Genomic DNA, 44,401 nt, shown 5'->3' with positions numbered 1-44,401 from the left:
CTAATATATAATATTATTTTATAAACTATCATATAAGGAGACAACGATGAACAAGAAATTCACAACCGCAACAGGAACGCCAATCGGTGATAATCAAAACTCAATGACTGCAGGAAAAAGAGGACCAACACTTTTGCAAGATACTTGGCTTTTAGAAAAATTAGCCCATTTTGATAGAGAGAGAATCCCAGAACGCGTCGTCCATGCAAAAGGTAGTGCAGCGTATGGCGAACTCACTATTACAAATGATATTACGCAATATTCAAAGGCTGATATTTTTAGCAAAGTGGGCAAAAAAACAAAAGCATTTTTACGATTCTCAACCGTGGCAGGTGAGCGAGGAGCAGCCGATGCAGAGCGAGATGTGCGAGGCTTTGCATTGAAGTTTTACACAAATGAAGGAAATTGGGATATTGTAGGGAATAACACACCGGTATTTTTTATAAGAGATGCGATAAAATTCCCGGATTTCATTCATACACAAAAACGCGACCCTAAGACAAATTTGCGCAATAGCACTGCGTCATGGGATTTTTGGAGCTTACACCCAGAGACTTTACACCAAGTAACGATTCTTATGAGTGATAGAGGTATTCCACGAAGTTATCGCGAAATGCACGGATTTGGTAGTCATACTTATAGCTTTATCAATGCAAAAAATGAACGATTTTGGGTGAAATTCCATTTCAAATCAATGCAAGGAATCCACAACCTTACAAATAAGGAAGCTGCTGATATTATCGCACAAGATAGAGAATCTCATCAAAGAGACTTATATGATAATATCGAAAAAGGCAACTTCCCTAAATGGAGATTCTGTGTGCAAATTATGCCAGAATCTGAAGCAAACACTTATAAAATCAATCCTTTTGACCTCACAAAAACTTGGAGTCATAAGGATTATCCATTGATTGAAGTAGGAATTTTGGAACTCAATCAAAACCCTAAGAACTATTTTGCTGAAGTAGAGCAAGCTGCGTTTAACCCTGCAAATATCGTGCCCGGTGTCGGATATAGCCCTGATAAAATGCTTCAAGGCAGACTTTTTAGCTATGGTGATACACAACGATATAGATTAGGCATTAATCATTACCAACTTCCTGTAAATGCGTCTATCGCACCTGTGAGCAATACTCATAGAGATGGTTATATGCAAATGGGAACTTTTGGTGATGCAAGAAACTATCAACCAAGTCATTTTGATGAGTATAGCGAAGATAAAAACGCTATTGAGCCACCATTGCATATACAAGAAGGTAGCGTAATGGATAGATTCAATCACAGAGATGATGACAGCGATTATTATAGTCAAGCAGGAGATTTGTATCGCTTGATGAATGCTGAACAAAAAGAAGCACTCTGCCAAAATATCAAAGAACATATGGAAGGTGTGCCAGTAGAGATTAAAAAACGACAAATCGAACATTTCAAAAAAGCTGATGCAGCTTATGGCGCGAGAGTAGCGGAGCTTTTGGGTATTTAAACAAACTATATTTATTTTATCATATGCAAGATTCCTAACAGAATCTTGCATTTTGAACCACCAGTTGAATACATATACAATCTTGCAAAATATAGCATTATTGAATCACATTCATATAAAGCTTTTCTCCAATACTCTGTTATTAAATATAAATTTTATGTATAATTAAAAAAATCCAACAAAACTGAAACTATAAGAATTATCTAAGGGAGAAGAATGCAAGAAATAAGAATGTGTATCCCAAATTGGTTTAGAAGTTGCAGCAATGAAGAAGAGTTTTATAGTAGTCATTATATAAATCTTTTAAGTAAAAAACATAAAATTATTTATGACCCTATAAACCCTCAATTTATATTTTCTGATTCTATTGCGAAAGAATGTTTAAATTATGATTGCGTAAAGATTCTATTTAGCGGTGAAAATATCCGCACCGACTATAATCTTGTCGATTATACACTCGATTATGATTATATGGATTTTGGTGATAGGCATCTGTGTGTACCATTGTTTTATCTACTTTATAACCCACTCCAATATGGAACAAACAGCATGGATTCTAAAAATCGTAATATTGATACGCAATCACTCCGGCAAAGAAATAAATTTTGTGCTATACTTGTGAGCAATGGTGGTCGTAAAAGAACATTATTTCGCAATCTTGCATTTGAAAAATTAAATGCCTATAAAAAAGTAGATTCTGGCGGAAGTTGGAACAACAATATTGGATATAAAGTTTCTGCCAAAATAACATGGCTTAGAAACTATAAATTTAATATTTGTTTTGAAAATTCAAGTTATCCAGGTTATTTAAGTGAAAAGCTTTACGAGGCTTATATATCTGGTTGTATTCCTATTTATTGGGGCGATACAAGCTTGCGTTGTCATATAGATTCTTTAGAATCTCGACCATCAAATTCTGCAACAAATATGGGGGGGGGGGGGATTCTCCACCCATAAAACAATATGCAACACACAATGCTTTTATGAAACCATCTGATGATACTATAATCCCGACACAACATATTGATACTACCATTCCAAATATTTCGCACAATCTATTTGATTATACAATAAATCCAAAGGCATTCATTAATGCACATAATTTCTCTACTTTAGATGAGTTAGTTGATGAAGTAAAAAGAATTGATAATGACCACAAAGCATACCAAGATATGTTACACGAACCTTTATTTTTAGATAATTTCGACCCATGTAAATATTATGAAAAGCAAATATTTAATTTTTTAGATTCTATACTTTCTCAAGATCCAAATGAAGCTTTTAGACGTGGTAATAGTGCAATGCTATATTTATATAATTATCGTGCTCAAAAGAGAGATAATAGTGCAAAGTTAAGAAAGAAAATAGCACATTTTCCAAGAAATATGCTAAGAAAAATAAAAGAACACTTAAAGAGTTAATTTATATATTAAATATTGCAAATTGCAATATCTTCAATGTGTTTTTAATTTTTCCCTTAAGGCTTTATTTATTAAAAGATTTCAGTTATAATGCAAATTTCTCAAATATCAATATGTTTGAATTTTTTATCAGTTTCACAAAATAGCGACTTTCATGCAATATTGATAAGAAAATTATAGAAATAATATAATTTAGGAAAAAAATGAAAAAATTTTTAGCACTATGGATTGTATTTTACATACAATATCTCTTTGGGGAAACAATACAACAGCCTAGCAATCAATTAGAGTTAATCAAAACTCTAACACAACCAGAAATCAGCCAAATTGGATCTATTCTTGGAGAAAAAGATTCTGTATCTATAACTTTTTCTCACCTTGATTTAAAGGTTGGGGAAAGCGGTATTATCACGCGAGATTTAGGAGTTTATGAGGTTATTGTCGGGAATGCTGAAATTACAAAAATAGAAGGCACACTTGCAACAGCAAAGGTTACCCCACCCAATCAACTTGTTCAACCATATTTACCAACACCAAATCTAAAACCGCAAGAAGGAGATAAAATTGTCTTTAGAAACTTTAATGATAAGGCTTTTTTAATTGCCCCAAACGAAGAGACTTATAGGGCAGTTGTGGAATATTATTCATTTATCAATTTTGTAAATTCTGACTTATTAATGGGATTTCTAAATTCTCGAGGTAAACACGATCCAACGACAAAAACACTACCACAAGCTTGCAATGAATATGGGGTTGGGTTGGTTTTTATTGTTGGCAGTGAGAGTATAGGTGTATTGAATTGTCAAAATGTTGCTATCATTCAAAAATATCACCTAACCCCCATCAATAAATCAAGCATACAAGCACCATTTTATACACGTGCAAAATTTGATGGTGGTGGGTCATTAACCTACGCATTTGCTACAAAAAAAAGCCGAGAATATTATAAATATTATGATACATTTTTGGGGGACTATAAAGAGTCAAACAAAAAATAACAATGTAGGATACTACCTAAATAAATCGATATAAAAAACTTAAAAAATCTACACATAACACCAATAAAAGATCAAATCTTCGTTCCAACAACAAAAAAAAACAATGCTTCCTTAAAAAATTAATTCCATAAACATTAGATTTTGATAATCTTTTATACAATAACATATTTTTTGAATTATTCAAAATAATAAAGAATATTCTCATAGTAAAAATTTTCAAGTTCTCTTTCTTTGGGATATTAAAAATCTTTCATATAATATTTTGTCTTGAAAGTAAAATGCTTAAAGCCTCCCACTCATTAAAAGATTCCGAATAAATAAATTTGTATAACTCATTTGAATTGTATATTTTTATTGCTTGAAAATATACTTACCCTATCTTGACTTATTTTCATTTTTTCGTTAGAATATGGGTTTTGTTATCATGTGTCGGGGCGTAGCTCAGTCTGGTTAGAGTACTTGGTTTGGGACCAAGGGGTCGAAGGTTCGAATCCTTTCGCCCCGACCATTTTATTATTTTGGTGGGTGTAGCTCAGTTGGTTAGAGCATCAGGTTGTGGCTCTGAGGGTCGTGGGTTCGAAACCCATCATCCACCCCATAGACTTATTATAAAAAATAGTTACATAAAGTCCTTTTTATTTTAAATTATTAGGGTTTTTATTAATTTATATTAAAATAATAAAGATTCTCTTAGGACATGCGTCCATAGCTCAATTGGATAGAGCACCAGACTTCGGATCTGGGGGTTAGGGGTTCGACTCCCTTTGGGCGTACCACATGCGCTCATAGCTCAGCTGGATAGAGCAACGGCCTTCTAAGCCGTAGGTCAGAGGTTCGAATCCTCTTGGGCGTACCATCTACAAATAGACAGAGAATAAAGAATACAAGCAAATCCATAACTAATATTCTCAACTTTTTAATATGATATTCTTAATTCACTCGGAATCTTACTTTATTGTATGATACTACATCATAAATTACTTTCGCCGATTTTACCAAAAATATTCAAGTTGATTTTTATTGTTTTATTGATTCTGTTCTGACGAAAATTCTTTATTAAAGGTTAATTTATGAAAACTATTCTCATAACAAATGATGATGGGTATATAAGCAAAGGATTTACACAATTGCGTGACACTCTCTCCAAATTTGCAAGGGTAATTGCAGTTGCTCCCGCTAATGAAAAATCTGCTTGTGGACATGGTTTATGTGTTTCAAAACCACTGCAACTCATCGAAATTGAAAAAGATTTCTATAAGCTTGACGATGGAACGCCAACGGATTGCATACATATTGCTATACGCGAACTTTTCAAAGAAAAAAAACCAGACTTAATTATTTCGGGTATTAACATTGGGGCAAATTTGGGTGAAGACACTACCTACTCGGGCACGGTTGCTGGAGCAATAGAGGGTGCTATTCATGGCATTGATAGTATTGCAATTTCACAATTTATTGATGATAAATATGGAGAAGATTCTAAAACAATCAATCGAGATTTTAGTCTTGCACTCGATTATGTTGAAAGTCTGACAAAAGATATTCTTAATAAGAAATATCACATTGGACATAGAAAATTCTTAAATGTTAATGTCCCTGCACTTTCCAAAGAAGAATGCAGGGGTGTAAAAATTACTCAGCTTGGTTATAGAATCTTTGACTCAAATTTAGCAAGTTTTCTTACCCCAAGAAATCACACAGTTTATTGGTTTGGTGTAAATGCACTGCAATGGAAAGAACGAGATAACACAGAAAATCCTTTTATAAAAGATAATATATTACAAGATATATATACACATGATGCAAAACAACCACAAGCAGATTCTGAAATAAATAATAAAGGAGTTGCTCTGATTTCAGATTTTGAAGCACTGAATCAAGGATATATTTCTCTTACGCCGATGCACTTAGATTTAACAAGCTATGCGGATATATTGCGGTTATATGATTATCTTGCAGACAGAGAAAAATAAAGTCTTTTTTTCCCAAAGTATGTTCAAATACAAAGCTAAATTCCTAAATATTTTTTACATACTTACAAATTTTACTGATTTTTAAGTATAAAAACTTATAATAACCCAAATTCATACCCTTGTTCAAGCCATTGTGGAATAAGCGTCTGCAATGCTTTACGTGTATCACCTTTTGGTTTGTTAAAGTGATAAATCAATATTGAACCACTCCGCACTTTTTTTGCTTGTTGTAAAATCTTATTATAAGAAAAAGTCCCCCCACCATCACCAATAATATCGAAACCACCAATTTTATATCCCATATCTTGAGCAATTGCTAAAGCAATGTCATCATAATAAGCTGTTCCTGAACGAAAAAATGTTGGCTTTTTGCCTGTAAGATTGAAAATTAATTTTTCATTATCATAAATTTCATGGAAAACTTCAGCAACAGAATCTGTTCCTTGTATTCCATAAATGCTTTTACCATTTACACTTAAAGGCTTATGTTTTGTGCCATGATTTTGAATAGAAAAGAAAGGATTATTTGCTAATTCCAAAAATTCCTCTTTATGAGATTCAATCCAATGTGCATTAATAAAAAGTGTCGCATGAATATGGCTTTCTACAAGGAAATCAATCAACTCTTTATCATAAGCACCACCACACGCATCAAGCGTAAGGTAGAGAATCTTCTTGTTTGTTTGAATTGTGTTGATTGATCCTTGGGGATTTTCTTGCCAAATTTTTGGTTGTATGTTTTGGTATTTGTTTTCTAATCCTAAAAGTAATAAGTTTTGTGATTCTGCATCAACTAGATTCTTGACTATATTTTTCTCTTGAATATCTTTAAGGGTGTTGTCTAGCAATTCTCCCCGTAAAAATTGCTCCTGTGCATTTGTTGTAGCTTCACTAGAAAGAGCTTCATCTAATAAATATAGATTCTTTTGGGATTCCCAATTCTTAGAATCTATATTTTCTATTGTGTTAGAAATATCTTTCAAATGAGGGGGATTTTGTATCTTTTTACTTTGTTCATTGATAATTTCAGAAGAATTTCGTTTTATTAAACTAGAATCTTTCGCATTGTTTTGGGTTTTTGTGGCGTATTGTCGCAAAATATCGGGATTTTTATAAAAATAATATATGCAAAATATCATAAAAATACTACAACATATAAAAGTGAGTAGTAATGCTTTAATTGGTTTCATAGAATCTTCTTTCGTTTTTAATATTACTCTACAAGACAAGATTCTACTTAAATATTCTAAAAATTGAGATATGATATTTACCAAAAGATAGCAATAAAGATGTGAATTTCGTCGTTGTATTTTATCAAAAAATGTGCTATTATTGCATTCTTTTAAGTATTTACATAAAAATACTATTTGTAAGTTAGGGTATAGAATATATGATTGAGTTAAAAAATATTACAAAAATTTACCCAAATGGATTTCAAGCCATCAAAAACCTTGATTTATATGTAGAAAAAGGTGATATTATGGGGATTATTGGTTATTCTGGTGCAGGTAAATCAACCCTTATCCGCCTTATTAATCGTTTAGAGTTACCAAGTTCTGGGAAAGTTATTGTTGATAAACAAAATATATTAGCTCTTTGTGAATCTGAACTCCAAAAGACTCGACAAAAAATTGGTATGATTTTCCAACATTTTAATCTTTTAGAATCTCGTAATGTTTTTGGTAACATTGCCTTTGCACTTGAGATTGCGAAATGGAAAAAAGATTCTATAAAAGAACGCGTAAAAGAGCTTTTGCAACTTGTTGGATTAGAAGATAAAGCAAGTTTTTATCCAAGCCAACTAAGTGGTGGGCAAAAACAAAGAGTAGCGATAGCAAGGGCATTGGCAAATAGTCCGAAGATTCTCTTATGTGATGAAGCAACAAGTGCACTTGATACAAAAACGACAAAATCAATCTTGAATCTCTTGCATGAATTACAACAAAAACTTCACCTTACAATACTTTTAATCACACATCAAATTGAGGTTGTGCGTGAAATTTGTAACAATATGTGTGTCATGAGTGCTGGAGAAATCATTGAATATGGTCGTGTTGAGGCAGTCTTTGCGTCTCCGAAACATGAGGTTACAAAGGAGCTTATTTCATATCTTCCGGCTCTTTCGTCTGAAGAGATTTTGAAACAAACACATAAACAAATATATAAAATCTCATTTATTGGACAATATATCCATGATCCTCTTATTTCTGAAATAGTAAAAAAATTTGGGGTTAGCGTAAATATTTTGGCAGGAAATATTGAAGCATTGTCGCATACTGAAATTGGGCATTTATTTATTGCATTTGATGATAATCAAGAAGCAAATATAAAAGCCATTAATTATTTGCAAGAAAAAGGTGTATTGGTAGAGAAAATAGATTCTTAGGGGTTTGTTTGAGTTTATTTGTCCCATATTCTACAACAACATTTAAGAATCTAAAAGCTCAAAATAATTATTTAAAAACCACGAATAAAAATATAATTACATTGTAACAAGTTAGAAATAGCTTGTTACAAATAATCTTTAAAGGTAGTTTCATAAAACGACTTAAAAAGATTAGGCAAAAAGTCAAACTTTGTAAGGATATAGTGAAGATTGTGTATTATGCAGTAAAAATAGTATCAATCATACTATTTCTTTTAAAGTGGCTTTAAGCCTAAAACCCCTTGAAAAAGGGGTAACCTTTAAAGACAATATATATCATATCTAAGGAGATTTAACATGATTGATTTTTGGCTTGAATTTTGTTTTTTATTGATTGTTTTGTTTCAAGCGTATTATATATTTGATTTACGCAAAAGAATAGAAAAACTTGAAAAGGATAAACAATGAGACTCGGAAAATTACTTTTCTTTGTTCTGTTTGTTTATAGGGAATAGTAAATAGCGTTGATAGCGAGATAATAATTTTTATATTTATTTTAGTGCAACATCTTCACTTACTTTATGAAAAGAGTAGTTTGGAAGACTTAATAACTATGTGATTTTTATAGCTTCTATACTTTTATTGCACCAAAAATTTTAAGTGAACATAGACATTTTATAAACTCATTTTACATGACAAAAACACTATATATAACCTATTAATAATATTTAAGTGATAATATAAAAAATAGAGTAATTCATGTTTTTGGTGTCCCAAACGGGATTTGAACCCATGACCTTAAGATTAGGAATCTTACGCTCTATCCAGCTGAGCTATCAGGACATTTCGATTTGAGGTATCTATTATGAAGTATTAATTTGAGCTTAGTTATATTGACCGAAATAAATGGTGCCGAAGGTCGGACTCGAACCGACACAAGGTTGCCCTTACTAGATTTTGAGTCTAGCGCGTCTACCAGTTTCACCACTCCGGCTACTTACCTACGAAAAAGTTGTTGTTTGTTTATTTTCTTGTATTGTATATCAAACATGGTGCGCTGAGTGAGACTTGAACTCACACGGATTGCTCCGCCACCCCCTCAAGATGGTGTGTCTACCATTCCACCACCAGCGCAAATTCTAGCCAAATTACAAGAACTTGGGCTAGAATTTATTACAATAGTTTCTTAAAAAATATTATTGTGCAATATATGGATTTACATAAATAGCAATAACTGCAAATACGAGTGTGTAAATAACTTGTGCTTCAATCAAAGCGATTGCAATAAACATTGTGGTTTGGAGTTTTGAACCTAATGCGGGATTTCTAGCTGTCCCAGAAATAGCAGCAGCAGCAGCATGCCCCATACCAATACCGCCACCAAGTGCTGCGATACCTAAGCCAACAACACCTGCAAGCACAGAAAGCGCCATAACAATATCTTCACCAAAAATACCAGTTTTACTAGATGTTGCGGCAGCAAAAGCAAAACCAATTGATGCAAAAAATACAACAAGAATCTTTTTCATAACAATTCCTCTTAACATGAAATTTATGCCTATTTCGGATATGCCCCCTACTTAAAGCATAAACAATATTATAACTTAAAATGAAATAAATTGCAAGATTATTCAAGAGAAATCAAGTTTGGTTGTCATACAAGATTTCTATCCTTAATTTAATTAAAATAATTTAAAAACTCTTAAATTATTTTTTTGATGGATTTAAGTTAATCTCCAGTCCTAAACATTTATTGAAAATCTCACATCGCAGATTTAATTATCTTGGAATTTGCAAATATATGTTACAATATCTCGCTTTACATTGATTCCATAAGGTAATCAACGCTATTAACCCTCACTATATAAGAATATTGATTTAAGGAAAAAAGTGTATACTATCAGAGAAATTTATGAGATTCTAAATACCATTAGCCCATTTGAGTTACAAGCCAAATGGGATAATAGTGGACTCAATGTCGGTTCGTTAGAATCTTGTTTTCAACATCTCTACATTGCTTTAGAGATTGATTGGCAAGTGATAGATTCTATGCAACAAGATAGCTTACTCATTACACATCATCCATTGATTTTTAAACCATTACAAAATTTTCAAATAAATTCTTATCCATGCAACCTCATCGCAGCATGTATCAAAAAAAATATTGCTGTGATTTCCATGCATACAAATTTTGATATAACACATCTTAATCAAGCATTTGCAACAAAACTAGAACTTGAAAAACTAGGCTTTGCACACACACAGACTCAAGACTTTAGCATTATTTATATGCACAAAAAACAAGAACAAACATCAATTGAATCTCTTGCTCATTCTCTTAAAAAAACTCTGAACATATCATTCTTACGATATTCTAAAGCTACAGATTTTATTAATAATATTTATCTTACTTGTGGATCAAACGCTTCTTCATATATTATTGCAAATAAAAATGACTGCATTATCACAGGAGATATAAAATATCATGATGCTATGATTGCTAATTCACTTGGAATTAACTTTATTGAAATTGGACATTTTGAAAGTGAGTGTATTTTTGCATCCCTGGTGGCAAAAATTTTGCAAAAAAATGATATTCAAGCTATAATTCTAAATTCACATAATCCATTTAAATACTTAGGAGAATCGCAATGAATGAAAACCTAAAAAAACTTATTGAAGTGAATCAACTTGACCTTGAAGTGTCAAAATATAACCCTTTAATTGAAGAAAAAAAAGCCCCAATGTATGCAAAAATGAATGAAAAAACACAAGCTGAAAAAGAAAAAATAGAATTAGAAGCAGGTATTGTATCTAAACAAGATACACTTACCAAAAGTAATGAGGAGTTTAACACTATTTCAACAGAGATTGAAAAAATTCGCGAACGATTGAAAGATAGTAAAAGTGAAAAAGAAATGAAGAATCTTAGTATGGAAGAAGATATTCTACGCGAGAAAATGACTGCCTTTAATAATGAAATTGAAAGACTCGAAAGAGAAATTGCCCATGCACAAGAAAAAATTATTACCCTTACAGAAACTATACAACAACTCAATAACGAAATCGAACAAATAGAATTAGCTTCAAGCAATGCTGTTGGTCAAATTAAGCAAGAACAAGATGAGGTTAGTGCAAAAAGACGGGCGGTTGCTCTTGAAATGGATCCTGCTCTCTTGCGACTTTATGAAAAAATTAGAAAGTGGGCAGGCAACTCAAGTGTTACCCCGATTTATAAAAATGCTTGTGCGGGTTGCTTTATAAAATTAAACAATAAAAACCTTGTTGATATTGAGAAAGGTCATGAAATTATTCACTGCCCACATTGCGGACGCATTCTTTTTGACCCAAAAGTTTTTCAAGAAATTGCACAATGATATTTATTTATTATGGGTTAATGTGTTTAGCTCATATTATATGTACACCTCTTTTACTTCTTTTAATATGCAAACAAAAATATAGACAAAGTATTCCATATCGTTTTTTCTTTCCTAAGAATTATTCAAAAAAAAAATTTGAGATATGGATTCATGCTTGTTCTTTCGGTGAAATTAGCTCACTTCAAACACTTATACAATCTATCCCTAATCAAAAAAAAATATTCTTAAGTGTCATTACCCAAACAGGCTTTGCTCAAGCACATAAACTTTATGGAAATATGTCAAATCTCACAATTTCTTATTTACCATTTGAGACTCTTTTACCATTCTTTGCACCAAAATGCGAAAAACTTTTTGTATTGGAAGCAGAATTATGGCTCATGCTTTTCGCTTACGCAAAAAGAAATCAAGCACAAGTAAAGCTTATTAATGCAAGAATTTCAACACGAAGCTTTGGGCGATATTTGAAATTAAAATTTTTTTATAATTATCTTTTTAACTTTGTTGATATTACCTTAGCACAAAGTAATGATGACAAAATGCGTTTAGAATCTTTAGGTGCACAACATATTTCCATAATGGGTAACATCAAAGCAACAAATCCTATTATGACAACCAAACATTATAAAAAACCACAACGACTTATTATAGTTGCTGCTAGCACACATGCAAATGAAGAAGAATGTATTTTAGAATCTTTCAAAACACTGCAACACTATTGGGCAAATCAAGATTCCCATACGCAATGCAACGATTCTTTTGACTTATCGGCAAACAATAAAAAATATAATTGCAACACCAATTATCTCCATAATAAGACTAAAAGTGAGCATATTGCAAAAGATTCTAATGGGGCATTATTCATCATTGTTCCTCGCCATCCTGAGAGATTTGATGAGGTATATATGCTATGTTGCAATTATTTCAAGACACTTCGTTTAAGTCACATTACAAACCAAAGTTTCATCAATTTTGATAATCTTGATTGTGAGCTGTTGTTGATTGATACAATGGGGGAACTCATCAATCTGTATGCCATAAGCGATATTGTAATCTTAGGTGGAGCTTATGCTAAAGTTGGGGGACATAATCCACTTGAAGTTGCAGCATTTCATAATATACTTTTGAGTGGAAAGGAAATTTTTAATCAACGCACGCTTTTTGAATGTATAGAAAATTATTATTTAAGCGAATGTCGTGAAATCGGCACAATTCTCAAACAATACAAGCAACTCCATATTGCAAAAATTTCTTCCACAAACAACGATATGATAAAAGAAATTCTTGCATAGATTTTATTCCATCTATTCCACAATTAAAGTATTAAACCAATATTGCCCCCCCCCCCTCACAAATGGTATTTAACACAAACAATTTGAAGAAGTTAAAATTCGCATTACTTTTTATATCATTAGCATACATTAACATTTAAAATAATTATATCAAACCTAAAAATTAAGCATTTAGTATCCTTTTCTTTTTTGCTTATCTTATTTCTTCATAACAAATAAAGCATTAATTATAAATTTTATAAAATTTATTGTATCATTAGTAATTTGATAATATGAAAGAATTTGTATAATTATCACATTCGCAAAAATCGTGCATCTCTTGTTAATATTTCTTTAGAATCTATATTTACACTAATAATATAACGATCAATATAAGGAATGAAGAAATTCTTTGCAAGAATAAAATAATGAGTATTTCCAATAGATTCAATATCTTGCACAACACCCAATACTTTACCATTTTCAACTACTTTCATACCAATAATATCAAAATAAAAAAAATCATCTTTATTAAGCTTACACAACTCACGAGTTGTTTCAATCGTGCTATAAAATGTGAGATTCCGTAATAAGTCAGAATCTTGTCTCGTAGTAAATTCTTTCCATTGGATTGTGTGGTTGTTTGCATTATAGGATTTTAATGTGATTGGAATATATTGTATATTTTGATTTGTGGTAATTGTGTGCTTGTGTACTCGAAACTTTATATGATTTTTAATAGAACTTTTGGAAAAAATGGTATCTGCAGTTTGTTTTAAAAAAATATCATTTAAGGTATTTATAGAGTCAATATAAAATGTCTCATCACGTTGCAAGATTTCTGGAAAATCTGTTAACAAGAAAACTCTTAATGCACCACATACCCCAACACTCTTCCCAAAAGTCCCGACAGCCACCATGTCGCCTTCACACATACTAGACATCAGTTATGTAAAATTAATTCTTTGTGGTGTGCGATTGTGAAGCCACAACAAGCTCATAAGAAATATTGTCCTTTGCCTTACATGCAGAAATCACATTTTTTAAGGCACTTACCATTTTACCATCTTTACCAATAACCTTACCAACATCTTCTTCTGCAACCTGAATACAGAGTATATAATCAGTTCTTTTGCCTTCACTTATTGCAACACTAACACTCTCAGGATATTTTACAATTTTCTTGATATAAACCTCAAGAAAATCTTGAACGGGAAAGTTTTTCATGTTGTAATCCCTATTTTGTCAATATGGTTACACGCTCACTCATTTTTGCACCAACACCTTTCCAATACTCCAATCTCTCCTTATTTACTTTGATTGTAGCGGGATTTGTGGTTGGATCATAAATTCCAAGAGATTCTATCCATCCCCCATCTCGTCTTTTTCTAGAATCTGTTACTACAATACGATAAAATGGTTTTTTCTTGCGACCCATTCTTGTTAGTCTTATTACTGTTGCCATTATATTCCTTAAGATAAAAAATGTAAAAAAAACTTTGCTATTCTAACATAATTTTAAGTATTTTTCATAATATTTTTAGCAAAATATAACAAAAGAAAAATTTACCCAACAGATTCCGCAATACAACAGATAAAACTTCATTTCTCTAAAATAATTATGAAAGATGATAGTATTTTTAAAGAGAATTAAATTGTATATTGTCTCAAACAAATTTATTTGTGATATACTTGCATTTTTTTGTGATAATTTAAAGGAGGAGAAATCATGAATACAATCAAGTTTTTCAAACAAACAAGCCTTTTAGTGTGCAATGTGTCCCTAGCATTTATCTTGGTTGCGTGTGGCAATACAAATAATACTGACGCGAAGACTGATACGCCAAGCACACAAGAGGTGGCGACACACGATGATATACTTGAGTTAGATGAGTCAAATATTCATGGTGTACCCGGAATAATTAAAGAGCCGTTGCACGAAAAGACTAACAATATGGATAGCAATATGCGTTCTTATGAGAAGGATAGTGCTGTGCATATGGAATATGCTAAAAAAATGAGTCGAGATAGTATGTATGCAAAGCCCAATAGCATCGTTCGCTATACACAAGCTTATACCAAAAATATAGATTCAGAGTTTGTGGCAAAAGGCGAGTTCAATACAAATTCTTTTGATAACATTGAAGAAAATATCTATAAAGATGCTGCTAGTATGCCGTTATCGACTTTTTCTAGTGATGTGGATACTGCTTCGTATGCTATGGTAAGGAAAATGCTAGATTCAGGCACAATGCCACAAAAAGATATGGTAAGAATCGAAGAACTTATCAATAATTTCACATACAAATACAAGTCTCCAAGCAAGGATAGCGAAGATGCCGTGCGTATCAATACGGCTTTTGGCACGCCATTTTGGGATACGAGCCATAGGATTCTACGCATAGGTATCAAAGCAAAAGACATTGATTATAGCAAGAGAAAGCCATCAAATCTAGTATTTTTAATCGATACTTCTGGTTCGATGGATTCGTCCGATAAGTTGCCTTTGGTGCAAAAATCATTCAATCTCTTAGTAGAAAATCTCAATGAAAACGACAAAGTCTCTATTGTTACTTATGCGGGTAATGCAGGGGTCGCACTTGAGCCTACGAATAATAAAGCAAAGATTCTAAATGCTATCAATAATCTTCATGCAAGTGGTGGCACACATGGGAGTGAGGGGATTGAGACAGCATACAAACTCGCACAAAAGCATTTCATCAAAGGCGGAAATAATCGCATAATCCTAGCCACCGATGGAGATTTCAATGTCGGCACAACAAGTCAAGGAGCTTTAGTAGATTTAATCAAGCAAAAGGCAAAAGGTGGTGTGTATCTCACTATCTTAGGGTTTGGCTATGGTAATTACAAAGATTCTACTTTAGAAAATCTCTCCAACAAGGGCAATGGAAACTACGCTTATATCGATAATATTTTGGAAGCAAAAAAATATCTCGTAGAGCAGATTGGTGCGACACTTTTTACGGTCGCAAAAGATGTCAAGATTCAAGTAGAATTTAATCCCGCAAAGGTAAAATTATATCGCTTGATAGGCTATGAGAATAGAATCTTAAACAACGAAGATTTTAATGATGACAAAAAAGATGCTGGTGAAATGGGAGCAGGGCATAATGTCACGGCACTGTATGAGATTATCCCGACAGATTCGAGTGATTTTAAAGGTAGCGTGCCTAAAATCGATGAGCTAAAATATAGCAAAAATGTTGCTAATGGCAAATACAGCGATGAATGGGCGACTATCAAAGTGCGATACAAAGAGCCTAAAAATGACAATAAAAGCGATGAAAAATCTGTGCTGATAGAGCAGGCGATTACAGATGCGGATTTCACAAAAGAACTTGATGCGGATACGAAGTTTGCGAGTGCGGTCGCTTCATTTGGTATGCTATTGAGAAATAGCGAGCATAAAGGCGATACAAGCTATCAAAAAATCCTCAAAATATTAAGCGACAAAGAAATGATTAGTGATGAGTATAGGGGAGAATTCGTGGGGCTTGTCTCAAAAGCCTCAAGGCTTAGTAAATAGCTTTGTGTGAAGTCATCGATTAAAAGCCACTACAATAGAGTGATACATATTAGAGAAACTATTTACAATTCTATTGTTAATAGTAAATAATAGAGTATTGCACAAAATATAATAATTTTATCTCAAGATTCAGAAATAACTCAAGACTCTCTCTTATTTTAATTAAAAATTATTATGAACCCCATATTATCTTGTTTATCGAACTCTATTAAATCTTTAGTTAGGGACACTAATATGTCGTTCATTTAAAAGTTTATAGAGCTGATTTTGTTCTTGGAATATTTGATGGGCGATATTGGCAAAATGTGTATCTTTTTCACTCATAAACATATTTGTAACCTCAAATCTAAAATAATGCGTCGTATTTGACATAAGATTTTCAATCATTTCAAAGCGATTTTGTAGAATCTTCAGATCATTACAATAAAGTTCTCGCGTTTTTGTATTATATTCGCTTGAAGTAAAAAGCCATATTAGCTCATTCATAGTTACAATTATAGATTCCAAAACTTTTATCATATCTGCACCATAGATAATAATTTGATTGTCTTTTTCTGCATTTTCACTTTTAGAATCTTTAAGTGTATTCTTTAATTCTTCAATATTATGAAGCAATTCTGCATGTTTAGCTTGGATACTTTGGGTATTAAGTTTGGAAGAACCATGCTGTAAAGATTCTCGCAAAAGAGCAAGAATCTCACCAAAGGATACAATTTCTTTATTAAGAATAGGTTTAAGATTATCATGTGAAAATCGTGGCCAAATACTTTTAAAAACGATAATGGCAAAAATAATACCGATACCAATATCAAGCAAACGATCGAACACATATAACAAAAAATCATCATACATAATAGAATACATCATGACAAATGCACACATCATAAACCCAGACCAAAGCCAGAATGGGAACACACGCAAATATACAACAAAGAAAATCAATATCCCAAATAATAAATAAAAAATAAAAGGTGTGGTAAATACTGAGAGAATTACTCCCATAACAATACCAATAGTTGCACTAATGAGATATTCTTTGCTGATATTTTGCATACCTCCAACAGAAGGACGCACAACGCTTACAATCCCAAGACTAATCCAAATTCCACGATTAATATTTAAAAGTGTAGCAAGAATAAGTGAAAACCCTATTGCTAAGGAATATTTCACGCTAAACCTAAAAGTTGCATTTTTATAATTCAATGCCCTAAAGACATCTTTAATATCTTTCTTTGCAGGTGGATTAAAAGCTGGGTCTCCTTTTTCTCCAACTCTACAAAAAGATTCTAATTTAGAATAAAGAATTTTAATGATATTATGTAAAGCGAGCTCTTTTGAATCGTTTGTTGCAGTAGCAATCAATAAATCAGCCTCATCTCGCCGCATTTTTGGAATCCTCCCCGCAAAAATCTTACTAAGCTCGTTAAGATTATAAACTATTTCATATTGCAAAGAAATATGCTGATAAATTTGATATTGTGGTAATACACTTACCATCAAATAAATATCTTCAATACGATAAATATAAAAAATTGCCCTTTTAATATTTTTAATCATATAGTTATCGTTATAGAGGCTTGATTTTGTATGAAGAGTTTGTTTTATGTTATGTATCATCGTAAAAGTCAATTCTTTATATCGTGCAAAATCCTCTTTTGAATCAAGATATTTTACCATATTTCTTAAATAACTTAATACTAAAGGATAATACACTTGTGTATATTTTCCATAATTTCCAGGATTATTTAAAAGTAAAAAGCCAATCACAATACCAATCATTGCACTACTAAAAACAACAAGCATGGTTTGAATAATAGGCAACACAACATTAGAATCTACATAAATTGCGGCAACAAGAGAATTAACAACCACAGGCACAAACATGCGATAGGTATCAAGTGAATAAGCTCGAGACATTCCAACAAAAAAAGTAAGACATAAAATTGGCAACCCAAGCCACCAAACATCAGAAAAACTATGACTATCTAAAGCTTTTTGAGCTAAAAATGTGAAAAATCCAACAGACAATGAAGAAGATATAGCAAAACCCAGCATATGGAGCTTCCTATCTGCTTGCTGACTAAGAGTTGCATTTAAGAAAAATACTTGCATAGGAGTCACAGTCGCCCAAACAAGAACTTCGGAACCAAAAATCATATAATGCACAAGGGCACTAAGACTAATTGCAACCATTGCTTTCAGTGCATAAAAAAAACTAAAATGACCGGGATCATAGATTTGTATATATTTTTTAATGTATTGAAAGTAAAATTCTTTCAAAATATGTCCTTATTTAAAGTTTGTTTATAAAAGTTATTCTGATTCCTAAATTAGAATCCATGCAATACCGAATAGAATCAAAAATATTTAAACTCTATCACTGAAGATTCATCAAAAATCTTGCTTTGCAATGTCTCAAGAAATTAATTTTTATCGAATTTTGTTACTATTGAAAATTAACTCTTTATTTAACAATTATTGGTAAAATAGGAGCACAAACAAATTGTTAAAAGGATTATATTATGCTAGAATTAACAAATATAAATTATTTTGATTCTATAAAAAATGGTGCAGTTGTAGTAGAAGTCGGTGCCGATTGGTGTCCAGATTGCAGAAGGATTCAGCCTATTATGGAAACGATAGAAAAAGAATATGAGGGGAAAATAGCTTTATTTAGTGTAAATTTTAGTAATGAGGAAGAACTCAAAGATACACTACATATTCAACGAATTCCCACTCTAATTTTTTATAAAGATGGTGTTGAAGTGGGAGAGAGACTTGTCGAGCCAAAAAATCCTGCGACAATACAAGACGCAGTAAAAAAGCTTTTATGACATCGGTCTTTATCCCACGTTCAATAGCTTTTTTTGGTTATTAGGTTATTAAAAAAATATTCTCCGCTTTCCAAACCAAAAGTATAACAATAGTTCAAGCTAATAAGTTTGCTTGATAGGACAAGGAGAGATTATATCCATAGAATCTTTTTCGGAGATTCTATGGTGTCTTACCTATGTGTTTTGCTTTCCCTTTGTTCTAAGAGTTCCAAAAAGTTATCAAATATGTAAAATCTTTGGAATCTTTGCCTAAATTTATCATATTCTAAGAACAATCACAATACAATTAGCATGTAGTATTAAACTTCATTGTTGAGGAGTCTCATGAAAAGATTTGATTTGCGACATTTAAAAAATGATTTTTATAATAAGCTAGGGGAGTTAATTGATAGTGAATTAACAAAAGATGAAGTTGGTATATTTTTATTTGAAAAAGGTGATCATGAGAATGTTGCAAAAAGTGCAATGTATGTGCAAGAACGCGGACATATATTAATGAATTCTTTGCAATTTAATCATGTTGATTGGACAATAATCGTAAAAAAGGTATCTTAATCTAAATCCTTGCCCACATTCTCTTTCACAAAAAATCTCAATAACTTTATAAGTTACTAAAAATAACTACCTTTTCTACAACCAGTAAAACAATCAATGTATCTCGATATACAAGATTGTTTTTAGAACAAAATTATGAAGTTCAATTTTTCGTGCTACAATTAAACATTCTCACTTAAAATCATACACAAAGCACTAGGAAACCAAATGAAAATTTTACTCACAATTCATAATCTCTCATATAAAGGTGGGGGTGAACGCGTAGTAACAAATCTTGCCAATGAGTTTTGTAAAATTCGAGGTTATGAAGTTTGTATTATGCCCTATTATACCGATGAGCATAACCTCCCTTTTGCTTATGATATTGATCCAAGAGTAAAGGTAGAGTATCTTCATAATTTCTATGATATTCATGAAAAAGAAAGGGGAATAAAAAGAATTTTGTGGCGGTGGAGTAGGCACTTATTAATCAATTTACGACTAAACAAAAAATTCAAGGATTATGATATAGTTATAGAATCTCACCTCTCCATGCTATATCCACGTTTTAAAACTAAACATACAAAATATATTAAAATTATGCACATGGTAATTCATAAATGGAAACAAAAAAACAAATACTATAACAGAATTGTTTTCTTAAATCAGCAAGAACTTGAACGTTGGCAACCTTACAGCGATAGGGTGATAAAAATACCTAACTTCCCAACCCAATTACCTTTTGATGACATTGTAAAAAAGATTCCAGAATCTTCAGCATTATTACCTTACGAAAATACAAATGATTTTATAAAAGCAAGAATTCTTTTGGCACAATATTTTACTAAGAAAAAAGCTGAAGATTTAGAAAAATATTCTTCATTTTCTGAATCTGGTAAACAAAAAACCACCGAAACCCAAAGAATATATAAACTCATTGCTATAGGAAGAATGGAAGCAAAAGCAAATCACAAAGGATTTCCACGACTCATTCAAGCATATAGTAAAATTGCAAAAGATTTTCCTCAATGGCGGTTGGAAATTATTGGTGATGATTGCGGACAAAAAGGAATGTTGCAAGATATGATAGAAAAACTTTGTATGCAGAATTTTATTATGTTAAAGCCTTTTACACCACACATTGAATCTATTTATTTAGAATCAGATATTTTTGTGATGAGTAGTCATTCAGAATCTCTCCCGATGGTTTTAATCGAAGCGTCAAGCTTTGGACTGCCTCTTGTAGCGTATGATATAGTTACGATTCGCGATTGTTTTGATAAAAATGGAATCTTAGTTCCAAATAATGATGAAGAAGCGTTTTGTAACGCACTAAGCAGTTTAATGCAGAATGAACGCAAACGCATAGAAATGGGACAACAAGGAATTAATTTTGTGAAACAGAAATTCTCAAAAGAAGTAGTAATAAGACAATGGATAAATTTATTCCAAGACTTACAGCAAGAAAAGCAATAATATAATAACTTCACACCTTTAACTGATAAAAAGTCATGAAAAAACTAAGCCATTACTGATAATCATAAAATATCATCAAAACCCACAAAAAATTTTAGAGACTTTCTCAATGTGAATTGCTCCAACCCAATCTTAGCCTCGCATACTCTCTAGTCTTTCGCGTTTTGAACCAATTTCTGTAATCTGTATAGCAAAGTTCCCATCTACAACAACAACTTCGCCCTTACCAATAATCTTGTCATTTACAAGTATTTCAAGTGGATCGCTTGCTAACTGATTGAGCTCCACAACACTCCCAATATCCATCGAAATAACATCTTTCAACAACATTCGTTTCTGCCCAATTCTCACTTTGACATTCAAACCAATATCAAGTAGCATACCTATATTGCGCATTTCTTTTTCGCTAAAGTTCGTGTCTTTTGAGCCACCTGAACTCGTTGCAACAGGTTTTGGGGAAGCAGGAACATGTGTAAGCAAATCGCTCTTTGTAAGCATAATCAACTGAGATTCTACAGAATCTATTCGCACATCAAAATGACTTGCTTGTTGATAATCACCTAATGCACCCCCAGACTCAACATTTTTTACTTCAGAAATAGAAAAGGAAAAATGTGGCAATTTATCATGCCCACCAAGTGCTGTTGCAAGTGCACCTGTAATGGACTGGAAAACTTCTTTCAACCCATCTTTATCATCATCATCCATCATATCCTTGCCAGTCTCACCCTCTCCCCCCATCATCAAGTCAGGTAAGGCGGTAGCAAGAGTTTCTGGCATAATAAATCCTAAAGAACTAACACTTGAACCATTTAATAAAACATCAATAGATACCATGCCAAAAGGATTTGGCAATAAATCATCAGAAACACCACCATCTTCTTTATGTGTAACAACCGCTGTTCTACCCATCATACCATCGATGGTTGCTACCATTTCTTGAATAAAGAGTTCAATAAAATCATTCATTTGATATTCCTTCATCTTGTAAATCAGTTACACGACTTTTTCTCTGTGCTTCAAGCATTTCAATCATTTCTTTGACTTGGTCTTTTTCTGTTTTAATCTCATCTTGAATTTGTATTATTTTACGGAATCTTTGTAGTCCAATTTTTGCACGATATTTATCTCTCCCATCAACCGATACCGTAACACAATCATCTGCAACTCTATCAAGCATAATCACATCACCAACTTTTAATTCTAAAATTTCTTTAAAGCTAAGTTGTGTTCCTCCAAGCATTGCAGCAATATGAACATCAGCACCACCAATTAGAGCCTGTAATTCACGATTTCTTGATTTCTTCCCACTTGTTTCGCTCATCATTAAATCGCGACTAGCCAAACGGCTAAGAATAGTCTCTAGAGAAATAACAGGATAACAAATATTCATCATACCACTACTATGCCCAATCACGATTTCCATAACCACCATTACAACAACTTCATTTTGTGCAACAATTTGCACAACATTGGGACTTGATTCTTTAGCATCAATACTCGGGAAAATCTCTGTAACTGCTGCCCAAGATTCCTTAAGATTTTGCATAATTTGACGCAAAATTGTATCAAGTAGGTTTAACTCAATATTGGAAAACTCTCGCGTATCATCATATTGATCTCCCCTACCACCAAGTAATCTATCAATCATTGGAAATGCGATACTGGGATTAATTTCCAATACTCCTGCACCATCCATAGGCTTCATTGAAAAAACATTAAAACTTGTAGGAGTTGGCAAACTCATAAGAAATTCGCCATAAGTCATTTGGTCAACACTGTGGAGCTGAATTTCAACAATAGAACGCATGATAGCTGAAATCTGGTTAGCAAGATTACGTGCCATTTTGTCATGAATAGAACGGAAGCTTCTTAGTTGCTCACGACTTACTCTATTTGGACGCCTAAAGTCATAAACAATAATCTGTTTTTCTGTAACTATTTCAGTCTGATCCGCCTCATCGACAGCGCCTTCTTCGTCGACAACATTTAATAAGGAGTCAATTTCCTCTTGACTGAGAATCTTAGCCATTTGTTTCTCCTATCTCTCTTCGGATTTTTTTGATTACTTCTTTTGAAATTTGTGAAATTCTTGATTCTGTAATATCCAAAATTTCACTAATTTCACTTAAGCTCAACTCTTCTAAATAATATAACTGAATAATAAGCTGCTCTCGCTCTGGAAGTGTCCTAAGAACCTTTTGAATAAGATCCACCAACTCCTTTTGCTCACAATATTGTAAAATATCACTTTCCTCCAAAGCATTAAATTGCTCATCAAGAGGGATAACAGCGTAAATATCACTTGCTAAACGAGCTTGTCTGATTTTTTCCAAATCTTCACCAAGTTTTTTCGCAAGATATTCATTTGTAGGTTCTTCTTCAAACTCATTGAAATATCGTGAAATTTCCACTTCAATTGCCTTAATAAGCTTGCGAGACGAACGAGACATAATATCAAGCGTACGTAAATAATCAAGCATAGCACCGTTCACGCGAGTTTTTGCATATCCCCAAAAAGAATCATTCTTATTCGCATCGTAACGTCTTGCAAGCTTGATAAGTTCTTCCGTGCCTATGGATACAAGATCATTCATATCAATGGAGCTAGGCAACCTCTCTTTGAGACGAAAAGCCATAGCTTTTACGGCAGGCAAATATTGCAGGGCAAGCTCATCTTGCGAGTTCTTGAGATACTCATTATAAGCACCTTGCCCTTTTATGTTTGTATGTAACACCTGTTGCATTATTTTTCCTTACCTCTAACAAAAGCTTTTAATTGCTTCCTAATCTGATTCCAAAACTTAATCTATACCTTGCAAACTTTTAATAAAGTTGCGAATACTTTCCACTTCTTGTTCTTTTCTATCAAATTCTTTACGATAATGTTCAAGGCTTTCTTCTAATTTTTCCTTGTGGAGTTTTGCATCATTAGAATCTGTAAATATATAATATACCGATACAGATACCGTAACAATCAAATAGATTCCCATGGTAGAAAGAATTGTCCATAACACCATAAGCTCTGGTTCATCAAACTTCGCTACACCAAAAACTAAGCCAAGAAAAAAACCTACTACAATAGCAAAACTTACATAATTTTCTCGCTTCAACATACATATCCTTTGTAAAAACTCTATCCTTAAAAAATTACAAATAACCAAGCATTCGTCTAAAAAAGCTTTTAAAACCTTTAGATTCTAAAAGCATATTATGTTCCATATTGGTAATTTCATGTGCTAAAAGTGCTGCAATATCACCAATACCAACAGAAACACTATTATATGGCTCAACTTTCGCAATAAGTGCTCGATTGCGTGTTGCTTTATTTACTGCATGATTATTTTCCAACCCACCAAGATACTTAAGAGTAAGATTTGGAATATGCTTTTTTGTAATACTTTCCATTCGGTCAAAAACTGCTAAAGCTTCTTTTTGACTCTTACACATATTAATTATCATAAAAATCTGCTTTTTTGTATTGGCATTTAGTTTGATTGTTGCGTATGCATCTGTAATTGCGGAAGGGTCTGGCATTGTAACAACAATAATATGCTCACATGCTTGCAATGTGGATTGATTCAGAGGTCCAATACCCGCACCCGTATCAATCAGAAGAAAATCGAGTGTATCCAAGATAGAACTCTCTTGAATAATATCCTCCATAATATTTAAGTTTTCTCCAGCATATTTTAGAATCTCCTCCCCGCTATCACCAGGTATAAGGTATAAATTTGGTTCAATCTCATACACAACATCATCGATACTTACCTCACCTTTCAATGCGTGTAAAATATTTTTATCAGTTTTAATACCAAAAATTAAATCGAGATTTGCTAGTCCAATATCTGCATCAAACACACCAACCTTAAAGCCAAGCTTATTAAGTTTATAGGCTAAATTTGCACTAATAGTAGATTTACCTACACCGCCCTTACCAGAAGTAATGGCAATATATTTTGTGTTAGTCTTATTTTTCATCATTGATTCTAGCTTATTGGCTTGATTTTCAATCATTCAATTTCCTTAATATTTTTTCAAAATCAATACACAACACAATAAATTTGTCCATAGAATTCTACCAAAAAAATAAGAATTTCAATTCTAGCAATCTTATTTTTGGAAAACAATATTTTGCTAAATTATGCAAAGATTATTCCACAATTTACCTTAAGATTCTATATGAATACGAAAATTTCTTGCGAATTTTATGAATCTTGCTTCAAATTGTATTAACACTTATGTTGTAATACATAAAACAAAAAATCAAACCAATCATATTTTCTTACAAAATTCTAGATTTGATTATAAAGGATTCTACGAAAACTAGATTAGAAATATTTAATGTATTTGCACATATTTTAATAGCTTAATATAAACCAAAGAGAACAGATAGAATAATATAGATAGAGAATGATAGAAATTGAGAAACAAATAGTCGTATTGTATGGAACAAAATAACTATCTACACTTTCAATAAAATCAAGTCAAAGCAAAAAATAATCAAACAATACCACAAAGATTGCAAGCAGGTTATTCTTGAAAATTTTTTATTCATTTTGAGTTGTCTATTCTCTGAATATTCTGTGTAATCAACAAATGTAGCTGTAAATAAATTATTAAGAAATGGCACTTGGTATCACATTACCTTTTGTGGAATAAGTATGCCGATATAGTATCTAATGATAATAGAATTTTTTATTTATGTATTTGTCTCACATACAAAATAATTCTATGACACTATTCTATAATCAATAGAAAAAACAACAATACTATTATCAAAATCGAGAATCTATAAAATGTAAGGGGGATATTATGCCAACTCTGTTCCGTATTTTTGGTAAGGGCGTATTAGTTGTTTTACCATTTGCAATTGTTGCATGGCTTTTATATTTTTTATTTGGTATATTTGATGGTGTATGGAATCTTGTTTTAAGTATGGTGCATTGGCTTGTTAAAACTATGATAAATGAGGATCTAGATACAAAAATTCCAAGCATTGTTGCAAGTATTAGTTTGATTGTAATATTGCTTTGCCTTATTTTTTATATTGGGTATCGTTTTGAGAAACAGCAAAACGCAATTTTTATTAAGCTAAGCGAATTAATTGTTTCGAAGATTCCAATCATTGGGAGCGTATATTATACAATTAAAGATTTAATTAGCATGATAAGTGGTAGCTCAAAAGATAAATACTTGGGGGTCGCATTTATTACTATTGGTGAAGGTGAATTAATGGGTTTTATTACAAAAGAAGAGGGGGAATATTATTGGGTTTTCTGTCCATTAACACCACCTACATCTGGACTCTTATTACGAATTCATAAAGATAAAATCAAAAAATCCAACATGAGTGTAAGCGATGGATTAAAAAAGATTGTATCATTTGGGGTAAAATAGGGAAATCTAAGCTTATTTTAAAAATTACTTCTTTAAATTTTACAAGTATGGGAGATTCTTATGCCATTTAAACGAAAAAAAATAGAAAATACACAAACAAAAGTTGAAGGTCTGCCTTTTTATACTCCCTTAAAAATTGCTTTGGAATCTCGCGGTATTGATAGTGGCACAGCAGGACAAACCGCATGGCTTTTTGTGAGTTTTTTGATTGCAGGCATTACAAGTCTTTTGGTTGTACCTTTTCTAAAATTATTCCATATCAGATCTTATTTATTCGAAGGATATGATACACCTACTAAAATCTTATGCTTTTTGATAATTTTTCATTGTTTGGTTGTTATGTTTCGTTTAAAATATTTTATTGTTAATATATTATTTTTTATAGTTGCATATATATGCTTTATTGTGTTGGATTTACGCAATATTTACTTGTTACTTTGTATTGGTTCTGTGCTTTTTATTGTTTATTTGCTGATTCCAATTTACTCATGGCGTATTAAGATTCTTGATGGTGCTCTGTATTTTTTTTATTCGGTTGTTGGTTGGTATATTATTCATCCAATAAATCCAAAGTTTCAGAATCTTATTGTATTTTGATAGAGAAAAACTAGAAACATTTAATCATACAGCAAAACACCTATTGCATGGTATTTTTATAGAGATATTTATATTAAGTTTGCAAGAAAATACATTATAATTTAGAAATGGAATATATTTTGCTTCACTATTTTTCAAATGCAAGGTTTGCATAAATATTTTAAATAAGGATATTACTATGAACACAAAGTTTTTAATTGCTTCGGCTCTTTCAGCATTATTTTTGACAGCTTGCAGTATGGATTCAAGCTCTGCGCAGAATACACAATTAGTTCCTCCAGTAGCAGGTGGTCCATCATTAGCACCATTATCAGTGCCTACTTATCCTCCCGTAGGATATAATGCAAATCCAAATCTAATGGCTTCAGCTCCAATAGGAAATAGTGGTATTGTAACTCAAACTACAACTCCTCCAACAGCACCATCTATGCCTGTGGCACAACAATATGGTCCAAATGGTATGCCAATGGCAGCAGGTCCTATGATACCAGCTTCTCAATATGACTATAATCCAGCTCCAAGATATGATAGAGGAGATTATTCACGCAATACAAGAAGTGGTAGTGGTGGTTATGAGCAAGGATTTGAAAGAACAAACACTCAAGCTTTTGATGATATGAGAAAAGGTGCAAGTGATAGTGACGTATCAGTAGGTATTCAAAACTCTCCTTTGTTAACTCCTAACAATGTTATAGAAATTCAAGCGGTAGGAATGGGTGTTGCTCCAGAATCAACTGTTTCTCCAGCACAAGCATTAGCATTAGCAAAACGAGCGGCAATTGTAGATGCTTACAGACAAATTGGTGAAAAAATGTATGGTATTAGAATCAATGCAAACGATACAATTCGTGACATGATAGCACAAAATTCAACCATTAAAGGTAGAGTTCAGGCTTTAATCAAAAATGCAGAGATTACAGAAACAGCCTATAAAGATGGATTATGCCAAGTAAATATGGAAGTTAAACTTGATGGTAGAATTTGGCATCGTGTTCTTAACAATGCTTAATTTTGAAAGTGAAAACACTTTAAAATTGTGAAAGAATATGCTAATATTACAAAGTTAAAAAGTTTAAAAGGTTATTGATGCGCAAAGTGGTTTTGAAAGTCTTGGGTTTATGTGTATTAGGATTGTCAATAAGTGCATGTTCATGGAAAGACGATCCAGAGATGAAAACACAAGGAAATCTCGATAAAATTCATGACGGAATCTATTCTCCTACATCAAATTCGGGAGGCACTTATAAAGAAGAAAGTGTTTTCACACCACAGGAACAACAACCACAATATATTATTACAAGTGATGTAAAATTGCTTTATATTAATACTGCACCTTTTAAATTTTATGACTATGCAAGATTGAATACTTATCAAAGTGGTCTTGTGAAATTAGAACTTTTTAAATATGCACAAACGATTGGTAGTATTAGAATTAAAGCAGGAAGAATGTGTGTCTTGACTGAGTGTAGCTATAAATGGCCTATTTCAAAAAAATTCTTTGGAGCGGTAAGTTATGGTGATCTCTTTGAAGATATTATTTTTGGACGTGATATTTTTGGTGGTAGAGGCAAACAAGTTGGTCCAAATGGAATTTCTGTTCAAAGATTCCAACAATCAGGTGAAATGATTTATTACGAAAGACAACCCGGACATACCTTATTTAAGAATATGACTACTGGCGTAACGATTGGAGTTGATGATTATAAACCACTTTCTCCAAGCAATGGTGTAACAAACTCTCTTGCGATACCCCAGTAGTCTAGCTAACAATTAATATTTTCTTGTTGAGATTGGCTTATTGTATTTGTGTGGTATTTTAATTATCTTTCTATAAATATCCTAAAAAGATTTTTATGTACATGTAAGTTTGCACAAGAGCGATTACAACTTCCTAAAACAAAATAATCAAATCTTTTCTCATGCTCTACATTTTTAGTTTTGAATTATTTTAATTTTCTTATTTATAACAATCATTAATACAATCGCAAATAACCCTATATATTATTGTATTAACAACAACCATATTTTTATAAAATAAATCCTGGCTATTAAATATAAAAATTAAGATATTGTTTTTTTCACAATTAATATATTAATAGATCATAACAAAGGAATGAGATGTTGCCTGTTGTAATTATGCCAAAACATATTCAAAATTTTACAAAACAACAATATAAGCTATATAGTGGAAATATCTCTCCACAAGAAAGCCTGAGACTAGCTGATTTGACAAACACAGAGAGTAAACATATTTTATGTTTTATTGGTGGATTTTTAGACACCTATTGTAAAGTTCTCTATCATATCTTTGAAGAATGTATTTTGAGAAACAACCTTTCTATTATCCCATCTACACCATGCGACATACAATATAAAAACATGCAAGAAAATTCTATAAACAATAATCAAAACCTACATACTAATACACCTACTTTCAACAACAAAGAATCAGATTTTGGTAAAGAAACTTCTTACACAAAATTTGACACACATCTTTGTTTTATGTATAGTAGTTTTAATTGTTTTGATTTTCTTAAGGATTTTATCCCCAATATTATTCATGCGGGTTATAAATTTTCAGCAATTTCGCATAGTTGGGGTGCAAAAAATATTATCCGACTTTGTTTGCAATATGACTTTTGTATTGATACTCTTATTACACTTGATTGTGTGGGACATTTTACCATTACGCATAGACCAAGTAAGATTAAACGATGGGAAAATATTTATATAACAGATTTTTATGGTCACTATGCTCGAGAGAATCTTGCTCCAATTATTGGACATGGACAACAATTTATATCTTATGCAGATTCCAATATTGGCATACCACCACCAGCACACCACGCAAGCGTTAGTGATATGTTAAAATATTCTAAGATTGTTACTATTTGAGTATTTCTATATCCACACTAATACTCCGAATAACAATAACTTATTTTTAGTATATTTATTTTTCTTGCAATTTTTTTTGTAGGCTAAAGTAGATTCCATGTGCGAGTAGTCTATACCCAGATGGTGTAAGATGCACATCTTTTTTTGAGAGATTGAGATTTATCCAGGCTTTTTTTGTGCCTGTTTGTGTAATAAACTCATCTATATCAAACAATACAATATGTTGTTGCATAGCAACTTTTTTAATTGCTTCTTGAATTTGTGTAAAAGTTTGTGAATAGCGATATTTATTTTTTAATTTTCCAGAGGCAAAAACCACCGGTGGAGGAGAAATTAAAATAATAAGGGCATTAGGATTTGTTTTGTTTAAAAGGGAAATTAATTCACTATAATTCGCAATAAATTTTCCCTCATTAAAAGTCTCATACATCGCATCATTTGAACCATAACAAAGCATAATAATATCATATTCCAACAAGTCTAATTCGCGTTTAAAAATCTCCGCATTCCATTTCAACCAAATATCAGAACGAACGCCATTAATACCAATAGATTCAATAATGTTATTATTTTGTGTCTGCTGAATAAAATATCCCCCGAACATGACATTTTCGCTTAATGCATTGATTGTAATAGGGAGCGTTAGCTCTAATCGTGCAATTTCCCATGTATTTGGGGTTTCAGAACGAATTTCATAGAATCTTTGTTCAGAATCTGTTATATTAAAAGCGGGGGACACACTATCATTTTTAAATATAATTTGTGTGATAAACATCTGGTTGTCTGTGCTTAACTGCTTTGAATTACTATTGAGCGTGATTGAAGCAGGCAAGCTTTGAGGGATAGCAATAACTCCACCCATTGGATAATCTATATTAGCAATATTATTTAGAATTTTCTCGTTTGTGCTAGATGTAAGACTTTTTGCAGTTTGTCTAGAATCTAATACTATAAAGTTTTGATTCTGATAAGACAATAACAAATTCTGATGATAAGTAGGCATGAGTGGATATGTAAAGCCAATGGCATTAGTATTTCCTAGTATATTTCGCAATTCACTTGTAATAAAATCTCCAGCAATGTGAGAATCTCCAAAGATTCTGATTTTTAAATCTTCTTTACTTTTCCATTTTTTGGCAACTTTTTTTATAATCTTGTTATTATCACTAAAGTCATGAATTTTTGCCTTTTTTATATATTCTGCATATTGTGGATTTTGTTCGATAAAATTCAAAGCAAATGTTTTGCCAATAAGTAGCATCACGATTATACAAAGATAGAATATTCTCACAAAATGTCCTTTTATTCATTATTTATTGTAGTTTGTATTTTATTGAATTGAATCTCCTATCAACATTTATTCTCATAGAATACAAGCTAAAGATTCGAACATTTTATTATAATAAAACTAAGACATATTTAAGATTTATCATCAATTATTTCCCATCACACGATTTTTTATCACCAAACTTACATGCTCTATTTAAATATTCATTGGCAATTTTTTTATTTAATCGCACCCCTTCACCAAGATAGTATAACGAACCAAGATTATAACATGCACTTGCATGTTCCATATTACACGATTTTGTATAAAGCCCTATTGCTTTATACACGTCAATTGGAACACCATAGCCTTTATTATACATAATTCCTAAATTATAACAAGCTTTTATATGGTGCATATCGCATGATTTTGTATAGAGATCAATAGCTTTTGTATAATTTTGTTCTACACCCCAACCATAATCATACAAAATTCCAAGATTATAGCAAGCCCCAGCTTTATTTTGTGCACATATTCTTGTAAAAAAATCACGTGCTTTGTCATAATCTTTTGGTATGCCCTCGCCCTTAGCATACATGACCCCCAGATTATCACATGCATCATCATGGTCTAACTCACAAGCTTTTTCATAAAGATTAGCTGCCTTAGGATAATCTGTATTGCCACCTTTTCCATAAAAATAAAGATTCCCTAATGTATAACACCCCTCTGCTTTATTCCCATCACATGCTTTTTGATAAAACCCTCGAGATTTTGCCTCGTCTTTAGTTACTCCATTTCCTCTTTGATATAGGAATCCTAAATTAAGACATGCTCCAGCATGATCTGCATTGCATGCTTGCGTGTAAAGCTCGTTAGCATGTGTATAATCTTGTCCAACACCTTGTCCTTCTTGATATAAAACACCAAGGTTATAACATGCATTAATTTCTTTCATATCACATGCTTTACGCCAAAACCTCTGTGCTTTTACATAATCTTGTTGCACACCTTCAGCCACATAGTAAAGATCCCCAAGTATGGAACAAGCAGTCATATTTCCACGATTACAATGCCTCGTAATGTCTGAAACGCTAGCACCAAAATTATATTGTAAAAATAAGAGTATTAGAATAAATATTTTTTTCATTTTTATACCTAAGTTATAATCCTTCGCGATAGAGTTTCATTGATGAAATAAAAAATATTTAGATATAATACCATAAAATAAACTTTAGTCGGTTAAAAACCACAGGATTTTAGAAGCAAATCTCACAGTATAGGATAATTCCATGGAAAAAGAAAGTGCAAAAAATATTCATCGTCGATTAACAAAAATCATTGGGCAACTTCATGCAATTGATAAAATGGTTGATGATAATGTTGAATGTGCAGATATTTTAATCCAAATCAATGCAGCAAAGAGTGCATTACATAAAGTGGGACAAATAATCCTAGAAAATCATATCAATCACTGCATAAAAGATACACTTACACATGGAGATGTCGATACAAGTTTGCATGAGTTAGCAAAAGCTATTGAACATTTTGCTCGTATGTCCTAATTATTTTTTAAGAATCTTTATAATGATGCAAAATAAATTTGTGAGATTTGCATATTTTTTATTTGTGAAGTGGTAGGTAAGGAATATGTATGCGAAATTCTAAAGATTCTACAATCTTTTTTATTTTTATTGCAATTTTAGCAGAATGCTTTATTATCTATGCGAGTGTGCTTGTCAAGGTTATAGATATATCCCCTATCAATCTTGGATTCTATCGCGTTGTGCTTGCTCTCCCATGTTTTTTCTTAGCAGCAAGCTTACACAGAAATATGTTTACTATACCTTTACGAGATATTTTATTTATGATTCTTGCTGGAGTTTTCTTTGCCTGTGATTTGCTCTTTTTTAATTATGCACTACATAAAACAAGTGTGGCAAATGTAAATCTTATGGTATCTATGACTTGTTTTGTGCTAATTCCAATCGGAGTTTTTGTTTTCCATGAAAAAGTTAAAAAATATTTTTTTGTAGGTGGAATAATCGCTATTATTGGTGTTGTAATGCTGATTAAGGGACGCGGGAATGAAAGTGTAGCAACAGCTTATGGAGACTTTCTTGGGTTTTTAAGTGCGGTATGTTATGGCTTATTTCTTGTTGTGATGTATAGTTTAAGACGTAGATATGGCACATTAGAAACTATGACATACGCTTGTCTTGGTTCAAGCATTGTTCTTTTTGTCCTAGCATATTATATCGAAGGGATAGAGATTCCTACAAATGCACATACATGGTGGCAAGTTATTCTCTTTGCTTTCTGTGGGCAAGTTATTGGTCAAGGCTTTTTTAATTTTATTTTGGGTAAAGTCAATACCCAAACATCATCACTTCTCTTGCTTTGTCTCCCAATTATTGCAGCACTAATGGGATTTTTTATATTAAATGAGAAGCTTGGATTTTTTGAGATTTGTGGTATTCTTATTATTATTTTGGGTGTTTATTTTGCAAAAAAAGAGAGTTATTAAAGATTCAAATAATTAAATTTTCCTAGATATAACTTAACATTCCTTATCATTGATGCAAAGATATTTATTTTAGTGAAAATTTTATTATGGATTATTTCATTTTTGATTCTATCCTTATCTATTTAATATTTTGTAAAAAGATGAGGAAACCAAAAGAGAAACTCATATTTTTTGTGTAGAATTATACAACCTTAATATAACCATATCTAACTCAAGAATTTAGATTCTAAGGAAAACGATGGAAGATATTTATGAAGCTCCCGCAAAAAAACGATGGAGATTTTTTAAGACCTTTCAAATCTTATTTTATATTGTATCTGGTATTGGTGTAATTGTTGCCTGTATTGTAACATATTATGGTTATCAGCTTTATAAAGAATTATCACCACAAGTGCATGCTATGATTGATTATCACCCAAATGAGATTACCCAAGTATTTGATTCTCGAGGAAGATTAATTGCCAATCTTTTTGATGAGGAATATAGATTCTATGTAACTTATAATGAAATACCGGGTAGAGTTGTTGAAACACTTTTAGCCACAGAAGATACAATGTTTTTTGAACACGATGGTGTTAATATTGATGCCATTGCTCGTGCAATATTTAAAAATATTGTTAATATGCGCTATATGGAAGGCGGTAGCACACTCACACAACAGCTCGTAAAAAATATGCTTCTTACAAGTGATAAAACCTTAGATAGAAAATTAAAAGAATTTTTACTTTCTATCCGTGCAGAACAAGTTTTGACAAAAGAGCAGATTCTAGAACGTTATCTTAACTATATTTTTCTAGGACATGGTTATTATGGTATAAAAACAGCCGCACTTGGATATTTTAAAAAGAACCTCAATCAACTTAGCCTCAAAGAAACCGCTATGCTTATTGGCCTACCAAAATCACCAGTAAAATATGATCCAACAAAGAACTTACAACATTCTTTGAAACGTGCAAATGCTATTTTAAAGCGTATGTATGATTTAGGTTGGATTTCACAAGCAGAATTTCAACAAGGCACAAAAGAGATTCCAAAGGTTTATAATCAAACACTCACGCAAAATAAAGCCCCTTATGTAGTCGATGAAGCTTTACGCGAACTTAGCAATATTCCAAACCTCAAATCTGGTGGTTACAAAATCTATTTAACGATTGATTTAGAGTATCAAAATATTGCGAGAGAAGCTCTATTGAAAGGATATGAAAATATCATGTATAGAATCATTGACAGGGAACAAAAATCTCGTCAATGGCGTAGAGAACAGCCTCTTACTGAAACACAACTAGATGAATTCCGCAAACAGCAAGCAAACACCCTGAATGGTGCAATTGTCGTTACAAATCCACATACAGGAGAGGTATTGGCGATGGTTGGTGGTGTCGATTATGCACAAAGCTCCTTTAATCGTGCCACTCAAGCAAGCAGACAATTTGGTAGCACAATGAAACCTTTTGTATATCAAATCGCTTTTAATCGCGGATACTCCCCTGCTGAAATTGTCATTGATTCTCCGAAAAGATTTGGGAAATGGGTGCCAAATAATGACACAAAAAAATACTTAGGTCCCGTTTCAATGCAAACAGCACTTGAAAAATCATTGAATATTCCAACCATTGATACTGCTTTAAAAATTACCGAACCAGCACTTTATGCTGGATTAGAATCTTTTGGTTTTACAAATTTCCCAAAAGATCTTACGGTAGTGCTTGGAAGTCTTTCTATTAGTCCAATGCAAGCAGCTATGCAATATAGCCTTTTTTCAAATTATGGCACAATTGTAAAACCTTATATTGTGGCAAAGCTTATTGATCCTCAAAACAAAGAAATGGTATTTCAAACAACAGCAATGGAAGCCACAAGTCCACAACAAGCTTTTTTGATTACCTCAATCTTGCGTAATGTTGTGCAAAAAGGTACAGGTCATCGTGCACGCGTCAATGGGATTCAAATTGCAGGAAAAACGGGAACTTCAAATCTTTCAAGAGATGCATGGTTTTGTGGTTTCACTCCAGATTTAGAAGCAGTTATTTGGTTTGGTAGAGATGACAACTCATCTATTGGTGGGGGAGCGTATGGTGGTAATATCGCTGCTCCTGTTTTTGCCGATTTTATCTCTAAAGCTTTGGAAATAAATCCCGGTATGCAAAGAAATTTTAGAACCCCTAATGGTGTGTATCAACAAAACATTAATAATGAATTTATCTACTACACAGATACTTCTCGAATCAATTTTGAACAAATAGAAGAAACTCAAAGACTTCGTGAAGCAAATGAACCTATTTTTTAAATTTTAATGAGAATCTTCACTAATTGCGGAATTTTTATTCTTACACATTCTTATGAATGTGTATTTTTACTTCCCTTATATATTTTTGGAATATTTTTTGCAAATATATTCAAAGTATCAGATTTTGTCCGATACTTTAATATAGTCTTGTTCTACAAAAACATTGCTATAAACAAACAATAAAGGAAAAACGATGACAAAGAAACTGATTGGTTCTGTTGTATTGGCTGGAGTTTTAGCAAGTGCTGCAAGTGCTGTTCAAATAACTCCTTTTGGATATGTTGGTGTCATTGCTAATTTTGGATTTGGCGATGCAAATAAGTTACCTGGTGAAGGCACAACAGGATATTTGGGGGTAACTGGGCATATTGGTGTTGATTTTAATTTCTCTGGATTTAAAATTGGTGCTGGTGCTATGGCTGGATTCGCACCATTGACTATTGGTACTGAAGGTAGCTATACAAATAATACCTATGTTGGCTGGAATGGAAGTCTTTATAGAAGACCATGGGTTGAATTATCCGATCTTTATCTTGGTTATCAAGGAAGCGGGTTTGATGTTGCTCTTGGCAGATATAATGCGAGCAAGATTCTTGCAACTGCTGATTGGATTGGTGGACACAATCAAGGTTTTGCATTGGCATATCAATCAAGTTATTTTGGAATCTGGGCTACTTGGGTAAATGATTACTTAAGAAATGGTTATAATGCAAACTCAAGCTTAGCTAAAGATGGACGATATGGCATGGATATTTCTGGTATGGGGAGCTATGCCTCAAGCTGGAATAACTTCAATGTCAACAATGAACTTTTTGCACTTGGTGCAGATTTTAAATTTGGTGAATATGTAAGCCTTAGTCCTTATGCACAATACTGGTTAAGAAATAACGGTTGGAGCGATACACTTCAAGCTGGTGCTCGCTTGATAGTAAGCTTTAATGCAGGTCCCGTGAAATCTACTACTACTGGAAGATTTTTATGGTCAAATAACATTAATAATGGTGGTAACGGCTTCATGTGGCAAGCAGATCAAGAATTTGTGTTTATTGATATGATTAAGCTTGGTGGTGGGTATCTCAGCATTGGAAACATTGGTTTAGGAGGAAATACTATTGTTGATAGAACAAGATTCTATGGACAATACCTATATCCAGGGGCTTATAATGGGACTGGACTTGCGAATCGTGGGTATTTAGATGCGGGTGTAAATACATGGTATGTTTTTACTGGATTTAAACTTGGAGAGGCTTTAGACCTTGATATTTTGTATGCTGATGGGGATTATAAAGAATTTTCAACAATTCTAAACTATAATATTATTGGTGGTGAAAAATTAACATGGTCTGTTGGTGGCGGTTATGTAACGAATGGATTTGGTAACGCTCACACTGGTTTAGTTTATACTAAGCTTAAATTCTAATTTTCATATCACCCTATAATTGCAACTAAAAATTTTAGAATCTTTGTTGCATAACATTCTCCATAAGATTCCAATTGGAATCTTATGGGAAGATTCTTTCATTCAAGACTTTCAAACAAAAACTTTTTATCTATATCTCAATCACATTTTTACCAAACTTCGCATACATGAGGATTTCAAATACCCTATTATAATAGATAATATTATGTCTCAAACTCCTCTAGCTCTTAATCAAAAAATCAATATGATAGTTTCTGCCATTTTGAAGCCTTGTATTAAATTAAAATAAATATAGTATTATATCATTCTTTTAATGTATTAAATTAATATTTAATACTAATCTAAAATTAATTTAACCAAAAAAGCCCTTAAACCTCGCTATCAACGCTATTTTACTATTCCCTATAAACATAAAGAACAAAGAAAAGTAATTTTCCGAGTCTCATTGTTTATCCTTGAGTTGTTTTACTTTTTTATCTCTTTTTATCTCATATATTAGTTTTATAAGAGCACCTAAAGTTATCACTGCAGTGATAACCGCTGTGATATTCCATACGGTTACACTATCCATTACTTCCTCCTTTGACCATAAATTGAAATACTCATTAACACAACACTAAATCCTAAAACAACAAAAACAGGTATTTCAAAATTTAAGTTTAGCAAAGAATATGTAGCATTTACAAACAATCCTAAGCCTATGTTTTCTAACAATTTCCACATGTTAAAAACCTTTAGTTAAACTCATAACAAGCTATCTCTAACTTGTTACAATGTAATTATACTATACTTTTTCTTAATTTTTACTTAACTTTTAAATTTTTTATTAAAAACTTAAGTAATATTTTTGTTAAACTCTTGTAAATCAATCTCATTTACCTCCTTTGTATCATCTTGATATTCAGTAGATATTGTAAGATTAGATGATGATGTGTGTTCTGAAAAATCAAAATCATATTCAAAATTTAATCTTTGCTTTCTAATATCCGCCCAAGTGCCACTACCAAAGATATAGGGATTAAGTTTGTATTCAAAAACTCTTTGATTGATTTGCTCTTTTTTTAGAATCATTTTATCGCAAAGTTCATTCAAAGAAATGCTTAATTGAGATGGAGAAATTTTTAATTTATTCCTTAACCTGCTTCTAAAAGCTGTTGTAAGAGGGACAATATTTTCTCCTGTTGTAACACTTTTTAGCAATTCACTTAAAACTATATTTGTAGTTTTAGACAAATTACTAACATGTGAATACGCCTCAACATACAATAACATAAATTTATCCTTTTTATCAGTGTTTTTTAATTTTATGCTTGTTTGCTCTTTTTCTACAAGATTCCCATTTTCACTATACTTTCTTATGGTAGTTTTTTGCACTTCTGTAGCCATTAATAACCTCGCAATATAAAGTTTATAAGATATTATAACAAAGTTTTTAAAATAAAATTAAAAAGTTGTTTTTAAAACTTTTTATATATTCACAAAAAGTTTTTATTTATTTATAAAAACTTCTATTGTATAGACTAAAAACTTTTACAGAATATCAAAAACCATATATCTAAGAAACTGCGTAAATTGCGTATCTTTTATAGGCTCTTAAACATAAAGAACAAAGAATAGTAATTTTCCAAGTCTCATTGTTTATCCTTGAGTTGTTTTACTTCTCTTTGAAGCTTACGAATATAATAGCCTTGTATAAAAACTATTATTGTAAGGCAAATATCAGTAACAATTCCAAAATCAAAATTTTGCATATTAATCCTTTTTTGTGCTATAATGCGAATCTTACTTACTAAGAACCCCCTCCCTTTTGGGAGAGGTGCAAACTAGATTAATCCCCAAATACTTATAATCAAGCTTAAAACTAAAATGATTTTAGCAATCTTATAAACAATATCTACGATTAACCCAATTTTCTTAATTCGCTTTCGTTTCATAAAACTAACCTTACTAAGAAAATATAACAAGCTATTTCTAACTTGTTACAATGTAATTATACTATAAGTTATCTTAAAATAAACTTAATAGTAATCTTTTTATGATTATTATTTAATCTTTTATAAATATTTCTTTTAAGCCTTTCAATTCTTGCTTAAGCCTTTCAATCTCATTTCGCAAGTCGTTTTCATCGATTGTTTTACGAGATATTTCCATGCCTACTTTATCGGTTTTAGAATCTGCATAGTCAGTTAATACCTCTATACTCTTTTTCATTGAAAAACCATTAAAATCAAAATCATAATAATATTGCACTCTTTGTCGTTCAACTGCGTTAAAATCTCCATTCCCAAATATAAAAGGATTGAGATAATAGCTAAACACTCTATCGCTTATTTGCTTACGATTTATCACATTGTTATCGCATAGTTCTTTGATAGCTCTTGATATATTTTGCTTATTCATTCCAAGTTCTGCCATAACCTCGACACGAAATTTAGAATCTATAATAACCTCATTGCTACCATAAGTTACACGCCTTGAAATAATCAATGCCAAAACCTCAAGTGTTTTGCGATTAAGTTTTGTTAAATGACTAAAAGCCTCAACATAGAGAAGCATAAATTTATCTCGTTTTACCTTTTTGATAATAAAACTTTCCTCATCTATCGTTCTTGTTATGACTTCATCACTTTCTTTATCTATGGTAGTTTTCACTCGTTTTTTTGTAATAATATTTTTATCCATTAAATATCCTTTCAATTTAGTAATCAAATTATAATATATGATTATTAAGTAATCATGACAAGATTATATATTTATCAATAAAGATAAATTATTAATCTCTTAAGGATTATATAGTAATCAAACTTAATTACTAATTTCCTACAAAATATCGATACAATGCAAGATAAAGATAGCTTTATAAATACATAACATATAATATAAATACATAGAGTTTTAAAAGTCTTTATATTTACTTACTATCTTAATACTTTTTACTTTTAAATATATAGTATATAGAATAATCTATATACTTTTTAGATATAAGTAAATAGTATATATTTATATATAAATCACATTTTTACCAAACTTCGCATACATGAGAATTTCAAACACTCTATTATAATATAGATAATATTATGTATAATCTCCTCTAGCTCTCAATAATCAAAAAATCAAAGGGTGTGATTTTTTGCTATCAAAAGTTTCAGAGATAATCATCACTAAGAATAGCATACGCTTTAGTTCGAATCTGCTTCAAGCTCAAGAGTTTAGAATTTTCAATTCTTTTCATTGTATTTCTCCTTTAACTCTTTTAACTCATCTTGAAATTTTTTAAACTTTTTATCATAATTCCAATTAAAAAATGCTTGCAACACATTTGCTACAACTAAACATCCTATTACAATATCCATATTTAACCCTTTATGCTATAATGATAATCCAATTTTTAATAAGCCCCTCCTAAGTCTTTAGGAGAGGATTCCCTTTAAGCTCCAAACAATTTTACAATCAAGCCTAAGACAAGAACAATAACGCTTAAACACAAAATAGCTATACATATTCCTTGTATAGAAATAATAAGCTCCATTTGACATTCCTTTCAATAAGTCTGCTATAATGCTTCGTAGGGTTTTTAGCCCTACCACCTCTTTTTTAAGTTATTTCTTAAAAGCTAGATACAAGCTTATTAAAGAAACAACTAGATTGATTATTGAAGCAATCAACTAGAGGTTTTGCATATCAGCCTCCTTATACTAAAATTTCAAAAGTTTAATTCCTTATTATGTTGCAAAGTTATAAACTTTTAATAGCGTAAGAAATAAGGCTTTTTAAGCAAAATCAAGCTCTATTTTTCCATGAGTATTATTGAGAATCTTTACACTTACAGATTGCCCAATCTCCAATTCATTTTTTGTATCTGTTTCATGATTTATGCGATTTATCCGCAATAAGCCATTACCACCTTGTGGTAATTCAATAAATACCCCAAAATCAAGAATTTTTTTTACCATGCCCTCATATACCTCATCAATCTTATATGGCAATTCTTTTCGTACTTCTTTTTTCTTAAGAATCTCAAAGATATATTCTTTTGCCCCGATTCTTGCGGATTGTTTGTTTGCCATTAAGGTTACGATATGATTCTCTTTGTCTAAATCAATCGCAACCCCAAATTTTGCAATAATATCTCGTATTACTTTGCCACCCTGCCCTATAATATCTGGCATACACCCTATAGGAATCGCAAAACTCTCAATTTGTGGGAGAATCTCATAATTTGGCTCAATCTTTACCTCACGCATAAGCGAAAGAATATGTACTAACCCTTCTTTAGCTTGTTGCAGACTTGCCCTTAGAATTTCCTCCGATAAAGAGCCGATTTTAATATCAAGTTGTAATGCACTAAACCCTTTTTCATTCCCTGTAACTTTAAAATCCATGTCTCCATCAAAATCTTCAACACCCATAATATCGCTTAGAATCACAAAGTTTGTTTCGCTTTCATAAATAAGTCCCATTGCAATTCCTGCCACCATATTTTGCATTTGTATTCCTGCACCAAGCATTGCTAAAGTTGCCCCACATACACTTGCCATTGAGCTTGAACCATTTGATTGTAAAATTTCTGATACAATGCGAATAGTAAAGGGGATATTTGGAATATTAGATTCTATGGCTTTGAGTGCAAGATTACCATGCCCCAATTCGCGTCTTGAGCTTGAAGTAATTGGGAATGCTTCGCCCACACTAAAAGGGGGGAAATTATAATGAAAGATTACTGCACTCTTTTTTTGTGTAACAAGACAATCTTTATTTTGTGCATCATTCTCGCTTCCTAGTGTGCAAGTAACAAGTGCTTGTGTTTGCCCACGCGTAAAACATGCACTACCATGAACATAGGGCAAGAGATTAGATTCTATATTTATATCGCGAATTTGTGTTGATGTCCTTCCATCTAAACGCAAACCTTTTGTTAATATCATAGAACGCATAATCTCTCTCTGTATTGCATAAACATGTTGTGCAACAATGTCTTTTGAAAGATTGTGCTGTGTTGCGATTTCTTCAATGAGAAGCTGTAATAAAGTATGTCTTTCTGTTTTTGAGAGACCTTGCAGTCTTTCCTCAATTTCTTTACCATATTGAGTTTCGATTTTTTCTTTTAGTTCAGTATTAATTTTTGATTGTCGCACGAAATCTTTTTTGGGTTTGGCAAAAGGTGCGAGTTGCTCTGTATAAACTGCTGACATTTTCGCAATATGTTCTTTTGCAAATGCAAGACACTCTAAAAGCTTTTCTTCTGATATTTCATTGAAATCTTCATTATTGTTGGGCTGTTGTATATTGCAAGATTCACTGATAATATTATTTTCTATTGTCGTATCCGTTTTACATTGCTTCTTCTTAGTGGTTTTGAGGCTTTGCATCTCAATCATTGTAATGCCAGATTCTATCCCACTCACAAACAAATCAAGATTAGAATCTATAATCTCATTAAAAAACTTACAAATTTTTATTGCATCATTATAGCGTAGTATTCGCACAGCATTAAGAATCTGCTTATTTTTTGTTGGTACACTTGAGAGAAAAAGACATATACTTGCAAGATTCATTGCATCTTTATAAATATCAGTTTTTCCATCATAGCTCATCACAAGGAGTGTAATTTGCACAGGATAGGGAAAATCTTTAGGTAACAATGGACGCAAACTCCTATCAATCAATCTTGAAGTAAGAATCTCGCTCTCACTCGGTTTGCCTTCTTTTTTAATAAAACCTTGTGGAATTTTTCCTATGGCATACATTTTTTCAATATATTGCACACTTAATGGTAAAAAATCTTCTTGTGTTGGATTCTCGTAATCGATACATATTGTGCAGAGTATTGTGCTTCCGCCAACCTTTTGCATAAGTGCGTAATCACTAAGTGTTGCATATTTATCAAATATATAAGTTTCAATTTGTTCATTATTTTGAATTTTAATAGTATTCATATTTATCCTTAAATTATATATGCGAATTATAACTTGATTTTGTGAAGAAATAAGTGTAGAATAAAGTTTAATAATTTATTATCAAATAATATATTGAGGTAATTATATGGCAAAAAAGATAGTCAAAATGCGTGTAGTAGATTGGTGGGATGAGGATACACAAGAGAATTTTTATAATAATTATTTCATCAAGCTTTTGCAAGAAAAGTTTGATATTATCTATTCTAATGAACCTGATTTTATCATTTATAGTCCATTTCATCGTGATGAGCATCTGAAATATGATTGTGTGAGAATATTTTATACAGGAGAAAATGTTCGAACCGATTGGAACATTGCTGATTATGCGATAGATTTCGATTATATGGAGTTTGGGGATAGACATTTTCGTTATCCATATTTTTTGTTAAGGGGATATAAGAATTTATGGAACAAACATCTTGTGGATAAAAAAGACATAGAATCTAAAACGAAATTCTGTGGTTTTGTGGTTTCAAATGAAGCATCACCTTTTACAGATATACGCAAGACATTTTTTGAGAAACTCAGTGAATACAAGAAGGTAGATTCTGGTGGAAGATGGAAAAATAATGTGGGATATAAAGTTGATAATAAAATTGAGTGGTTAAAAGATTATAAATTCAATATTTGCTTTGAAAATTCAAGTTATCCGGGATATTTAACCGAAAAGCTCTTTGATGCATTTGAGGCAAATTGTATTCCAATTTATTGGGGCGATACAAGTTTGCGTGGATATAAAAATTTTTCAAATGATACTACTACAAATTAT

At 31.8% G+C, this 44,401-nt stretch carries 43 protein-coding genes and 7 tRNA genes; 28 read left to right on the top strand and 22 right to left on the bottom strand.

Annotated elements, in window-relative coordinates:
• Positions 1–46 precede the first annotated feature (46 nt).
• From CQA53_RS07585 to surE, 9 genes are all read left to right on the top strand, one after another.
• Complete coding sequence (locus tag CQA53_RS07585) at positions 47–1,483, top strand: catalase (RefSeq protein ID WP_115543405.1); 1,437 nt, start codon at positions 47–49, stop codon at positions 1,481–1,483.
• A 216-nt stretch (positions 1,484–1,699) separates the two neighbouring features.
• On the top strand, positions 1,700–2,440 hold the full coding sequence (locus CQA53_RS07580; RefSeq protein WP_115543404.1) for a glycosyltransferase family 10 domain-containing protein: 741 nt from the start codon (positions 1,700–1,702) through the stop codon (positions 2,438–2,440).
• Positions 2,362–2,904, top strand: coding sequence for a hypothetical protein (locus tag CQA53_RS07575; protein WP_147290012.1), 543 nt, complete (start codon positions 2,362–2,364; stop codon positions 2,902–2,904). The genes CQA53_RS07580 and CQA53_RS07575 overlap by 79 nt, the downstream gene beginning before the upstream one ends.
• Before the next feature lie 203 nt (positions 2,905–3,107).
• The gene (locus CQA53_RS07570; protein ID WP_115543402.1) at positions 3,108–3,902 is read left to right on the top strand and encodes a plasminogen-binding N-terminal domain-containing protein; all 795 of its coding nucleotides are present in this window, start codon (positions 3,108–3,110) and stop codon (positions 3,900–3,902) included.
• A gap of 430 nt (positions 3,903–4,332) precedes the next feature.
• Positions 4,333–4,410 (top strand) — tRNA-Pro (locus CQA53_RS07565).
• 13 nt (positions 4,411–4,423) lie between these two features.
• Positions 4,424–4,500: transfer RNA gene (locus CQA53_RS07560), tRNA-His, on the top strand.
• A 101-nt stretch (positions 4,501–4,601) separates the two neighbouring features.
• Positions 4,602–4,678 (top strand) — tRNA-Arg (locus CQA53_RS07555).
• Positions 4,679–4,681: 3 nt separating this feature from the next.
• Positions 4,682–4,758: transfer RNA gene (locus tag CQA53_RS07550), tRNA-Arg, on the top strand.
• A gap of 214 nt (positions 4,759–4,972) precedes the next feature.
• Positions 4,973–5,875, top strand: coding sequence for a 5'/3'-nucleotidase SurE (surE, locus tag CQA53_RS07545; RefSeq protein WP_115543401.1), 903 nt, complete (start codon positions 4,973–4,975; stop codon positions 5,873–5,875).
• A gap of 95 nt (positions 5,876–5,970) precedes the next feature.
• Here the strand turns inward: surE and CQA53_RS07540 are convergent, their stop codons facing one another.
• Entirely contained in the window at positions 5,971–7,065 is a 1,095-nt protein-coding gene (locus CQA53_RS07540) for a polysaccharide deacetylase family protein (RefSeq protein ID WP_245945774.1), read from the bottom strand.
• 200 nt (positions 7,066–7,265) lie between these two features.
• On the opposite strand from CQA53_RS07540, the gene CQA53_RS07535 reads away from it, so the two are divergent.
• Positions 7,266–8,261 (top strand): methionine ABC transporter ATP-binding protein, encoded by a 996-nt coding sequence (locus tag CQA53_RS07535; RefSeq protein ID WP_115543400.1) that lies wholly within the window; start codon positions 7,266–7,268, stop codon positions 8,259–8,261.
• 745 nt (positions 8,262–9,006) lie between these two features.
• Here CQA53_RS07535 and CQA53_RS07530 read toward each other — a convergent pair.
• The 4 genes from CQA53_RS07530 to atpE all read right to left on the bottom strand — a co-directional run bounded on the left by CQA53_RS07530 (position 9,007) and on the right by atpE (position 9,769).
• Positions 9,007–9,083, bottom strand: a tRNA-Arg gene (locus CQA53_RS07530).
• Positions 9,084–9,147: 64 nt separating this feature from the next.
• Positions 9,148–9,234: transfer RNA gene (locus CQA53_RS07525), tRNA-Leu, on the bottom strand.
• 56 nt (positions 9,235–9,290) lie between these two features.
• Positions 9,291–9,374, bottom strand: a tRNA-Leu gene (locus CQA53_RS07520).
• A gap of 62 nt (positions 9,375–9,436) precedes the next feature.
• Positions 9,437–9,769: an ATP synthase F0 subunit C gene (atpE, locus tag CQA53_RS07515; protein ID WP_115543399.1), complete on the bottom strand. Its 333-nt coding sequence runs from the start codon at positions 9,767–9,769 to the stop codon at positions 9,437–9,439.
• Positions 9,770–10,130: 361 nt separating this feature from the next.
• On the opposite strand from atpE, the gene CQA53_RS07510 reads away from it, so the two are divergent.
• From CQA53_RS07510 to CQA53_RS07500, 3 genes are read left to right on the top strand one after another with little or no spacing between them, the layout of a single operon-like run.
• Positions 10,131–10,895, top strand: coding sequence for a Nif3-like dinuclear metal center hexameric protein (locus CQA53_RS07510; protein ID WP_245945772.1), 765 nt, complete (start codon positions 10,131–10,133; stop codon positions 10,893–10,895).
• On the top strand, positions 10,892–11,617 hold the full coding sequence (locus CQA53_RS07505) for a zinc ribbon domain-containing protein (RefSeq protein WP_115543398.1): 726 nt from the start codon (positions 10,892–10,894) through the stop codon (positions 11,615–11,617). The genes CQA53_RS07510 and CQA53_RS07505 overlap by 4 nt, the downstream gene beginning before the upstream one ends.
• Positions 11,614–12,912: a 3-deoxy-D-manno-octulosonic acid transferase gene (locus CQA53_RS07500; protein WP_115543397.1), complete on the top strand. Its 1,299-nt coding sequence runs from the start codon at positions 11,614–11,616 to the stop codon at positions 12,910–12,912. The genes CQA53_RS07505 and CQA53_RS07500 overlap by 4 nt, the downstream gene beginning before the upstream one ends.
• 293 nt (positions 12,913–13,205) lie before the next feature.
• Here the strand turns inward: CQA53_RS07500 and CQA53_RS07495 are convergent, their stop codons facing one another.
• Genes CQA53_RS07495 through rpsP form a run of 3 tightly spaced genes read right to left on the bottom strand, consistent with a single transcriptional unit; the run spans position 13,206 to position 14,356 of the window.
• Complete coding sequence (locus CQA53_RS07495; RefSeq protein WP_115543396.1) at positions 13,206–13,808, bottom strand: ribosome maturation factor RimM; 603 nt, start codon at positions 13,806–13,808, stop codon at positions 13,206–13,208.
• Positions 13,809–13,848: 40 nt separating this feature from the next.
• Positions 13,849–14,118, bottom strand: a complete 270-nt coding sequence (locus tag CQA53_RS07490; RefSeq protein ID WP_115543395.1) for a KH domain-containing protein — start codon at positions 14,116–14,118, stop codon at positions 13,849–13,851.
• A 10-nt stretch (positions 14,119–14,128) separates the two neighbouring features.
• Positions 14,129–14,356 (bottom strand): 30S ribosomal protein S16, encoded by a 228-nt coding sequence (gene rpsP / locus CQA53_RS07485; protein ID WP_115543394.1) that lies wholly within the window; start codon positions 14,354–14,356, stop codon positions 14,129–14,131.
• A gap of 264 nt (positions 14,357–14,620) precedes the next feature.
• On the opposite strand from rpsP, the gene CQA53_RS07480 reads away from it, so the two are divergent.
• Positions 14,621–16,438 (top strand): vWA domain-containing protein, encoded by a 1,818-nt coding sequence (locus CQA53_RS07480; RefSeq protein ID WP_115543393.1) that lies wholly within the window; start codon positions 14,621–14,623, stop codon positions 16,436–16,438.
• A 216-nt stretch (positions 16,439–16,654) separates the two neighbouring features.
• Here the strand turns inward: CQA53_RS07480 and CQA53_RS07475 are convergent, their stop codons facing one another.
• Complete coding sequence (locus CQA53_RS07475; protein ID WP_245945770.1) at positions 16,655–18,718, bottom strand: FUSC family protein; 2,064 nt, start codon at positions 18,716–18,718, stop codon at positions 16,655–16,657.
• Positions 18,719–18,960: 242 nt separating this feature from the next.
• On the opposite strand from CQA53_RS07475, the gene CQA53_RS07470 reads away from it, so the two are divergent.
• The 3 genes from CQA53_RS07470 (at position 18,961) to CQA53_RS07460 (ending at position 21,282) form a co-directional block, all read left to right on the top strand.
• Positions 18,961–19,272 carry a thioredoxin family protein gene (locus tag CQA53_RS07470; protein WP_115543392.1) on the top strand — a complete coding sequence of 104 codons (312 nt, stop codon included), beginning with the start codon at positions 18,961–18,963 and terminating at the stop codon, positions 19,270–19,272.
• A 324-nt stretch (positions 19,273–19,596) separates the two neighbouring features.
• On the top strand, positions 19,597–19,827 hold the full coding sequence (locus CQA53_RS07465; protein WP_115543391.1) for an NADH-ubiquinone oxidoreductase subunit E family protein: 231 nt from the start codon (positions 19,597–19,599) through the stop codon (positions 19,825–19,827).
• Positions 19,828–20,034: 207 nt separating this feature from the next.
• On the top strand, positions 20,035–21,282 hold the full coding sequence (locus CQA53_RS07460; protein ID WP_115543390.1) for a glycosyltransferase: 1,248 nt from the start codon (positions 20,035–20,037) through the stop codon (positions 21,280–21,282).
• Between the two features lie 132 nt (positions 21,283–21,414).
• Here the strand turns inward: CQA53_RS07460 and fliY are convergent, their stop codons facing one another.
• The 5 genes from fliY to CQA53_RS07435 are packed head-to-tail and all read right to left on the bottom strand — an operon-like array spanning position 21,415 to position 25,299.
• The gene (gene fliY / locus CQA53_RS07455; RefSeq protein ID WP_115543389.1) at positions 21,415–22,251 is read right to left on the bottom strand and encodes a flagellar motor switch protein FliY; all 837 of its coding nucleotides are present in this window, start codon (positions 22,249–22,251) and stop codon (positions 21,415–21,417) included.
• On the bottom strand, positions 22,244–23,314 hold the full coding sequence (gene fliM, locus CQA53_RS07450) for a flagellar motor switch protein FliM (protein WP_115543388.1): 1,071 nt from the start codon (positions 23,312–23,314) through the stop codon (positions 22,244–22,246). Before fliM ends, fliY begins: the two co-directional genes overlap by 8 nt.
• Entirely contained in the window at positions 23,307–24,029 is a 723-nt protein-coding gene (locus CQA53_RS07445; protein WP_115543387.1) for an RNA polymerase sigma factor FliA, read from the bottom strand. The genes fliM and CQA53_RS07445 overlap by 8 nt, the downstream gene beginning before the upstream one ends.
• Before the next feature lie 57 nt (positions 24,030–24,086).
• Complete coding sequence (locus CQA53_RS07440) at positions 24,087–24,398, bottom strand: hypothetical protein (RefSeq protein ID WP_115543386.1); 312 nt, start codon at positions 24,396–24,398, stop codon at positions 24,087–24,089.
• Between the two features lie 34 nt (positions 24,399–24,432).
• Positions 24,433–25,299: a P-loop NTPase gene (locus tag CQA53_RS07435; RefSeq protein WP_115543385.1), complete on the bottom strand. Its 867-nt coding sequence runs from the start codon at positions 25,297–25,299 to the stop codon at positions 24,433–24,435.
• A 798-nt stretch (positions 25,300–26,097) separates the two neighbouring features.
• Between CQA53_RS07435 and CQA53_RS07430 the strand changes: the two genes are divergently transcribed.
• From CQA53_RS07430 to CQA53_RS07410, 5 genes are all read left to right on the top strand, one after another.
• Positions 26,098–26,682 (top strand): DUF502 domain-containing protein, encoded by a 585-nt coding sequence (locus tag CQA53_RS07430; protein ID WP_115543384.1) that lies wholly within the window; start codon positions 26,098–26,100, stop codon positions 26,680–26,682.
• Positions 26,683–26,742: 60 nt separating this feature from the next.
• Entirely contained in the window at positions 26,743–27,279 is a 537-nt protein-coding gene (locus tag CQA53_RS07425; RefSeq protein ID WP_115543383.1) for a hypothetical protein, read from the top strand.
• Positions 27,280–27,706: 427 nt separating this feature from the next.
• Positions 27,707–28,288, top strand: coding sequence for an LPP20 family lipoprotein (locus CQA53_RS13745; RefSeq protein ID WP_407918848.1), 582 nt, complete (start codon positions 27,707–27,709; stop codon positions 28,286–28,288).
• A gap of 77 nt (positions 28,289–28,365) precedes the next feature.
• Complete coding sequence (locus tag CQA53_RS07415; protein ID WP_115543382.1) at positions 28,366–29,037, top strand: HP0838 family lipoprotein; 672 nt, start codon at positions 28,366–28,368, stop codon at positions 29,035–29,037.
• 360 nt (positions 29,038–29,397) lie between these two features.
• Positions 29,398–30,174 carry a hypothetical protein gene (locus CQA53_RS07410; RefSeq protein WP_115543381.1) on the top strand — a complete coding sequence of 259 codons (777 nt, stop codon included), beginning with the start codon at positions 29,398–29,400 and terminating at the stop codon, positions 30,172–30,174.
• 55 nt (positions 30,175–30,229) lie between these two features.
• Here the strand turns inward: CQA53_RS07410 and CQA53_RS07405 are convergent, their stop codons facing one another.
• Positions 30,230–31,465: a GDSL-type esterase/lipase family protein gene (locus tag CQA53_RS07405; protein ID WP_115543380.1), complete on the bottom strand. Its 1,236-nt coding sequence runs from the start codon at positions 31,463–31,465 to the stop codon at positions 30,230–30,232.
• A 145-nt stretch (positions 31,466–31,610) separates the two neighbouring features.
• Entirely contained in the window at positions 31,611–32,591 is a 981-nt protein-coding gene (locus tag CQA53_RS07400; protein WP_115543379.1) for an SEL1-like repeat protein, read from the bottom strand.
• 142 nt (positions 32,592–32,733) lie between these two features.
• On the opposite strand from CQA53_RS07400, the gene CQA53_RS07395 reads away from it, so the two are divergent.
• From CQA53_RS07395 to CQA53_RS12180, 5 genes are all read left to right on the top strand, one after another.
• The gene (locus CQA53_RS07395; RefSeq protein WP_115543378.1) at positions 32,734–33,006 is read left to right on the top strand and encodes a metal-sensing transcriptional repressor; all 273 of its coding nucleotides are present in this window, start codon (positions 32,734–32,736) and stop codon (positions 33,004–33,006) included.
• Between the two features lie 89 nt (positions 33,007–33,095).
• Positions 33,096–33,968, top strand: a complete 873-nt coding sequence (locus CQA53_RS07390) for a DMT family transporter (protein WP_115543377.1) — start codon at positions 33,096–33,098, stop codon at positions 33,966–33,968.
• 238 nt (positions 33,969–34,206) lie between these two features.
• Positions 34,207–36,255, top strand: a complete 2,049-nt coding sequence (locus tag CQA53_RS07385) for a penicillin-binding protein 1A (protein WP_115543376.1) — start codon at positions 34,207–34,209, stop codon at positions 36,253–36,255.
• A gap of 193 nt (positions 36,256–36,448) precedes the next feature.
• Complete coding sequence (locus CQA53_RS07380) at positions 36,449–37,675, top strand: hypothetical protein (protein ID WP_115543375.1); 1,227 nt, start codon at positions 36,449–36,451, stop codon at positions 37,673–37,675.
• A 46-nt stretch (positions 37,676–37,721) separates the two neighbouring features.
• A complete protein-coding gene (locus CQA53_RS12180) occupies positions 37,722–37,964 on the top strand; it encodes a hypothetical protein (RefSeq protein ID WP_147290011.1) in 243 nt (80 codons plus the stop codon).
• 153 nt (positions 37,965–38,117) lie between these two features.
• On the opposite strand, the gene CQA53_RS13590 is transcribed toward CQA53_RS12180, so the two are convergent.
• The 6 genes from CQA53_RS13590 to CQA53_RS07365 all read right to left on the bottom strand — a co-directional run bounded on the left by CQA53_RS13590 (position 38,118) and on the right by CQA53_RS07365 (position 43,611).
• Positions 38,118–38,246 (bottom strand): hypothetical protein, encoded by a 129-nt coding sequence (locus CQA53_RS13590; RefSeq protein ID WP_281271180.1) that lies wholly within the window; start codon positions 38,244–38,246, stop codon positions 38,118–38,120.
• On the bottom strand, positions 38,246–38,398 hold the full coding sequence (locus tag CQA53_RS12360; RefSeq protein WP_181882394.1) for a hypothetical protein: 153 nt from the start codon (positions 38,396–38,398) through the stop codon (positions 38,246–38,248). Before CQA53_RS12360 ends, CQA53_RS13590 begins: the two co-directional genes overlap by 1 nt.
• Positions 38,399–38,509: 111 nt before the next feature.
• Entirely contained in the window at positions 38,510–39,061 is a 552-nt protein-coding gene (locus CQA53_RS07375; RefSeq protein WP_115543374.1) for a hypothetical protein, read from the bottom strand.
• Positions 39,062–39,721: 660 nt separating this feature from the next.
• Positions 39,722–40,357, bottom strand: a complete 636-nt coding sequence (locus tag CQA53_RS07370; protein ID WP_115543373.1) for a hypothetical protein — start codon at positions 40,355–40,357, stop codon at positions 39,722–39,724.
• A 536-nt stretch (positions 40,358–40,893) separates the two neighbouring features.
• A complete protein-coding gene (locus CQA53_RS13585; RefSeq protein WP_281271179.1) occupies positions 40,894–41,028 on the bottom strand; it encodes a hypothetical protein in 135 nt (44 codons plus the stop codon).
• 417 nt (positions 41,029–41,445) lie between these two features.
• On the bottom strand, positions 41,446–43,611 hold the full coding sequence (locus CQA53_RS07365) for a polyribonucleotide nucleotidyltransferase (protein WP_115543372.1): 2,166 nt from the start codon (positions 43,609–43,611) through the stop codon (positions 41,446–41,448).
• 106 nt (positions 43,612–43,717) lie between these two features.
• On the opposite strand from CQA53_RS07365, the gene CQA53_RS07360 reads away from it, so the two are divergent.
• Positions 43,718–44,401, top strand: a 684-nt coding sequence (locus tag CQA53_RS07360) for a glycosyltransferase family 10 domain-containing protein (RefSeq protein ID WP_245945767.1), incomplete at its 3' end; no start/stop codon positions are given.

Origin of the sequence: Helicobacter didelphidarum (genome assembly GCF_003364195.1) — a bacterium.
GTDB classification, from domain to species: domain Bacteria; phylum Campylobacterota; class Campylobacteria; order Campylobacterales; family Helicobacteraceae; genus Helicobacter_A; species Helicobacter_A didelphidarum.
The sequence above is the reverse complement of the archived record's forward strand: the minus strand, read 5'-3'. Positions and strand labels throughout refer to the sequence as shown.

What these genes read in the sequence shown, in the direction of transcription:
- atpE (WP_115543399.1), bottom strand. Translation starts at nt 9,769, where the DNA reads ATGAAAAAGATTCTTGTTGTATTTTTTGCATCAATTGGTTTTGCTTTT.
- CQA53_RS07570 (WP_115543402.1), top strand. Translation starts at nt 3,108, where the DNA reads ATGAAAAAATTTTTAGCACTATGGATTGTATTTTACATACAATATCTC.
- surE (WP_115543401.1), top strand. Translation starts at nt 4,973, where the DNA reads ATGAAAACTATTCTCATAACAAATGATGATGGGTATATAAGCAAAGGA.
- CQA53_RS07415 (WP_115543382.1), top strand. Translation starts at nt 28,366, where the DNA reads ATGCGCAAAGTGGTTTTGAAAGTCTTGGGTTTATGTGTATTAGGATTG.
- CQA53_RS07445 (WP_115543387.1), bottom strand. Translation starts at nt 24,029, where the DNA reads ATGCAACAGGTGTTACATACAAACATAAAAGGGCAAGGTGCTTATAAT.
- CQA53_RS07380 (WP_115543375.1), top strand. Translation starts at nt 36,449, where the DNA reads ATGACAAAGAAACTGATTGGTTCTGTTGTATTGGCTGGAGTTTTAGCA.
- CQA53_RS07465 (WP_115543391.1), top strand. Translation starts at nt 19,597, where the DNA reads ATGAAAAGATTTGATTTGCGACATTTAAAAAATGATTTTTATAATAAG.
- CQA53_RS07500 (WP_115543397.1), top strand. Translation starts at nt 11,614, where the DNA reads ATGATATTTATTTATTATGGGTTAATGTGTTTAGCTCATATTATATGT.
- fliY (WP_115543389.1), bottom strand. Translation starts at nt 22,251, where the DNA reads ATGAATGATTTTATTGAACTCTTTATTCAAGAAATGGTAGCAACCATC.
- CQA53_RS07585 (WP_115543405.1), top strand. Translation starts at nt 47, where the DNA reads ATGAACAAGAAATTCACAACCGCAACAGGAACGCCAATCGGTGATAAT.
- CQA53_RS07505 (WP_115543398.1), top strand. Translation starts at nt 10,892, where the DNA reads ATGAATGAAAACCTAAAAAAACTTATTGAAGTGAATCAACTTGACCTT.
- CQA53_RS07470 (WP_115543392.1), top strand. Translation starts at nt 18,961, where the DNA reads ATGCTAGAATTAACAAATATAAATTATTTTGATTCTATAAAAAATGGT.
- CQA53_RS13745 (WP_407918848.1), top strand. Translation starts at nt 27,707, where the DNA reads ATGCCTGTGGCACAACAATATGGTCCAAATGGTATGCCAATGGCAGCA.
- CQA53_RS07385 (WP_115543376.1), top strand. Translation starts at nt 34,207, where the DNA reads ATGGAAGATATTTATGAAGCTCCCGCAAAAAAACGATGGAGATTTTTT.
- CQA53_RS07535 (WP_115543400.1), top strand. Translation starts at nt 7,266, where the DNA reads ATGATTGAGTTAAAAAATATTACAAAAATTTACCCAAATGGATTTCAA.
- CQA53_RS07390 (WP_115543377.1), top strand. Translation starts at nt 33,096, where the DNA reads ATGCGAAATTCTAAAGATTCTACAATCTTTTTTATTTTTATTGCAATT.
- CQA53_RS07490 (WP_115543395.1), bottom strand. Translation starts at nt 14,118, where the DNA reads ATGAAAAACTTTCCCGTTCAAGATTTTCTTGAGGTTTATATCAAGAAA.
- CQA53_RS07460 (WP_115543390.1), top strand. Translation starts at nt 20,035, where the DNA reads ATGAAAATTTTACTCACAATTCATAATCTCTCATATAAAGGTGGGGGT.
- CQA53_RS07540 (WP_245945774.1), bottom strand. Translation starts at nt 7,065, where the DNA reads ATGAAACCAATTAAAGCATTACTACTCACTTTTATATGTTGTAGTATT.
- CQA53_RS07440 (WP_115543386.1), bottom strand. Translation starts at nt 24,398, where the DNA reads ATGTTGAAGCGAGAAAATTATGTAAGTTTTGCTATTGTAGTAGGTTTT.
- CQA53_RS07430 (WP_115543384.1), top strand. Translation starts at nt 26,098, where the DNA reads ATGCCAACTCTGTTCCGTATTTTTGGTAAGGGCGTATTAGTTGTTTTA.
- CQA53_RS07370 (WP_115543373.1), bottom strand. Translation starts at nt 40,357, where the DNA reads ATGGATAAAAATATTATTACAAAAAAACGAGTGAAAACTACCATAGAT.
- CQA53_RS07375 (WP_115543374.1), bottom strand. Translation starts at nt 39,061, where the DNA reads ATGGCTACAGAAGTGCAAAAAACTACCATAAGAAAGTATAGTGAAAAT.
- CQA53_RS07400 (WP_115543379.1), bottom strand. Translation starts at nt 32,591, where the DNA reads ATGAAAAAAATATTTATTCTAATACTCTTATTTTTACAATATAATTTT.
- CQA53_RS07365 (WP_115543372.1), bottom strand. Translation starts at nt 43,611, where the DNA reads ATGAATACTATTAAAATTCAAAATAATGAACAAATTGAAACTTATATA.
- CQA53_RS07435 (WP_115543385.1), bottom strand. Translation starts at nt 25,299, where the DNA reads ATGATTGAAAATCAAGCCAATAAGCTAGAATCAATGATGAAAAATAAG.
- CQA53_RS13585 (WP_281271179.1), bottom strand. Translation starts at nt 41,028, where the DNA reads ATGGATATTGTAATAGGATGTTTAGTTGTAGCAAATGTGTTGCAAGCA.
- rpsP (WP_115543394.1), bottom strand. Translation starts at nt 14,356, where the DNA reads ATGGCAACAGTAATAAGACTAACAAGAATGGGTCGCAAGAAAAAACCA.
- CQA53_RS07580 (WP_115543404.1), top strand. Translation starts at nt 1,700, where the DNA reads ATGCAAGAAATAAGAATGTGTATCCCAAATTGGTTTAGAAGTTGCAGC.
- CQA53_RS13590 (WP_281271180.1), bottom strand. Translation starts at nt 38,246, where the DNA reads ATGGATAGTGTAACCGTATGGAATATCACAGCGGTTATCACTGCAGTG.
- CQA53_RS12360 (WP_181882394.1), bottom strand. Translation starts at nt 38,398, where the DNA reads ATGTGGAAATTGTTAGAAAACATAGGCTTAGGATTGTTTGTAAATGCT.
- CQA53_RS07395 (WP_115543378.1), top strand. Translation starts at nt 32,734, where the DNA reads ATGGAAAAAGAAAGTGCAAAAAATATTCATCGTCGATTAACAAAAATC.
- fliM (WP_115543388.1), bottom strand. Translation starts at nt 23,314, where the DNA reads ATGGCTAAGATTCTCAGTCAAGAGGAAATTGACTCCTTATTAAATGTT.
- CQA53_RS07410 (WP_115543381.1), top strand. Translation starts at nt 29,398, where the DNA reads ATGTTGCCTGTTGTAATTATGCCAAAACATATTCAAAATTTTACAAAA.
- CQA53_RS07425 (WP_115543383.1), top strand. Translation starts at nt 26,743, where the DNA reads ATGCCATTTAAACGAAAAAAAATAGAAAATACACAAACAAAAGTTGAA.
- CQA53_RS07480 (WP_115543393.1), top strand. Translation starts at nt 14,621, where the DNA reads ATGAATACAATCAAGTTTTTCAAACAAACAAGCCTTTTAGTGTGCAAT.